This window comes from Rhizobium sp. M10 (assembly GCF_002531955.1).
GTDB lineage: Bacteria > Pseudomonadota > Alphaproteobacteria > Rhizobiales > Rhizobiaceae > Rhizobium > Rhizobium etli_C.
In genome coordinates this window covers 1-56,857 of sequence record NZ_NWTA01000021.1, presented here as the reverse complement: position 1 = coordinate 56,857, position 56,857 = coordinate 1, and the positions used below count along the sequence as shown (strand labels likewise).

The 56,857-nt window shown below is 60.2% G+C and carries 54 protein-coding genes and 3 pseudogenes (1 of these 57 cut by a window edge); 21 read left to right on the top strand and 36 right to left on the bottom strand.

All coding sequences use genetic code 11. From position 1 onward, the window contains the following. Positions 1-28, top strand: the end of a protein-coding gene (locus CO671_RS25905) for a helix-turn-helix transcriptional regulator (RefSeq protein WP_064681729.1). 170 nt of this gene lie to the left of the window's left edge; the window shows 28 of its 198 coding nt (coding positions 171-198); its start codon lies off the left edge, out of view; the stop codon is at positions 26-28. A gap of 13 nt (positions 29-41) precedes the next feature. After that, a complete protein-coding gene (locus tag CO671_RS25900; RefSeq protein ID WP_010034122.1) occupies positions 42-635 on the top strand; it encodes a hypothetical protein in 594 nt (197 codons plus the stop codon). Between the two features lie 349 nt (positions 636-984). On the opposite strand, the gene CO671_RS25895 is transcribed toward CO671_RS25900, so the two are convergent. The 3 genes from CO671_RS25895 to CO671_RS25885 form a co-directional block, all read right to left on the bottom strand. Beyond that, complete coding sequence (locus tag CO671_RS25895) at positions 985-1,305, bottom strand: hypothetical protein (protein ID WP_097608327.1); 321 nt, start codon at positions 1,303-1,305, stop codon at positions 985-987. 121 nt (positions 1,306-1,426) lie between these two features. Beyond that, the gene (locus tag CO671_RS25890; protein ID WP_245425037.1) at positions 1,427-2,653 is read right to left on the bottom strand and encodes a hypothetical protein; all 1,227 of its coding nucleotides are present in this window, start codon (positions 2,651-2,653) and stop codon (positions 1,427-1,429) included. 241 nt (positions 2,654-2,894) lie between these two features. Beyond that, positions 2,895-6,062, bottom strand: coding sequence for a cadherin-like domain-containing protein (locus CO671_RS25885; RefSeq protein WP_097608326.1), 3,168 nt, complete (start codon positions 6,060-6,062; stop codon positions 2,895-2,897). Between the two features lie 493 nt (positions 6,063-6,555). Between CO671_RS25885 and CO671_RS25875 the strand changes: the two genes are divergently transcribed. Continuing rightward, a complete protein-coding gene (locus tag CO671_RS25875; RefSeq protein WP_097608324.1) occupies positions 6,556-7,056 on the top strand; it encodes a GFA family protein in 501 nt (166 codons plus the stop codon). A 145-nt stretch (positions 7,057-7,201) separates the two neighbouring features. Here CO671_RS25875 and CO671_RS25870 read toward each other — a convergent pair whose 3' ends face one another. Further along, positions 7,202-7,486 (bottom strand): hypothetical protein, encoded by a 285-nt coding sequence (locus CO671_RS25870; protein ID WP_097608323.1) that lies wholly within the window; start codon positions 7,484-7,486, stop codon positions 7,202-7,204. 554 nt (positions 7,487-8,040) lie between these two features. Between CO671_RS25870 and CO671_RS25860 the strand changes: the two genes are divergently transcribed. Beyond that, positions 8,041-9,813, top strand: coding sequence for an SLC13 family permease (locus CO671_RS25860; protein WP_097608321.1), 1,773 nt, complete (start codon positions 8,041-8,043; stop codon positions 9,811-9,813). A gap of 116 nt (positions 9,814-9,929) precedes the next feature. Here the strand turns inward: CO671_RS25860 and CO671_RS25855 are convergent, their stop codons facing one another. The 7 genes from CO671_RS25855 to CO671_RS25825 form a co-directional block, all read right to left on the bottom strand. Then, positions 9,930-10,610, bottom strand: coding sequence for a DUF4405 domain-containing protein (locus tag CO671_RS25855; RefSeq protein ID WP_010032676.1), 681 nt, complete (start codon positions 10,608-10,610; stop codon positions 9,930-9,932). Next, positions 10,607-11,080 carry a cytochrome P460 family protein gene (locus CO671_RS25850; RefSeq protein WP_097608320.1) on the bottom strand — a complete coding sequence of 158 codons (474 nt, stop codon included), beginning with the start codon at positions 11,078-11,080 and terminating at the stop codon, positions 10,607-10,609. The genes CO671_RS25855 and CO671_RS25850 overlap by 4 nt, the downstream gene beginning before the upstream one ends. Positions 11,081-11,108: 28 nt before the next feature. Then, entirely contained in the window at positions 11,109-11,579 is a 471-nt protein-coding gene (locus tag CO671_RS25845; protein ID WP_097608319.1) for a cupin domain-containing protein, read from the bottom strand. A gap of 43 nt (positions 11,580-11,622) precedes the next feature. Next, complete coding sequence (locus tag CO671_RS25840; RefSeq protein WP_245423753.1) at positions 11,623-11,979, bottom strand: carboxymuconolactone decarboxylase family protein; 357 nt, start codon at positions 11,977-11,979, stop codon at positions 11,623-11,625. A gap of 134 nt (positions 11,980-12,113) precedes the next feature. Continuing rightward, the gene (locus tag CO671_RS25835; protein ID WP_097608317.1) at positions 12,114-13,217 is read right to left on the bottom strand and encodes an alpha/beta hydrolase; all 1,104 of its coding nucleotides are present in this window, start codon (positions 13,215-13,217) and stop codon (positions 12,114-12,116) included. A gap of 62 nt (positions 13,218-13,279) precedes the next feature. Beyond that, positions 13,280-14,356 (bottom strand): alpha/beta fold hydrolase, encoded by a 1,077-nt coding sequence (locus tag CO671_RS25830; protein ID WP_097608316.1) that lies wholly within the window; start codon positions 14,354-14,356, stop codon positions 13,280-13,282. Positions 14,357-14,483: 127 nt separating this feature from the next. Further along, complete coding sequence (locus tag CO671_RS25825; RefSeq protein ID WP_097608315.1) at positions 14,484-15,377, bottom strand: LysR family transcriptional regulator; 894 nt, start codon at positions 15,375-15,377, stop codon at positions 14,484-14,486. A 252-nt stretch (positions 15,378-15,629) separates the two neighbouring features. Here CO671_RS25825 and CO671_RS25820 point away from each other — a divergent pair, with 252 nt between their 5' ends. Both CO671_RS25820 and CO671_RS25815 read left to right on the top strand, forming a co-directional pair. Then, a complete protein-coding gene (locus CO671_RS25820; protein WP_097608314.1) occupies positions 15,630-16,487 on the top strand; it encodes an aldo/keto reductase in 858 nt (285 codons plus the stop codon). A 168-nt stretch (positions 16,488-16,655) separates the two neighbouring features. Continuing rightward, positions 16,656-17,810 (top strand): aldo/keto reductase, encoded by a 1,155-nt coding sequence (locus CO671_RS25815; RefSeq protein WP_097608346.1) that lies wholly within the window; start codon positions 16,656-16,658, stop codon positions 17,808-17,810. Positions 17,811-17,893: 83 nt separating this feature from the next. Here CO671_RS25815 and CO671_RS25810 read toward each other — a convergent pair whose 3' ends face one another. The 4 genes from CO671_RS25810 to CO671_RS25795 form a co-directional block, all read right to left on the bottom strand. Then, on the bottom strand, positions 17,894-19,423 hold the full coding sequence (locus tag CO671_RS25810) for a SulP family inorganic anion transporter (protein WP_097608313.1): 1,530 nt from the start codon (positions 19,421-19,423) through the stop codon (positions 17,894-17,896). A 4-nt stretch (positions 19,424-19,427) separates the two neighbouring features. Then, positions 19,428-20,132, bottom strand: coding sequence for a carbonic anhydrase (locus CO671_RS25805; RefSeq protein WP_097608312.1), 705 nt, complete (start codon positions 20,130-20,132; stop codon positions 19,428-19,430). Positions 20,133-20,461: 329 nt separating this feature from the next. Beyond that, on the bottom strand, positions 20,462-21,088 hold the full coding sequence (locus CO671_RS25800) for a class I SAM-dependent methyltransferase (RefSeq protein WP_097608311.1): 627 nt from the start codon (positions 21,086-21,088) through the stop codon (positions 20,462-20,464). Between the two features lie 375 nt (positions 21,089-21,463). Then, positions 21,464-21,925 carry a hypothetical protein gene (locus CO671_RS25795; protein ID WP_097608310.1) on the bottom strand — a complete coding sequence of 154 codons (462 nt, stop codon included), beginning with the start codon at positions 21,923-21,925 and terminating at the stop codon, positions 21,464-21,466. 507 nt (positions 21,926-22,432) lie between these two features. On the opposite strand from CO671_RS25795, the gene CO671_RS25790 reads away from it, so the two are divergent. Next, positions 22,433-23,104, top strand: a complete 672-nt coding sequence (locus CO671_RS25790) for a hypothetical protein (RefSeq protein WP_170965053.1) — start codon at positions 22,433-22,435, stop codon at positions 23,102-23,104. Between the two features lie 351 nt (positions 23,105-23,455). Then, positions 23,456-23,806: a DUF2200 domain-containing protein gene (locus CO671_RS25785; RefSeq protein WP_097608309.1), complete on the top strand. Its 351-nt coding sequence runs from the start codon at positions 23,456-23,458 to the stop codon at positions 23,804-23,806. 77 nt (positions 23,807-23,883) lie between these two features. Here the strand turns inward: CO671_RS25785 and CO671_RS25780 are convergent, their stop codons facing one another. Further along, positions 23,884-24,636 carry an SOS response-associated peptidase family protein gene (locus CO671_RS25780; RefSeq protein ID WP_097608344.1) on the bottom strand — a complete coding sequence of 251 codons (753 nt, stop codon included), beginning with the start codon at positions 24,634-24,636 and terminating at the stop codon, positions 23,884-23,886. Positions 24,637-24,958: 322 nt separating this feature from the next. Further along, entirely contained in the window at positions 24,959-25,279 is a 321-nt protein-coding gene (locus CO671_RS25775) for a hypothetical protein (RefSeq protein WP_097608308.1), read from the bottom strand. An 87-nt stretch (positions 25,280-25,366) separates the two neighbouring features. Here CO671_RS25775 and CO671_RS33860 point away from each other — a divergent pair, with 87 nt between their 5' ends. Both CO671_RS33860 and ligD read left to right on the top strand, forming a co-directional pair. Continuing rightward, the gene (locus CO671_RS33860; protein WP_170965052.1) at positions 25,367-25,660 is read left to right on the top strand and encodes a hypothetical protein; all 294 of its coding nucleotides are present in this window, start codon (positions 25,367-25,369) and stop codon (positions 25,658-25,660) included. Continuing rightward, positions 25,617-26,668 (top strand): annotated as a pseudogene (gene ligD / locus CO671_RS25765) (non-homologous end-joining DNA ligase). Before CO671_RS33860 ends, ligD begins: the two are co-directional and overlap by 44 nt. A 560-nt stretch (positions 26,669-27,228) precedes the next feature. On the opposite strand, the gene CO671_RS25755 reads toward ligD, so the two are convergent. The 4 genes from CO671_RS25755 to CO671_RS25740 all read right to left on the bottom strand — a co-directional run bounded on the left by CO671_RS25755 (position 27,229) and on the right by CO671_RS25740 (position 29,775). Further along, positions 27,229-28,086 (bottom strand): DUF6615 family protein, encoded by an 858-nt coding sequence (locus CO671_RS25755; RefSeq protein ID WP_097608306.1) that lies wholly within the window; start codon positions 28,084-28,086, stop codon positions 27,229-27,231. A 14-nt stretch (positions 28,087-28,100) separates the two neighbouring features. Beyond that, the gene (locus CO671_RS25750; protein ID WP_097608305.1) at positions 28,101-28,361 is read right to left on the bottom strand and encodes a CopG family transcriptional regulator; all 261 of its coding nucleotides are present in this window, start codon (positions 28,359-28,361) and stop codon (positions 28,101-28,103) included. Positions 28,362-28,384: 23 nt separating this feature from the next. After that, entirely contained in the window at positions 28,385-28,726 is a 342-nt protein-coding gene (locus tag CO671_RS25745) for an NIPSNAP family protein (protein WP_097608304.1), read from the bottom strand. 179 nt (positions 28,727-28,905) lie between these two features. Then, on the bottom strand, positions 28,906-29,775 hold the full coding sequence (locus tag CO671_RS25740) for a hypothetical protein (RefSeq protein WP_141514493.1): 870 nt from the start codon (positions 29,773-29,775) through the stop codon (positions 28,906-28,908). 510 nt (positions 29,776-30,285) lie between these two features. Here CO671_RS25740 and CO671_RS25735 point away from each other — a divergent pair. Next, a complete protein-coding gene (locus tag CO671_RS25735; protein ID WP_097608302.1) occupies positions 30,286-31,992 on the top strand; it encodes an adenylate/guanylate cyclase domain-containing protein in 1,707 nt (568 codons plus the stop codon). A 274-nt stretch (positions 31,993-32,266) separates the two neighbouring features. On the opposite strand, the gene CO671_RS25730 is transcribed toward CO671_RS25735, so the two are convergent. Genes CO671_RS25730 through CO671_RS25715 form a run of 4 tightly spaced genes read right to left on the bottom strand, consistent with a single transcriptional unit; the run spans position 32,267 to position 35,833 of the window. After that, positions 32,267-33,349: an alpha/beta hydrolase gene (locus CO671_RS25730; protein ID WP_097608301.1), complete on the bottom strand. Its 1,083-nt coding sequence runs from the start codon at positions 33,347-33,349 to the stop codon at positions 32,267-32,269. A 31-nt stretch (positions 33,350-33,380) separates the two neighbouring features. Further along, positions 33,381-33,854, bottom strand: a complete 474-nt coding sequence (locus CO671_RS25725; protein WP_097608300.1) for a cyclophilin-like fold protein — start codon at positions 33,852-33,854, stop codon at positions 33,381-33,383. A gap of 13 nt (positions 33,855-33,867) precedes the next feature. Beyond that, on the bottom strand, positions 33,868-34,614 hold the full coding sequence (locus CO671_RS25720; RefSeq protein WP_097608299.1) for an SDR family oxidoreductase: 747 nt from the start codon (positions 34,612-34,614) through the stop codon (positions 33,868-33,870). A 31-nt stretch (positions 34,615-34,645) separates the two neighbouring features. Further along, on the bottom strand, positions 34,646-35,833 hold the full coding sequence (locus CO671_RS25715) for an MFS transporter (RefSeq protein ID WP_097608298.1): 1,188 nt from the start codon (positions 35,831-35,833) through the stop codon (positions 34,646-34,648). A 97-nt stretch (positions 35,834-35,930) separates the two neighbouring features. Here CO671_RS25715 and CO671_RS25710 point away from each other — a divergent pair, with 97 nt between their 5' ends. Further along, positions 35,931-36,830, top strand: a complete 900-nt coding sequence (locus CO671_RS25710; RefSeq protein ID WP_097608297.1) for a LysR family transcriptional regulator — start codon at positions 35,931-35,933, stop codon at positions 36,828-36,830. 31 nt (positions 36,831-36,861) lie between these two features. Further along, a pseudogene (locus CO671_RS25705) lies at positions 36,862-37,043 on the top strand (GNAT family N-acetyltransferase); the annotation flags it as partial. Positions 37,044-37,150: 107 nt separating this feature from the next. Here the strand turns inward: CO671_RS25705 and CO671_RS25700 are convergent. From CO671_RS25700 to CO671_RS25685, 4 genes are all read right to left on the bottom strand, one after another. Next, a complete protein-coding gene (locus CO671_RS25700; RefSeq protein WP_097608296.1) occupies positions 37,151-38,359 on the bottom strand; it encodes an MFS transporter in 1,209 nt (402 codons plus the stop codon). Continuing rightward, a complete protein-coding gene (locus CO671_RS25695; RefSeq protein WP_141514491.1) occupies positions 38,334-39,398 on the bottom strand; it encodes an AraC family transcriptional regulator in 1,065 nt (354 codons plus the stop codon). Before CO671_RS25695 ends, CO671_RS25700 begins: the two co-directional genes overlap by 26 nt. A gap of 191 nt (positions 39,399-39,589) precedes the next feature. Next, positions 39,590-40,063, bottom strand: a complete 474-nt coding sequence (locus tag CO671_RS25690; protein WP_097608295.1) for an isoprenylcysteine carboxylmethyltransferase family protein — start codon at positions 40,061-40,063, stop codon at positions 39,590-39,592. Between the two features lie 21 nt (positions 40,064-40,084). Beyond that, positions 40,085-40,978 (bottom strand): NAD(P)/FAD-dependent oxidoreductase, encoded by an 894-nt coding sequence (locus CO671_RS25685; protein WP_097608294.1) that lies wholly within the window; start codon positions 40,976-40,978, stop codon positions 40,085-40,087. A gap of 138 nt (positions 40,979-41,116) precedes the next feature. Here CO671_RS25685 and CO671_RS25680 point away from each other — a divergent pair, with 138 nt between their 5' ends. The 3 genes from CO671_RS25680 to CO671_RS25670 all read left to right on the top strand — a co-directional run bounded on the left by CO671_RS25680 (position 41,117) and on the right by CO671_RS25670 (position 45,842). After that, positions 41,117-41,764 (top strand): TetR/AcrR family transcriptional regulator, encoded by a 648-nt coding sequence (locus CO671_RS25680; protein ID WP_097608293.1) that lies wholly within the window; start codon positions 41,117-41,119, stop codon positions 41,762-41,764. A 328-nt stretch (positions 41,765-42,092) separates the two neighbouring features. Continuing rightward, positions 42,093-43,868 (top strand): adenylate/guanylate cyclase domain-containing protein, encoded by a 1,776-nt coding sequence (locus CO671_RS25675; RefSeq protein WP_097608292.1) that lies wholly within the window; start codon positions 42,093-42,095, stop codon positions 43,866-43,868. 201 nt (positions 43,869-44,069) lie between these two features. Continuing rightward, a complete protein-coding gene (locus tag CO671_RS25670; RefSeq protein WP_097608291.1) occupies positions 44,070-45,842 on the top strand; it encodes an adenylate/guanylate cyclase domain-containing protein in 1,773 nt (590 codons plus the stop codon). Positions 45,843-45,958: 116 nt separating this feature from the next. Here the strand turns inward: CO671_RS25670 and CO671_RS25665 are convergent, their stop codons facing one another. After that, complete coding sequence (locus CO671_RS25665) at positions 45,959-47,080, bottom strand: NADH:flavin oxidoreductase (RefSeq protein ID WP_097608290.1); 1,122 nt, start codon at positions 47,078-47,080, stop codon at positions 45,959-45,961. Between the two features lie 101 nt (positions 47,081-47,181). Between CO671_RS25665 and CO671_RS25660 the strand changes: the two genes are divergently transcribed. Then, positions 47,182-47,589, top strand: a complete 408-nt coding sequence (locus tag CO671_RS25660; RefSeq protein ID WP_097608289.1) for a helix-turn-helix domain-containing protein — start codon at positions 47,182-47,184, stop codon at positions 47,587-47,589. Between the two features lie 272 nt (positions 47,590-47,861). Next, entirely contained in the window at positions 47,862-48,389 is a 528-nt protein-coding gene (locus CO671_RS25655) for a cytochrome c (protein WP_097608343.1), read from the top strand. A 316-nt stretch (positions 48,390-48,705) separates the two neighbouring features. Here CO671_RS25655 and CO671_RS25645 read toward each other — a convergent pair whose 3' ends face one another. The 5 genes and pseudogenes from CO671_RS25645 to CO671_RS34290 form a co-directional block, all read right to left on the bottom strand. After that, on the bottom strand, positions 48,706-50,133 hold the full coding sequence (locus CO671_RS25645) for a TRAP transporter large permease subunit (protein WP_097608287.1): 1,428 nt from the start codon (positions 50,131-50,133) through the stop codon (positions 48,706-48,708). After that, positions 50,130-50,777, bottom strand: a complete 648-nt coding sequence (locus CO671_RS25640) for a TRAP transporter small permease subunit (RefSeq protein WP_097608286.1) — start codon at positions 50,775-50,777, stop codon at positions 50,130-50,132. The genes CO671_RS25645 and CO671_RS25640 overlap by 4 nt, the downstream gene beginning before the upstream one ends. A 58-nt stretch (positions 50,778-50,835) precedes the next feature. Then, positions 50,836-51,966, bottom strand: a complete 1,131-nt coding sequence (locus CO671_RS25635; protein ID WP_097608285.1) for a TRAP transporter substrate-binding protein — start codon at positions 51,964-51,966, stop codon at positions 50,836-50,838. A gap of 584 nt (positions 51,967-52,550) precedes the next feature. Then, positions 52,551-53,708, bottom strand: a complete 1,158-nt coding sequence (locus CO671_RS25630; RefSeq protein ID WP_097608284.1) for a PHB depolymerase family esterase — start codon at positions 53,706-53,708, stop codon at positions 52,551-52,553. A gap of 421 nt (positions 53,709-54,129) precedes the next feature. Then, a pseudogene (locus tag CO671_RS34290) lies at positions 54,130-54,267 on the bottom strand (transcriptional regulator); the annotation flags it as partial. A 250-nt stretch (positions 54,268-54,517) separates the two neighbouring features. Here CO671_RS34290 and CO671_RS25620 point away from each other — a divergent pair. Further along, entirely contained in the window at positions 54,518-54,784 is a 267-nt protein-coding gene (locus CO671_RS25620) for a DUF2277 domain-containing protein (protein ID WP_097608283.1), read from the top strand. A gap of 190 nt (positions 54,785-54,974) precedes the next feature. Continuing rightward, positions 54,975-55,232 (top strand): GlsB/YeaQ/YmgE family stress response membrane protein, encoded by a 258-nt coding sequence (locus CO671_RS25615; protein ID WP_097608282.1) that lies wholly within the window; start codon positions 54,975-54,977, stop codon positions 55,230-55,232. 185 nt (positions 55,233-55,417) lie between these two features. On the opposite strand, the gene CO671_RS25610 is transcribed toward CO671_RS25615, so the two are convergent. Then, a complete protein-coding gene (locus CO671_RS25610) occupies positions 55,418-55,789 on the bottom strand; it encodes a helix-turn-helix domain-containing protein (protein WP_010031260.1) in 372 nt (123 codons plus the stop codon). Positions 55,790-55,895: 106 nt separating this feature from the next. On the opposite strand from CO671_RS25610, the gene CO671_RS25605 reads away from it, so the two are divergent. Beyond that, entirely contained in the window at positions 55,896-56,642 is a 747-nt protein-coding gene (locus tag CO671_RS25605; protein WP_097608342.1) for a glucose 1-dehydrogenase, read from the top strand. Positions 56,643-56,857 lie beyond the last annotated feature (215 nt).

Here is a 56,857-nt window from a genome sequence, read left to right as displayed (position 1 = left end):
AGCACTCAGAAACGGCATCATTCGATAGAAGGACAATCAGCATGGGCGGCAAGGCCACCAAGGTGAAGATACAACGGGCAGGAAAGGGCGCCGGCCGGCCGCGCAAGGCCAATGTCGAGCGTTTCCCCTGCGGCAAGATCAAGCCCTTCGAGACCGAGAAGGACAATGTCAGCGTCGCGGTCGCCGCCCGCCGCCGCATCCACGGCTTCAACAGGACGGTTGATGACGAGACGGTCAGGAGTCCCTATGCCGGCTATACCCTCGGCCGCATGTTCCTCGATGGCGTCATCACCGACGAGCAGCGCCAGGCCGGCGACGACTATGCCGAAGCCATGGCCCGCTACCACAAGACAACAGGCATCCCGGCTCCGAGCCCGAGGGCGCAATCGCTCTTTGCCGTCAAGGGCCATGAAGGCGAGGTGACCGAAAGCCTCGCCGAACGCGCCCGCAAGGCCAGCAACCGCATGATGGCGCTGCAGGCGATCCTGCTCGCCTGCGAGGACGGCCCGCAGGTGAAGAGCACCGTCTATAATGTCGCGGTGATGGACTACGAACACCTGCGCCACATGCCGCCGCAGCAATTGCTGTGGCTGCGGCGCGGGCTGATCGCGCTGCGGAAAGCGAAGGGCGGGTGAGGGTTCTTCTGCACGTGCCGCGGTGTCGCGCCAGAGCCCGTCGTCCTCGGGCTTGACCCGAGGACCCATGCCGGCCTCGCCATGCGGCCATGGATTCCAGGCTCAAGGCCTGGAATGACGGAGGGTCGGGGAGGGCTATCGGCAAGAGGTGCAACGCCGCTGCTAATTCCATCACCATCTGGATGATGTGGTCTCGATGTGGCGGGAGTGGGCCGCACAGAGTATCGAAGTGCATGGCTGTGTTGTTAGCACCTCCGCACGGCCCATAATCCTTACGATCGACGGAGCCTCTTGTTCCCGCGCCGATGAAATATTTTGATCGGCCGTGTCAGGCGCGGGTTGCAACCGCTCACCTCCAGCGGCGTTCAAAGAACTTCGTCTTGATACCGAGTGCGAGAAGAGCAAACAGCAGGGCGAAGCCGGCATAGCGGTGGACATAGCCGGTCGCCAGAAAGACGAGCGCGATGCCGCTGCCGCAAATGAAGCCGAAGCGGAGCGAATAGGGCTTGCCGTTTCCTCCCCATCCAAAAGCGAGGCTCAGGATGAGCCACACGAGGACGATGAAGGTGGGCATCCCCCATTCGGACAGCCAGAACGACCGGAACAGGACACCCGACATCGCCAAGAAACAGCCCACAATGAGCAGAGGTATTTTCACTTTCCACGTCATGCTTTCACCACTGAGAAGAAAAGGAATTGCGTCGAAAGGCTCGGAAGGCCTGCGGAAAAGCCGGCGCGAGGGGCTGCCGGCTCGCAGACGCTCTCGAGCGGAAAGCCGCATGCTCCGCGATTCATTGCTGTGTTCCGATCGTGAAGGTCACCATTCCCGACCCGCTTGTGATCCAGGCTTCTTTGCCGTCCGGAGAGAAGCCGAGGGTTGGGCTGGCCCAGCCGGAGATTTCAAAGCGCTGAAGAACAGAACCATCCGTCATCGATACAAGGCCAACGTAATTCTTTTCGCTTGGGATCGTTATAAGAGCATAGCGGTCATCCGGGCTGATGGCGGGGATCAGGCTGAAGGAGCCGATAGCGGTTGTCCCCGTGATCGACCAGATCAATCGGCCCGAGATCACCTCCCTTAACTCCGCGATCACTCCCGATTGCGGAATCGGCGGCGGGCAGGGAATCTGAAAATCGCAACTCTCTCCGATTCCTTTGAGATTTCCCATGATCAGCACTTTGTTTCCGTCCATGGAAAGCGTGTAGCGTGGATGCATTGTCTTGTTGTGGATCGGCAAAATCCTTGGCTTTTCGCCGCGATCCCAAAGCATCCAGATGTCCGGCTGCCAGGCGGTCAGCACACGTAGCCGGCCGCTCCGGTCGATCCGGGAAGACGCCGCGAAAAAGCGCCTGTAGTCAGGCGGGTTTGGGATCGTTGCGATTTCAACGGCATCCAGCACCCGGCCTGCCTTGGCGTCGACGAGGGCGATCGTCGGGTGCGGGTCGTCATGTTCGGGCCTGTAGTGGGAACCCCGGGTGCCGAACATTGCGAAGGCCAGGCCGGTGCCGCCGATCCAAAACATCTCGTCCAGCGGGCCATTCGGATGGGTGAGAACAGGCAAAGGCGTCTGGTCGCCGGTCTCGGTGAACAGATACGGCTGCAGGCCTCCGAGCGCGAAGCCTCCATCGGCTTTGTTTTGTGCGACACCAAGGACCGCAGACGAGTCGGGCAGCCATTCGAAGGGTACCATCGGCGTCCAGAGGGAGCTGAACCCATGCATCGGGAATGTGTGGCTGGCACCGGCCCGATCGACGCTGCCGACCCACAGCCCGTTGATAGCGTGAGAGGTAAAGGCCTTGCCTCCATCGGGGGACGGGTAAACCGGGTAGCCGTCGCGGACGATGGGCAGGCAGCGACTGGCCGACAGACGCAGCGGCCCTGCAGGTTTGGGTTCGAGGGGTTTGAGGGCCTCGAGGGTCTTCGTCAAGTTGCCTTTGCAGCCGATCACCTCAGGAGAAGCCATTGCGGCTGAAGCAAAGCTTAGGCTGAGCGCCGCCAGCACGGTATATATGAACAAGGCCTGCTCTCCGATCTCGCTGGACGGGATCATGCCTACAAAGCCATAAGGGAATGTGAAACGCGCTGGTTGCATTCGATGTAATCAGCAACACCAGAATTGCGTCTGCTCCGGCGAGGCTGGACGATCAAAGACGGCAACCCGTCGTTCTGTCGTGCTGATCGAAAAGATCGACTTTGGGCCGCCACCGCGATGAAACCGGCGCGGTGGCGACATGGCCGGAAAGCGGCCGCCGCTTTGATCAGAGGATGAAATCCGAACCGGTCAAGCCCAGGTTTGTGCCTGTTAAGACGATCGTCGTTTCGTCGGTATTCGCGTCCCCATTGGTATCGAAGTGAAGGATCGTGTTGCCGCCGCTTTCCGTGTACCAGGCGCTGTGGGTCGTGGCCGTCGTTCCACTCCAGGCGAAGGCTTGATCGCCCGGGGTGTTGGGGTTGAGCGTGTATGCGTCGAGCCCGCTCACATCGATCTTGTCAAACCCATGGTGGAAGTCAAAGATCGTGTCCGGGGCGCCGGACGCGCTGTCGCCCGCGGAGATAAACAAAAATGTGTCATTGCCCGAGCCACCCCAAAGGTCATCCTGCTCGCCGCTACCATTGAGCGTGTCGTTGCCGGAGCCCCCGTACAACGTGTCCAAGCCTTGGCTTCCGATCAGTATGTCGTTACCTGCCTGGCCGTAGAGCTTGTCGACCCCGTTATTTCCATTCAGCGTGTCGTTACCTGCCTGGCCATAAAGCGTATCACCGGAGTTGCCGCCGCTGATTGTATTGTCGGCCGCATTTCCGACCTTGGTATCGACACCGTTGGTTTCGCCCCAATTTGTCGTTGTTGCGGTCGCCGTGTCCGTATCGTGGTCGTTGCTCGTATCGCTGTCGCTTTCGATCACGTCGGTGATGCCGAGATGGAAGCTATGCGAGGCATCCGGCGTGCCGCCAACCGTTGCATCATTCACATCAACGGTCACGTCGTAGCCGGCCTTTACTTCGAAGTCCGCGCCACCGTTGAAGTACAGCGCGCCGTTCAGGATCGTGAATGACGCGGCGTCACTTCCAGACAGCGACAGCACGTTGTTTCCGGAATCGACATCCGTGACCGCGATCTCGGCAACTTTGATCACGCCCCCATTTTCGGGCGTCGACGTCACTGTGTTCGACAACACAACCGCCGACGGTGCATCATTGACCGCCGCCAGCGTGAAGCTCTGGCTTGCCGGCACACTGCCGCCGTTGCCGTCGGTGACGGAGTAGCTGAGGCTGACCGGGCCGTTGTAGTTGGCATCAGGCGTGAAGGTCCAGCTGCCGTCATTGTTGTCGACCAGGGCGCCATGATCGGCGCTGAGGCCGGCGACCGACAGCTGATCGCCGTCGACATCGGTAAAGCCGGCCAGCAGGTCAGCGGTGCTGAAGGTGTAGGGCGTGTCCTCGCTGCCTGCCGAAAGCGTCGCCGCATTGCCGCTGAGGACAGGTGCGTCGTTGACGGAATCAAGCGTGAAGCTCTGCGTTGCCGGCACACTGCCGCCGTTGCCGTCGGTGACGGTGTAGCTGAGGTTGACCGGGCCATTGTAGTTGGCATCAGGCGTGAAGGTCCAGGTGCCGTCATTGTTGTCGACCAGCGCGCCATGATTGGCGCTGAGGCCGGCGACCGACAGCTGGTCGCCGTCGACATCGGTGAAGCCGGCCAGCAGGTCGGCGGTGTTGAAGGTGTAGGGCGTGTCCTCGCTGCCTGCCGAAAGCGTCGCCGCATTGCCGCTGAGGGCCGGCGCGTCGTTGACCGCCGCCAGCGTGAAGCTCTGCGTTGCCGGGACACTGCCGCCGTTGCCGTCGGTGACGGTGTAGCTGAGGCTGACCGGGCCATTGTAGTTGGCATCAGGCGTGAAGGTCCAGGTGCCGTCATTGTTGTCGACCAGGGCGCCATGATCGGCGCTGAGGCCGGTGACCGACAACTGGTCGCCGTCGACATCGGAGAAGCCGGCCAGCAGGTCGGCGGCGCTGATCGTGTAGGGCGTGTCCTCGCTGCCTGCCGAAAGCGTCGCCGCATTGCCGCTGAGGACAGGTGCGTCGTTGACGGAATCAAGCGTGAAGCTCTGGCTTGCCGGCACACTGCCGCCATTGCCGTCGGTGACGGTGTAGCTGAGGCTGACCGGGCCGTTGTAGTTGGCATCAGGCGTGAAGGTCCAGGTGCCGTCATTGTTGTCGACCAGGGCGCCATGATCGGCGGTGAGGCCGGCGACCGACAGCTGGTCGCCGTCGACATCGGTGAAGCCGGCCAGCAGGTCGGCGGTGTTGAAGGTGTAGGGCGTGTCCTCGCTGCCTGCCGCCAGCGTCGCCGCATTGCCGCTGAGAACCGGCGCGTCGTTGACCGCATCCAGCGTGAAGCTCTGGCTTGCCGGGACACTGCCGCCGTTGCCGTCGGTGACGGAGTAGCTGAGGTTGACCGGGCCGTTGTAGTTGGCATCAGGCGTGAATGTCCAGGTGCCGTCATTGTTGTCGACCAGGGCGCCATGATTGGCGGTGAGGCCGGCGACCGACAGCTGGTCGCCATCGACATCGGTGAAGCCGGCCAGCAGGTCGGCAGTGCTGATCGTGTAGGGCGTGTCCTCGCTGCCCGCCGAAAGCGTCGCCGCATTGCCGCTGAGGACCGGCGCGTCGTTGACGGCATCCAGCGTGAAGCTCTGGCTTGCCGGGACACTGCCGCCATTGCCGTCGGTGACGGAGTAGCTGAGGTTGACCGGGCCGTTGTAGTTGGCATCAGGCGTGAAAGTCCAGGTGCCGTCATTGTTGTCGACCAGGGCGCCATGATCGGCGGTGAGGCCGGAGACTGAGATCTGATTGCCCTCGGCATCGGTGAAGCCGGCAAGCAGGTCAGCAGTACTGATCGTGTAGGGCGTGTCCTCGCTGCCTGCCGCCAGCGTCGCTGGGTTGCCGCTGAGGACGGGTGCGTCGTTGACGCCGTTGATCACAACCGTCAGCGTGCCGACGCTGAGCGTGCCGTTCGACATCTTGATCGTGTACTGGATTGTGTCGGTGAAGGTTTCTCCGGCATCGAGCGCGTTGATCTGCGCGCTTATGCCGGCTGCGTCATAATGGATCTGGTTGTCACTGCCGATCCAGAATGTTGCTCCCATCTGGCTGGTTTGGCTGAAGCTAATGCCCACGCCGTCCTGCATCAGCAGGTCCTTGTTGTAATCGACAAACGCCTTGTTGGTGACGATGATCGCTGCCCCTCCGTCGTCGTTCTTGACGCCGTCATCCACCGAATAGATCGTCGTCTTCACGCCGCCGCCGCTTGCGGCCAGCACGTCGAATGTGAACTGAAGGCTGCCGTCTTCGGTGCCGGATTGTGTCAGATTGGCTGCCGCACCTGAATTCGAAAACGTGACGGTCGTGCCTGAAACTGTCGTAGTCGCCATTTACAATTCCCCCCAGTGATACTGCGAACGACGAAAGTGTTCGCCGCCCAATTACTATTTCCAATCTGGGTGCCCACCACGTCGCCGAAGAAATCGCGGAATAAACATGCCCATCTGCACGGTATATTATATTTTTCTAAATAGTAACCCAGAGGATGCATAAAATGATGCCAACTATACAGTAGAGTTAAAGTTGATTGTGGATAAACTCGTTCGACAATTCATATGATTATTTGCGCCAGCGTCCGAATGGCCTGCACTTTCCGTTTATCGACACGGAAGAGTTCCCCACCGCGGACGGCGTGGTGCGGTATGCGCGGATAAAGGTTGGGGCCCGCTGCGGGAACTCTGCTCAACTCTCAGAAAACGCGAACGAAGAGCTTCGATGGTTGGCGGACAAATCCGTGTCGACGCAGGCGATGGAGCTGGACGATCGGAAGACGACAACCTAAAAGAGTTGCGGCCAAACCCGCTTCTTGCAGGAGACGAAAAAATGCAGCGCATCGAGAGGGAAGTGAGCGGCGGCTGCCAGTGCGGTGCCGTGCGCTACCACGCAAGCGTCATGCTCGACAATTCGCATCTCTGCCATTGCCGCATGTGCCAGAAAGCCTCGGGCAGCATCTTTGCCGCGCTCGTCGCCGCGCCCGATGATGCGCTGACCTGGACACGCGGCCAGCCGAGCGTCTGGAAGAGCTCGGAGCTTGTCGAGCGCGGCTTCTGCGCCAATTGCGGCACGCCGTTGTTCTTCCACCACCGCGAAAACGGCCGCACCAACCTGATGATCGGCTCGCTTGACGATCCCAACGCCTTCCCGCCGCTCGCCAATACCTGCACCGAAAACATGGTGACATGGTTCGAGACGATCACGGCCATGGAAAACACCGGCGCGACCGAAACCAACGGCGCCGACTGGGCGGCGGCGATCAAGGCGAGCAACAACCAGCATCCCGATCACGATACCGCCTCCTGGGCGGTTAGGGGGCGTGACGGCTGAGACCTGCCGCAGCCGTAAGATGGCGCATCTCCGCTCCGGCGGAATGAAGCGCCGAAATATCGTGGGGATCATTGAACATGGCGGTTGCGCTACAGCCATCCGCATCGGCGCGAAGAATCGTCCGCTTCTGGCCTAAAGTGGCCCTTCAGGGATCACTCGCGGTTTCGGCGATGGTAGTCGTGGTCCAAGTCTTTCCAGACGTAGAACCCATTCCAAAGACAGAGCCAGGCTGACAATGCTCCCAAGGGTCAGTATTTATAATCTGATAGATTGAACTTTCACCATGCGAGGGGTCGATTTTCTTCACCCAAACACCGATGAGGGCTGCCATCCACCATACAGCGATTATCAGCGCCGCAAGGGACCAGATATAGACGATGGCCGCAAGACAAATAATCAATATCGATCTGTAGATGTTGAGCTTCGACATTCGACTCCGATCTGAAGCATCAAAATTCCCGCAACTTTGGGGCTACTCGAAGTCATCAAAAGTTGCAACGACCCATGAGAGAGTAGACCGTTCTTGGACGGGCGGCGATGATCGCTTATGGCGCGAAGTTGAAGTTCGGCAACCTTGGCCTTTTGACGATTTGCACCGCATACCGGTCACCTTTCCCCCTCCGGCGGAATGAAGCGCCGAACGGCACGGAGGTCTTCGAACACGAAGGTTTGCGCTACAGCCGTCCTTCTCGAACGGATCGCGGCAACGTCCTCTGACTTTTGAATGTGTTGGAGGGCGGCGGTGGCGCAGGCCACGCCGAGGTCAGAATGTCGGTCCACCTCCGATCCGTCAACACATCGCAATGTCTGGTAGTGGCGCCCCGCCGGTGTGCCCGCTTATCTATTCAGGCACGCACAGGCTGGTCAGGAGGCTGACAGGCGCTAGATTAGCAAGGCAGGGAACCCGCCGGAGGTCACGGCGTTCCCTCAAATATCTTCTTCCGCTCGGTTGTCGGCGACATCCCAGCCTTATTCCAGGTCCGTATGACGACACAGCAGATCATCGCGTTTTCTGTCATCGGGCTCATGATGGCGATCTTCATCTGGGATCGCTTCCGCTATGATGTCGTTGCCTGTTGCGCGCTCGTTTTGGCGGTCGCGACCGGGATAGTCCCGCCGGAAAAAGCCTTTTCCGGCTTTTCGGATGACATTGTCATCATCGTTGGCAGCGCCCTGATCGTGAGCGCGGGCGTGGCCCGGTCGGGCATCGTCGATGCCGCGATCAAGCGGTTTTTCCCAAACCTGAACACGTTTCATACCCAACTCGCGCTCCTGACGATCGCCGTGGCGTTGCTGTCTGCCTTCATCAAGAATATCGGCGCACTCGCCATCATGATGCCGGTCGCCTTTCAGTTCGCAAGGAAATCCGGCGCTTCTCCCTCGAAATACCTGATGCCGATGTCCTTCGCCGCCTTGCTTGGCGGACTGATGACGCAGGTCGGCACGTCGCCGAACATCGTCGTATCGCGGCTTCGGGAGGAGATGACCGGAACATCCTTCACCATGTTCGACTTCACGCCGATAGGCGCCATCCTGACGGTCGTCGGTATCACCTTTCTGCTGTTCTTTCACAGGCTGGTGCCAAGCCGCACCAAGCAGGACCACGCCATCGAAGATGTCGTGGAGATCAAGAATTACACGAGCGAAGTCGCAATCACCGACCAGTCGACGCTGCTTCAGCGGGCGCTCAGCGACCTCGTGAAGCTCGGCGATGGCGAGGTCATCGCCACGGCCGTCCTGCGCGGCGGCACCAGGATGGCGCCCTTTCCTGATCTGACGCTCCGCTCCGACGATATTGTGATGCTGGAAGGCCCCTCGGCAGCCATGGACCGCATCGTATCACAAGGGAAATTGAAGCTTTCCGGCAAGCCTTTGACGAAAGATGGCCTGCCGGACAGGAACATCATTTCGCTCGAAGCGATCGTCAGCCAGGACTCGTCCCTCACCGGGCTTTCGGCCAAGGAGCTGGCGCTCTCCTACACGCGCGGGGTCAACATCCTGGCGATCAGCCGGCGCGGGGAACGCCTCAAGGAACGGCTGGGCAGCTTGACCCTCGGCGTCGGCGACATCCTCCTCCTGCAGGGCAGCCGGGCAAGCCTGGCCGCACTTCTGCAGGATTTTGGCCTGTTGCCGCTCGCCCAGCGGGAGGTGATGCTCGGCACCCGCCGCCGTGCCTTCATTCCGCTTCTGATCCTGGCCCTCGCCATGGCCACGACCGCCGTTGGCCTCGCGCCGGTTCCGGTGGCTTTCTTCGCAGCGGCGCTAGGCATGGTCGTTTTCCGGGCCATTCCACTGACGGATATCTATAAAGCGGTCGACGGCCCGATCCTGGTTATGCTCGCCGCCCTTATTCCCGTCTCGGATTCCTTGCGCACCTCCGGCGGCAGCGACCTGATCGCCGGTTGGCTGGGTGCGGTGGCGATGAATCTGCCGGCATGGGGGGCACTCGGCCTGATCCTGGTCAGCGCCATGGCCGTTACACCCTTTCTCAACAACGCCGCGACCGTTCTCGTCATGGCACCGATCGCCGCGAGCTTTGCAACCAGTCTCGGCTTCAGGCCGGAAGCCTTCCTGATGGCGGTGGCAATTGGCGCCGGCTGCGACTTCCTGACCCCGGTCGGCCATCAATGCAACACGCTCGTCTTCGGTCCCGGCGGTTACCGGTTCTCCGATTACCCACGTCTCGGCCTGCCGCTGTCGGCATTGATCATCCTGGTCAGCGTGCCAGCGCTGCTTTTTGTCTGGCCGGTGAAGTAGGTCGCTGGGGCGGCAGCCGCAGGCGGTGACGGATTTGGGGCCGATTGCCGGCGGCAGCGACAGACGCGGCGCATCCGCGTCCGAAAGCTGACATGTAGTCGTCGACGAGGCAGTCCCTAGGACGTGTTGCGCTCTGATCGCCGAGCCAGCCTCAGCCCACAATGCATCCCGCAGGCGAACATGCCGACGATGGCTCCATAATTGAGAAAGAACTCCAGCGACGACTCGTTGAAATCCCACATGTCCAACGAATAGGTCAGCATGAGCTTCGACCCGAACCCCATATCGACGGAACTTTTGAGACCCCATGCAGCGATGGCCAAGGCGGCCAGTCGTAACGCGGCCGTGCGATAGACGTTTGGGGCAGAGATCCGGAACACGCCCCGGCCGACATTCATCACCACCTGCCAACGCGTCCCGAGATGCATTGAAACGATCAGCAACACCCAGTATCCCGCGAACATATGGATTTCGCGGACAGCAAAGGCGCCGCCGGCCGCCGCGAATGGGAACGCATCCCGAGAGATGAGCAGGCTGGTGACGAGCATGACAGTCATGCCGATGCCGAGACAGGCGATCACAGCCAGGTTCACCAGGCGGACGGCATTCATGTTCCGCTGCGCGACACCGCCGTACCAACGCCTGTTGAAGACGTTATGGACGATGACGAGCGCGAACAGCGCCGTCCCGAACAACTCGTGAGAGAGGTTGTCGAGCCACCAATAGGCAAGACATGCGATGATCAGGACAACCGCCAGGAAGTCCAGCAACAGGCGGAAAGGCAAGATGCGGCTCATTCCAACTCGAACCGTCGCATGTCGTTGTAGGTGTAGAGGAACTCACGGCCGGATCGCGAGGTATGACACCGCTGGCAGCGCTCGGTGTTCTCGTCCATGTTGATCGTGCCGTCGGGCTTAAACCACTGGAACTGCCAGTCGGCCGTACGTCGGTTCTCGTCGTAGTCCTGCCCCCAGCCCTCGCCCTTCTCCATGATGAAGTAACGGAAGACCTTGCCGTCTCGGTAGTCGACAAGCGCGACATGGGTGCCGTTCGGAATCGGCTCGCCGCGCTTGACGGCCTCGATCGCCTCGCGGGTCGCCATGATGTGCTCGGTCACCTCGCCCCGCTCGACGGTGGTATAATGAACAAGCTTGCCAATGTCAGGCATCGTAGTGCGCGTTGGCTCGGCGTGGACTTGCATCCCCACCGAGACGACCGTCAGTCCAGCCAGAGCCGCACCACTTATGCCGCCAATTATTTTCTTCATCGAAACCTCATCGACGTTGGACCAGAGCTCACCGCGCGTATTGTTCGTCGGAAACATGTTCCATCCACGCGACCGACTTGCCGTCCAGTGCCTCGGAAATGGCGATATGCGACATTCCGGTGGTCGCCGTCGCGCCGTGCCAGTGCTTCACCCCCGGCGGTATCCAGGTGATGTCGCCCGGACGGATTTCCTGCACTTCGCCATCCCAATGCTGGACGAGGCCGACGCCTGCCGTGACGATCAGGGTCTGACCAAGAGGATGGGTGTGCCAGGCGGTGCGCGCGCCGGGCTCGAAGGTCACCGTGCCTCCACTGACTGTAGCGGGGGCAGTCGCGGAAAAGCGGGAATCGACTCGGACGGCTCCGGTGAAGCTGGTCGACGGACCGGCCGTCGATGGTTGGGTACCGGCTCGGGTTACCGTCACGCCCTTGTCGGGTTCGGCGAAAGCAGCGGATGCGCCAAGGGATAGGGCAACAGTCATAAGGGTCGTCATGTTCATGGGGTACCTGTCATGGTGAGGGCCGTGCTGGCTCGACCGTGATCTACTTCTCTGCGAAGACATCCTTGGCGATCGCCACCGCCGACACAGCGCTCGGCCAGCCGGAATAGAACGCCATATGCGTGATGGTCTCGACGAGCTGCTCTTCCGTCAGGCCGTTGGCCTTGGCGCGAACGAGATGTGAACGAAGCTGGTCAGGACGGTTGAGGGCGATCAGCGCTGCGACCGTCACCAGGCTACGGTCTCGTTGAGAGAGCTGCGGCCGTTCCCATACATCGGCGTAAAGGACGTCGTCCGTCAGTTCCGCCAGCTTGGGTGCGATATCGCCCATCAGTTGCTGAGTTCGCGAACGGGCGGACTCGAGATTCGATGCTGGCTCCTGTGCCATGGTTGTCTCCATTCCGGCTCCAAAGACGATGGCAGCGCTGAGTATTCCCGACATGAGTTTCTTCAAGTTGATTTCCTCTCGATAATTCAGTGCATGGCTCCTGCCGACGATTGGGCAGCAGGCGCTTCGCACGCCTGGGAAAACCGTCACGTGGAAGCGAGGTGACGGTCGAAGAACGGCTTCAACCTGGACAGGGCCGCTTCGACATACTCGGGAACCCAATAGGTCTCGATGTGCTTGGCACCCTCGATCTTGAACAGTTCCTTGTCCCTGGTGCCCGTCGCTTTCGGGAACGCGTCCTCGGTCAGGTAAAGGGTGTCGGCTTCGCTGCCCGCAATCATCAGGAGAGGCACGTCGATGAGCGCGATCTCGCCCGTGGCGTCCCAGCGCATCAAATCCATCAAGCTGCTTGTCGTGTACCTGAAGGTCGAGCCAGGATGTGCATGGGTGCGCCAGTAGTAGTGATAGCCCTGCCGATAAAGATCGAACGGAAGAGCATCGATCTGGGCGTCCGTCAGATTGGCGTCCCCGGAATAGAGGATCTCGCCGCCCGCTGCTTCCTGTGCGCGGGCTGCCGAGGCCTGCTGCAGGCGCTGCTGTATCGTTTCCATCTGGCTGTCCTGGAAGCCGTTGCGGCGGACGCGGCCAGAATTGAACATGCTGAGCGTCGCCACGGCCTTGAAGCGCTTGTCGGTCTTTGCAGCCGCCAGAGAGTAGCCGCCACCGCCGCAGATGCCGAAAAGGCCGAGGCGTGCCGTGTCAACACCGGGGAAGCGACTGATGAAGTCCGCCATTCCGTGGATATCTTCGATGCGGAACTGCGGCTTGTCGGTGTTGCGCGGTTCACCGCCGCTTCCGCCCTGATAGGCGGCGTCGGCCGTGATCGTGATGAAACCTCGCTCCGCCAGACGCTGCGCGTAAAGGCCCGTGGTCTGCTCTTTCACGCCCCCGTTCGGATGCGCCAGAACGATCGTGGGATGCTTTTTCGCCGGATCGTAGCCGGGCGGCGTGTAGACGTTGGCGACGATGTCGAGACCATTGAGCTTGTAGTTCACCGGATGGATGTTCACCTTCCCCGGCTCGTTCCTGATGATCGCGCCGTCGTAAACGAGTGTGAACGGATTCTGCTTGTAATCGGCGGCGGCAGCGGTGGTCGTCATTGCGGAAACTCCCAGCATCGCACCGGAGATGACGAGAGCACCTGCACCCAGGAAGTCGCGTCGTCTTGTGTCGATGATTTCAATTGCCATTTTGAGGCTCCTCAATATGTGAAGTTCCGCGCGCTGACGCTTTCCGACAGCGCGCAGATTGGTCAGTCGAGCTTCTTGTCCGCGAGGAACTTCGAGACCTGGTCGGCGATCTCAACGTTGTTCAGATCCGACATCAGGAAGTGCGTACCGCCCTTTATGCCGATATCCGGCAGATGAACGAGCGTGGCATCGCCGCCGTGCTTGTTCACGGTTTCTACCCAGAGCTTCGCCATCGCCAGGCGGACGCGCCAGTTGTCCTGTCCGCGTTCCTGGGTCGGTTCGAGCGGGAAATTGTCGCCGTAGTAGATAACGATCGGTAGCTTGGTGAGCTTTTCGAAGTCCGCGGCGGGAACGGCCTCGGCCTTGAGGGTGCCGGCGGCACTCGGCATATCGGCCGGGACCTCGCCTTCGGGAAAAATGAAACCGCTGCCCGGTTCCAGCGCCACGATGCCCTTGACGTTGGGGTTCTTGATCGCCGTCAGCCATCCCGGTCCGCCCGCCTGCGAATGCGTGAACAGGATTGCCGGTCCGGTCCTTGTGAACAGGGTCGACATGGCGTCCGAGATCACGTTTGCATCGAATGGGCCTGTGTTCGGCGTGACCGAGCGGAAGAACTGGTTCAGCGCTTCGGGATCACGCGAGAACTGGACGTCGCCGAAGTAGTCCGGCCATTTGCCAATCCGGAACTGGTCAAAGAACAACTGGTCGTATGGCGTCGGCTCGATCGTCGTCGCGACGGTGCTGTTGCCCGCGCGGCCGCGACGCGGTTGATCCACCAGATAGATGGGATACCCACGGCGCAGGAAAATGTTCTGGAAGCCGTCTCGACCGTCTGGCGTAGTCTCCCAGGAGCGTGCCGACTGATAGGCTCCGTGGAGCATGACGATCGGCAGCGACTTCGGGTTCTCGGGCACCTGATAGAAGACGTAGGCGTGGTCGCCGTGAAGCGTCTGACCCTCGGAGGTCGGAGCATTGTTGTTGTAGGTTCCGGCTGTGGCCGACACCGCGCCGCCAACTGCGAAGCTGCCCTGCTCCCGGACTACGAGAGGCTCCGGTTTGGCGACTGGTTGGGCGTAAACAGCACCTGAAGACAGAACGAGCGCGGAAAACGCGACGGCCGAAAGAGTTTTGGAAAACATGCCCGATACCTGCCTTGCAACATGAAGTTGGAAGAAGGCTACGCGAGCAGCATTCAGGTGATTAGATGCTCATTTCCGATTGAAGGTATTAGCCTGCCTTATTAATCACAGACGGTTGATCACCGTGTTACCCGCGGTACCGCAGAGCTTCTACCACCAGTGCGAATGCCGGCGAGGCGTGTCGTCGGTTAGGATAGTAGAGGTGGTAACCTGCAAATGGCGCGCACCAGTCCTCAAGAACGCGGACAAGCCTGCCCTGCGCGATATCGTCTGCTACCAGATCGTCGGGCATATAGGCGAGACCGAGGCCTCGCCTCACGGCATCAAGGCGCATTGCAATGTTGTTGAACACCATCTGGCCTTCGACCCGGACCTTGAGTTCGTGGTCGTCCTTCTCGAACTCCCACGCGAGGATGTTGCCATAGGTTGGCATCCGGATCTGAACGCAATTATGCGCCGTCAGGTCCTGCGGGATCTCGGGCCACGGATGCTGCCGGAAATAGGAAGGCGCTCCCACCACCGCCATGCGCATTTCCGGGCCGATTTTCACAGCGATCATGTCTTTCGCCAGTTGCTCGCCGAGCCGCACGCCCGCATCGTAGCGTTCGGCGACGATATCCGTCAGGCCGTAGTCCACGGTGATCTCGACGTTGACGTCCGGATTGTCGGGCAGGAACTTTTCGAGCGCCGGCGCAAGGACCGAGATCGCGGCATGCTCGCCGGCCGTGATCCGGACCGTCCCGGCCGGCTTGTCCCGCATCTCGCTGAGCGCAGCGAGTTCCGCCTGAATCTCTTCGAACCTCGGTCCCGCCGTCAGAAGAAGACGTTCACCCGCCGCCGTCGGTGATACCCGCCGCGTCGTGCGCGTCAGCAGCCGAATGCCCAGCCGCTCTTCGAGACCACGGACAGTCTGACTAAGCGCCGACTGCGAGACGCCAAGCTTCAAGGCGGCGCGAGTGAAACTCTCCTCGCGCGCCACGGTGACGAAGGCGAGCAGATCGTTGAAGTTCTCCTGCGGCATTCATTAGACACCCTTATAGCCTCATGCCGATTACTGCCCCTAATCTAAAATGTCGGCAAGGGATATCTTTTAGCCCGGCCGGCAACCTCGAAGTCTCGGCGCTCGGCCTTGGGTGCAAGGGCGCGACCCGCGGACGCGCTCTCCAAGGTCGATATCGTTGGCGACAGATATCCTACACACCTTCAGGCGCGCGTCGGCAAGTGAAACGGCGGCGATCCGCAGAGCTCTCGCGTTAGAGAGAAGGAAAATGACATGACCAGTACCGTTCCCACAGTGACCCTGAACAACGGGATCGAGATGCCGATCCTTGGCTTCGGCGTCTTTCAGGTACCCGATCCTGCCGAGTGCGAGCGCAGCGTCCGTGACGCGATCGATGTAGGATATCGTTTGCTCGACACCGCAACTTCCTATGGCAACGAAGAGGCCGTAGGCACCGCGATCCGCAACCATGGCATTGATCGAAGCGATCTGTTTGTAACAACCAAGCTCTGGATCGAGGACGCGACGTATGAGGGCGCCAAGGCCGCTTTCCAACGTTCCCTAAACAAGCTGCAGCTCGACTATCTGGACCTCTGGCTCATCCACCAGCCTTTCGGTGATGTCTATGGGGCATGGCGTGCGATGGAAGAACTGTACAAGGCGGGTCGCATCCGCACGATCGGCGTCAGCAACTTCTATCCCGACCGTTTGCTGGATTTCGTGCTTCACAACGAGATCGTGCCCGCGGTCAATCAGATCGAAATCCACCCGTTCCATCAGCAGGAGGACGCAGAGAAGCTGCTCCAGGAATACAACGTTCAACCCGAAGCATGGGGTCCTTTCGCGGAGGGGAAGAACGGGCTGTTCACAAACGAACTCTTGCGGTCGATTGGTAACAAGCATGGCAAAAGCATTGCGCAGGTCGTGCTACGATGGCTGATCCAACGCAACATCGTCGCCATCCCTAAATCGGTGCGTAAAGAGCGGATGGCGGAGAACTTTTCGATCTTCGACTTCGCGCTGGACCAGAAAGACGTTGAGGCGATCGGTTCGCTCGACCAGAAGGCCAGCAGCTTCTTCGATCATCGCGATCCGGCAATGGTGAAGTGGCTTGGCACGCGCAAGCTCTGAACCAATGCTGCCTACGTTCCCCGTTCCCTCGAACTCAGCGCGCCTTTACCGCCGCCGTCCCGAACGCCGTGGTCGGCAAGCGGGTCGACGAGGTGAAAGACGGCAAGCTGGCAGGCTCCAGGCCGCGCGACGATGGTCGCGAAGTTTGAATAACGAAAGAGAATGACGATGACAGAAAACCAGAGAATGGAACTGAATCGACGGGGATTGCTGATGTCCGCGGCAAGTCTCGCCATAGCGGCAAACGCGGACATCGCGTCCGCGCAGTCCTCGACTACACCAGCGGCCTCAACAGCTGCGTCAGTTTCGGCAATCGGCCGCAGGAAGCTCGGCGCGCTCGAAGTTTCGAGTGTCGGTCTAGGCGTCCAGAACATGAGCCGCACCTACCAGCAGACAATCCCGACACGCGCCGAGATGCACAATATCATCCGTTCGGCGTTCGACAACGGCCTGACCTTCTATGATGCGGCCGAGGCCTACGGCCCCCACGAAGTCGAGCGCATTCTCGGCGAAGGCGTCGAGCCGTTCCGGCACCAGATCGTCATCGCATCGAAGTTCGGATGGAACATCGATCTTGAGACTGGAGCGCGCCGACCGGGGCTCAACAGCCGGCCGGAGCATATCAAGCTGGCTGTCGAGGGCATGCTGAAACGGTTGCGGACGGATCGCATCGACCTTCTCTACCAGCACCGCGTCGATCCGCAGGTGCCGATCGAGGACGTGGCTGGTGCCGTCAAGGACCTGATGGACCAAGGAAAGGTTCTGCACTGGGGCCTTTCCGAGATGGGTCTGAACACCCTCCGTAGAGCCCATGCGGAACTTCCCGTGACTGCCGTCCAGAGCGAGTATTCGATGTTGTGGCGCGGACCGGAGAAGACATCGATCCCGGTCTGCCAGGAACTGGGCATAGGCTTCGTACCCTGGAGCCCGCTGGGTGTCGGCTTCCTAAACGGCGCAATCGACGAGAAGACTCGATTTGCGGAGGGCGACATCCGCGGCATCGAGGGACGCTTCTCTCCAGATAACCTTCCCCACAATCTTGCCCTCGTAGAACTTTTGAAGACCTGGGCTGAGCGGAAGAGGGCAAGGCTGGGACAAGTTGCGCTCGCTTGGCTCCTGGCCCAGAAGCCGTGGATCGTGCCGATACCCGGCACGACGCAGATGGCACACATGATCGAAAACATCGGCTCCTCTGCCATGTCGTTCTCGTCGTCGGAGATCGCGGAACTGAACCAATCCGTTGCTGTGATCGAGATCAAAGGGCCAAGGCTGCCGGGTGCCGTACAGGCGTTTTCGGATGTAGAAGCACCCCCGAAGTCCTAACCGCCGAGCTCTAAAATGTCCGTTTTGGGTTTCTCATGGACAAGAAGCGAGTTGGGGAGGGCGTTTGCCCTCCCCAGGTTTGATCAGGCGACTTCGGTCGCAAAGCGCTGAAACAGCGGTTTCAGGCGGGGGTGGCGGGCTGCCGGCGGCGGATGGATTTCAATGGCACGACCGGCCCTTGCCTCGCGTCGTAGCCATTCGCTGATGGTTTCGGCGCTGGTGTGATCCATGTAATGGAGGTCCTCGCCGACAATCTTGACCTTGCGGCCCTCGGGCAGCTGCTCGAGCGTGTTGAGCAGAATGGGAACATCCTTGCAGGTGGCTGCGCCGCCGAGCCGGACATGGATTTCCTCGTCTATCTCGGCGTGTCTGATCGCGAGTTTTCGCCTGAGGTAGGGCACGATCTCGATGATCGACAGCGCCAGGCCGAGCGCGACACCGACCAGCAGGTCCTGCAGGACGACCATGGCGACGGTCACCGCCCAGATGCCGACCGGCACCAATCCATGATGCTCGAACAGGTGTCTGACATGGCGCAGGCTGATCAACCGCCATCCGGTGACGAGCAGAACCGCGGCGAGGGCCGACAAGGGAACCAGGGTCAAGAGGCTTGGCGCCAGCGCCACCAGGCCCAATATCCAGATCCCGTGGAAGATGGCGGAGGCCCGCGTGCGTGCGCCGGCCTGAATGTTGGCCGAGGAACGGACGATGACGCCGGTGATCGGCAAGCCGCCGAGCAGGCCGCAGAGCCCGTTGCCGACGCCCTGGGCAAACAGCTCCTTGTTGAACCGGGTGCGCACGCCGTCATGCATCCGGTCGACGGCGGCGGCCGAGAGAAGGGTTTCGGCACTCGCGATGACGGCAATCATTACCGCCATGAGAATGACGCCGGGCTCCAGCAACCGGGCGAAATTTTCCGCGGTCGGCAGTGTGATGCTGTCCACGAGCGAGGCGGGCACCTCGACGCGGGCGATCGGCAATTGCAACGCGGCGGCAAGAACCGTCGCCGCTGCGACACCGACCAGCGCTCCCGGAACCAGCGCAAGCGATTTCGGACGGCACTTCTCCCAGCACACCATGGCAAGCAGGGATATGAGGCCGACCTTCAAAGCGGTTGCCTGGCTCGTCAGGCCAGTTCCCCAAAGACGGGCGAAACTGTCCTCCATCGCCGCGACGTTCTCCATCCCGCCTGCAGCGGGCTTGGCATCCATCAGCACATGAATCTGCCCCAATATGATCAGAATGCCGATGCCGGCGAGCATGCCGTGAACGACGGCCGGCGAGATCGCCCGGAACCAGGAGCCGACCCGCAGGAACCCGCCGGCGATCTGCAGGAAGCCGACGGCGATCAGGACGGGGGCGAGCATGGCGACGCCGTATTCCTCGACGAAGCCGAAGACGATGACGGCAAGTCCGGCGGCAGGTCCGGAGACCTGCAGCGGCGAGCCCGACAGGAAACCGACGACGATGCCGCCGATGATGCCGGAGATCAGGCCCATCGACGCCGGCACGCCGGAGGCGATGGCGATCCCGAGGCACAGGGGGATGGCGACGAGAAAGACGACCAGCGACGAGGCGAGGTCGCGCGAAAAGGTGGAGCTCACTGCTGTCATGGCGCTACTCCGCGGCAAGTGTTGCTGCGATTTGCGCCATGACATGCGGCCGATCGCGGCCGGTCACCGCAACCGGCAGCGGCTCTCCCTCCTGCGGCACCGTGAAGGTCGCTGTTGCCCCATCGTAAACCTGGACTTCCCCGGTCTCGATGTCGAAGAACCAGCCATGAAGGGTGATCTCGCTGGTGGCGAGTTTCGCGGCCACGGAAGGATGCGTCTTCAGGTGATCGAGCTGAACGACGACGTTTTCCATCGCCACGGCGCGCACGCGGTCACTCTCGGAAAGGTCATCCGGATAGGCCCGGCAGACGATCGAATAGGCGGCGTGGCTGTGGCGCAGCCAGGCCGCGACATTGGGCATCGGCTGGAGCAGCTCCGGATGGCACAGGCCCTTCATGGCGCCGCAATCCGAATGGCCGCAGACGACGATGTCGCTGACGCCGAGCGCCAGAATGGCATATTCGATGGCGGAGGAGACGCCGCCATTAAGCGTCGAGAAGGGCGGAACGATGTTGCCGGCATTGCGGCAGACGAAGAGATCGCCGGGACCGGCCTGCGTGATGGTTTCGGGCATCACCCGGCTGTCGGCGCAGGATATCATCAGAGCCTGTGGTTGCTGGCCTTCCCGCGCCAGCTTGCGATAAAGCGCCGACTGGTTGGGAAAAACCGCGCCGCGAAAACTGGAGATACCTTTCAGGAGATCACCCATGTTCGGATCCTCTTTCTGGCCGGACGTCGGACTGGGAGGAATGTCTCTCGTCCGGCGGGTTACAGAAGCGAGTTGTTCGCAGGTGCGAAAAGAACAGCAAAAAGTGTGCGGTGCAACCAGCCGCTGCGATATCGCGATCAACAACACGTGAGGAGGGTGCCGGGGTCCGACGAAGGCTGGCCATTCTTTCGGCTGGAACGCAAGGTCAGCAATGCGACCTCATCTCGGCCACAGCGGCGAGCTTGCCTTCGCCCGAAGCCGACGTTCCGGTGACCACTTGGAGTTCATAGCGGCGCCACAACCGGTCATTCCCGCAAGTTCTGTTTGCCTCACGCCCGACTCGCCCGAACGCTCAGCCAGCGATCATGGGGCCTTCCGACGTAGCGCCGTACCTCGCTGACAATCCAGCCGGCGTCTGTGAGTGCTGACCGCAGGGCAGGCTCGCGCCAGTACGTCTCGACGTAGCGCCGAGGTGCTGCAGCACTACCGTGTGTGGACACATCCTCGCCGTCGCCCTCCCTGACCGAGACGTGCAGTCGACCACCGGTCCGGGTCGCCTCGGCAAGCCGCCCAAGCACCGTGCCGAAATCCCCGCGCGCGACATGAATGAGGCAGGCACAGGCCCAGATCCCGTCGTACGGCATGCCGGGACGCTGCGGGTCGGCCAGGTCATCGGTCAGCGGGTCCAACAGGTCGGCCTCGAAGCCGCTTTCGCGAAGCAGTTCGACGAAACCCTTTGAAATGTCGGTGCGCCGGACGCTGATGCCCCGCTTCTCAAGCTCAAGTGCATCTCGCCCGCCACCGCTTCCGATCTCCAGCACCCTGCCCGAGCCGGGGAGCTCGGTCACGAACGCATCGATCTCGGTCGCGACCCATTCGGGCATCACCGCGGCCTCGGCAGCGTACTCCGCCGCGGCCGCATCATAGGACCGCACAGTCTCCCGGTCGGTGCTCATCCCAGCGCTCCTCCTCCAAGACAAGAGGCCATCAACCCGTTGCGCCCTTCACACTTCGGCAGTTGGTGACATCGCGGGCGATCTACTCCCCAGCTTTAGCAGAAATGCGATCAAATACACCACCGACCGACTGCCAATGCTGCTGGCGGCAATGCGCCGATTGCGGTCATTGCTTCAGGCGCAGGGGCCTGACTATATTGCTCTCGTGCCCGGCAGTGATGATCAGGCTATCGGCTACGGACCACCAAACTCCGGAGAAAAGCTCTGGGGCAGCGGCCCGCCGTCCTTCAGAACCTTCAGGCAAAAAAAGTGTAATGTCCAACGCCCCCGCTCAGAACCTCGGACTTGCAATGAGGGATGTGTTCGGACACCCGCTCACTCGAACAATTGCGACACCGACACTTGCCGGATGCGCCGTTCGTCCGAGGTGAAGCTTAGAAGCATCCGCTTGTCTCCAAGCACCCAGCGATCGTTTTTCAAACTACCACCGCTGCTCCATTCCGGCTCCCCGAACTTTGCTCGCGCCTGCTCCCGGGTCATGGTCATATCGAGATCGAAAGGCGTCCCATCGATCGGTCTTCCTGCTTCCTCCGGAAGAACGAAGAATGTACGCAGAACCAACTCCCCTTCCGCAAAGCGCGTCCCGTTCGGCAACTCGCTTCCGAGAGTAAAGAGCAGTTCAATCTGTTGACCGGGGACCTCGACGTTCGTTTCCTTCTCGCCGCGTGGCGGCCGCTTGAGCGGGAGCGTCGCACCCAGCGACTTCAAGTAGTCCACGACCGCTGCGTCGGTTTCCGACTTTCCCAGCAATGCCAGCGCGCCCTTGTAGATTGCCATGCAACAGCTCCAATGCTTACTTGCGACGATTGCCATGAAAATCGGTACCGGGACGCCGCGAAGACCCTGTCAATAATGAGCAACGACGATTGGGACAAGTCGGTCAAGAAGATGATCCGGAACAATTGAGAAGGCAGGTGAAAAAATGAATGCAGATCGACTGTTTACCCAAACTGAATTGCCCGGAAAACCGGCCGATCGGTTCATCCAGGACGGCGGACATTCATTATCGATCAGCTTGATTAAGCGGAATCGATTTCCTTGCAATCAACAGCTTCTGATCTGCGAGTATCAGTGAAATCCTCCTGATTGACCGGAATGCGCCAATTTCGGACGTCCTTGAAGCGTTTAAGTCGGTCTGCTCCCGAGCAAGGCGAAGATAGCGGCTGATCTCTGATCCGCCGCAAGCGGTCATTCCCAGCAGAACAAGTTGCGTGTAAATCAGATATCGAATCCTATCGCGGGATAGGCAGCATTTCGACTAGCGGACCGTAGTGGGGGGCTCGATTGCAGACGGACGACCTTCCCAACTACCGCTTCACTGCGAAGATCCCGAGGTATCGCGATACCCCGCAAAAGGTCGAGATGGCCTACGTCATCGAGGACCGGGGCCTCTCGGTGACGCGAGGGCGGTCCGTCAGCCTCGTCCCGTGGACGTCGCTTCGATTCCTGCACCTCCACTTCACGAGTGGGGTCGGCACTACTGGCTTTCCAGTCTACAGCGCGCGCCTAAGGACGCTCTTCGTGTCAAGGGAAATCTCCTCGCTCGATTGGCTCGGAGAAACGGGCGTCGATCGGTCCGCCGACTACGTTCGCTTCATGGAAGAACTGATTCCGTTTGCGGCCGCACGGAACCCACCGCTCCGCTTGCGATACGGTGGCGATCCCATGTTGGAAACGGCGATTCCGATGGTGCTGACCCTCTTCGTCGCCCCGCTCGTCCTCATCCTATTCTTCGTCGTGAAGTTGCCGCTCGGTGTTCTTGCAATCGCGTGGAAGAAGCCCCTTGCGAAGCTCGCGCCGTTGCTTTTCAGCACAGGGTTCGGCGTGGCGTTGAACGCGCTCCCCTGGTCCAGCGGGAAACCGTTCGAGGCACACGATCTGCCCGCGGCCGAACTTCCGATGAGATATCGGGAAGGTGCCGTCTACAAGAGCCATGTCGATCTTGACCAACGGTGACGCACTAGCCCTCCATCGTTACTCTCGGGAACCTGGCGCATCGCGGCTTGGCTGGCACACGCAACGTCGCCTTTTGCACGTTCAGACCTGAAGCTGACCGGCCGCTAACCACCCCATCGCAGACAAGAGTGAACCACTCCCGAATGCCCGCTTTGGGTCGACAGCAGACGAGTGGCTTCGGCTGGATTGCGCCAATTGCGGTCATGGCCGGCGGCGCTGTAGAGTTCGCGTCCATCAGCCAAACTTCCTCGCGCCCGTGCCGCAGGAGGGTTGCTCATTGTCGGCCATCGGGCGGGGTTTTGTCGTCCAGCCATCTCAGCCGGGAAATACCTGCAACATTCAGGAGAACGCATGACGAAGCATCGCATCTATTCGGTCAGCGTCGCGAGCGTCTATCCCCACTATGTCGCCAAGGCGGAGAAGAAGGGACGCACGAAGGCGGAAGTCGACGAAATCATCTGCTGGCTGACGGGCTATAGCCGGGAGGCCCTGGACGATCAGCTGGCGAGGAACACCAACTTCGAGGATTTCTTTGCGCAGGCACCTGAGATGAACCCCTCCCGATCGCAGATCACAGGCGTGATCTGCGGCGTCCGCGTGGAAGAAATCCAGGAAACGACCATGCGGGAAATCCGCTACCTGGACAAACTGATCGACGAACTCGCGAAGGGCAGGGCAATGGAGAAAATCCTGCGAAAATAGCCGGCGAGGAGACTGGCCGCATCTGGAGAGTTAGAGCCTTTCCGGGCGCGGTTGAATGGTTTGTGATGCTCATTTTCTCAAATCAAAACGGGTTGCGGGTCAGCTACGGTCAACGGCTCCGCGGCCGGCAGCAGGACGATCCTGTCGTCTGCCAGCGGCCGCTGCAGCCTGCTTGCCTCTTCCCACGGCGCAGTGAGCCAAGTTTCAATCTCATCCTGGTTGCCGAGGATAACCGGCATCGCCTTTTGATGGATCGGAGCCACGATGGCGTTGGGCTCCGTGGTGAGGAAGCCGAACAGGTCGGTCGTGATCAGTCCTTCCTTGATCTTCCGCACGCTCGTCCACTGCGGCACCCACAGCCCCGCGAAGAACATGACAGGTTCGTCCGGCGCGCCGAACCACGCATTCGGCGTCCTGCCACCATCTGGCTTGTTCGCGGGGTCAGGTTCGGCAAAGCGTGTGAACGGCACCACGCACCGGTACTCGACACCAAGCCAGCGCTTCCAATGCTTACTGCTGACGTTGCGGACGTTCGTCGTTCCACCATCCGGCTCCATTTTCAGCAGCTCGTCGAAGTCGACCGGCTTCCCCTTCTTGCGCAGCCCGTCAGCGCGTTTGGTCGCTGCATCCAATAGAGCCTTCGAAGAGCTTGGCAGTCCCCAGCGGACGTTAGCGAGTTCCCGGCCGGCGGGCGTGTTGCGAACAATCGGTGCCATTCTGTCGGGCCAGATCTCTTGCTGCGGCTCCATGTTGCCGGTGCTGTCGATCATCGCCCGCGTGATCGCTCGGATGGCCTGCTGGTTGCTCATCATCCGATATAAATTGCACACATCACCCTCCCTTGGCGTCCACACGCCTTTCCTGCTCACCTCGTCCGTATCGATGAATTGACCGTTCCAACGGTCCCTGAATTGCGTTGCAGCTTCGCGATTTCCGAAGCAGAAAACAAGATACTGATCCCATTCGACCGCAGCGAAATAGGACTTGGAAGACCGGTCTATAGCCAGTGCAGAGTTGATTATCTCGCTTCGCTGGCGGAAGTGGTGAGCATGTTCGCCGGAATTATAGTTGCCCCAAAAGATAATCACGTGATGGGGCAGGAGGGAGTTCAAGCGCCAGCGGGCGAGGGGATTATCTCTTCGGTCGGCCATCTTATAAGACCCCATCTTCCCATATCGGCTTTTTCACCGTGTTGATCCCGACCAGGCGGCGCACCTCGAGCCTGCCGTATTCCGAGCCCCAGAGTTGAATCACCTTGAGCGACACATAGTCTGCCCGATCGCAGCGCTGGCAACGGAACCGGCTTGGCAGTCGATCGAGGCTGATATTCTTGGTCAGCTTCAACAGATCCCGCGGGAAATAGCGGTAGGTGGTTCTGCAGAATTGGCAGGTGACTTCCAGCAGCTGGCCGGCCGCGTCCGCATCGCTCAGACTCCAGCCGCGCAACTTTTTGGAATAGTTCATTTCCGGCATTGTTCAGTCTCGGTCGTATCTCGGCCGCCACCCCCGCGTGATCCCTCGACCCATCGCGCCTTCTGTCAAGACCAGCTGCCAACGAAGATGGCGGATGTCATTCAGGAGGGTTCCGATCGCTGCTTGTGCATCGCCCTGGTGATAGGCGAGCACCTCCGCAATCTCATCATCAACCATGGCTTCGCCGATCGGCTGCTCGCGCATATCCGTGCTCCATACTCCAGTTTTCAGATTGGCGGCCGCCTCGCCGATGTTCCTATTATGTTCTCGGTCGCCCTGGAGTCAATAATCAATCTTGGTCAATTGCTTTTTAAGGTGTTGCTGATGAACTGCGGGCATGACAAAGCCGCCTCGCAAGCCTTCCCAGCCGCTGCTCGGTGATGCGGAGGCGCCGATCCGCAGCCGGCCGCGGAAGAAGCGTGATCCGGCCCAGCCTCAACTTACTCTCGATCCCATGCCGGAGCGCATCGATCCCTGCCTCGCTCTCCTCAAGCCGAAGCCGCCGAAAGGCAGGCAGTGGGCTTTCGAGGTGAAATGGGACGGCTATCGCTTGGCGGTGCACATCGAACCGTCTGGCGTGCGGATCGTGACGCGGGGTGGGCACGACTGGACGGCCCGATTTCCCGCGATCCTGGCGGCTGCAAAGCGCCTTCCTGTCGCGACGGCGATATTGGATGGCGAAGCCGTCGTGTTCGACGAGCAGGGCCGCTCCGACTTCGGCAGGCTTCAGCAATCGCTCGGCGGCCGCGGCGGGAATAGGTCATCCCGGGAAGCGGTCATGATGGCGTTCGACCTCCTCTATTTCGATCGTCATGATCTGATGGAGACAGAATTCACCGCGCGGCGCCATCTCCTCGAGGGGCTGGTGCCTGCCGGCGGCGAAGAAGCTATCCGGCTATCGGAGGAGATCGAGGCGGATGGAGATACGCTCCTGCGCATCGCCTGCGAGAGTGGTCTGGAAGGCATCATTGCCAAAGACCGCAACAGCACCTATCGCAGCGGCCGCCTCGGCGACTGGCTGAAAATCAAATGCATCCAGAGCGATGGTTTCGCGATCGTTGGCTATCAGATGTCCGGCGTGGCGTTCGGGAACATCGGCGCGCTTCTGCTGGCTGCTCGGAAGAGTGACGAGCTGGTTTACGTAGGATCGGTCGGAACGGGCTTTAAGGCAAACGAGGCGATGAAGCTTCGCGCGATGATGGACAAGATCAAGACGACCAAGCCGGCCGTCAAATATTCCGGTGGGCGCAGAACCTGATCTGGATCAAGCCGAAGTTGGTTGCCGAGATCGAATATCGAGGCTGGACGCATGACGGCAAGCTGCGCCACCCGTCCTATAAGGGACTGCGCGATGCTGCTGATAATGCGGCGGTTTATGAGTTGGAATAGTCACTGGAGAAACCTATCTTCCAAAAAAATTACTAAATGATTCATGCACCGTGATGACAGTTATTACTGTGCCAAATATAGAAACAACCAGACATACCAATAGTATAGCTATATTTTTCCATATACTTCTCTCTTTCCAGCCGCTTATGAGTTTCTCTGATAAAAAGATTGCCAGATCGGATAATGGACCCATTAAAACTCCTTGTTGAATTTAAGCAAAACGTTCTCCGGTCATTTCTCTTAACGAGAGCTATCGCCAAAATTGGAATTTTGGCCAATGATCCAAGGTAAAGTCAGAAAAGCATCCATCCCCTCGGCCAGCACAGGCGCGGCTTACAAACTCAGATTGCAGCTGTTGTGTTCGTTTACCGTTGCTAGGGTCACGCACCAATGTCAATGCCAGCCACAAGGCAGCGTGGAAGCGTGACGGGAAGCTACGGCACGCGGCCTATAAGGGGCTGCGCGACGTGCAGGACAATGCGGCAGTTTATGAGGTCACGTAGCCGTTCGCCGAGCTGGCAGAGGGACTGCATCGCCAGGCCTGAGTAAGTCAGTTTTGGTCAGCTCCTTATCCCAAACAGATCAGGCTTCCGCATGTCAATCTTTAGAAATTTGGTTATTCCGCGCCTTTCAAAATCCTCCGGAACGATCTCTTCACCCACGGCCTCAGAAGTACGGAATATGCCTTTTCTGCCGTCAAGCTGTAGTCCCCCGTCGTTCAATTGGAAGATCGTAGGCAATCCAATATCGGTCGCTCCGTCTTCATAGGACGAGATGACTTTTTCCACATATCGCTCGATCGGAGGGTCTTCCCGTAATTTAGTAACGAAAGGGAGCTGCCTCGTTGAGAAATTGCGTCTCGTATATAAAAAATGCCAGGGAACCGTGTCGTTTTCGATTTCGCTAAGCTTCTTGGGCGCTTTTGATTTGACAGTTTCAGCGTCCGCAATCAGGCAACCAGCCTCGAACGGTTCGCATTCTCCGTCTCCGCTTCCTTTCACCCAGTAAGACCGCTGGGGTTCGGTGGAATAAAAGCAGTATGCAGGGAAGAGACTATTCGCGTTTGCATCTTCAATGAGCAACTCTATCTGCGGCTTGGCGGCCCCTTTTCCCATCTGCTTCAGGTTTCCAATTCCACCGGCCTTATGAATTCTCTTGGCTTGTACGCGCATCTTCAGGGTGTAGGCTTTTCCAATCAAGTGCCATTCCCAGTCGGCTCCTGTGTTCTTGCTCTCCTGCGATTTCGAAAAAGTTAGCAGTGTTACTTTGTGCGGATGGCGCCGTCTGATCTCCAGCAAATTCGATTCGGTAATCGTCTCTTCTCCAAAACTGATCTTTACTCCAGGCGATTGAGAAAATTCCAGGTTCTGAGAGGTGGAGTGGCCAAGTTCTAGTAGTGTATGGAGTAAAGAAAACATGCTTTTTCCTATTATTAAGGAGGTAACACCGGCAGATCAATGTTCTTCTTCATCCACTCCCGCACGATATACCTGATGGTATCATTGCGCGTCTTGCCGATCTCGGCGGACAGATCCCGGAGCGCTTCTTCTATATCGTCGTCAAAGGCGATCGAGCCGGAGTTTCGCAAGAGCAGCGCGGCGCGGCGCCGCATGATCTGCAGATCTGCCCGGGAAATGTCGGCGATCCGATCGGCGGCGTCTTCAAGGAGGGCGGCGGTGTCGGGCATGGTCATGGGGTCTCGGCCGGCCGTAACCGTTATTCCGACGGGTTGGAGAAGCCGCGGTAGAAGCGTGTCGGCTTCAGCAGCGAACTGACGATGTTGGCGACGATCGGCCCATCCGCCTCGCTCTTCGCCTTCGCTTCCTGCCACTCCGGATCGGCGATGAACTCGGCCCATTTCTGCTCGCGCTCCGCCAGCGACCGCCATTCGATCAGGTAAGTCAGATCGTTGCTGGAAGAACCGACCATCGTCGTCCAGAAGCCGAGTGAGCGGATGCCGAGGCGTTCCCAAATCGCCAGCGTCGCGGTCTCGAAACGCTGTTGCAGCGCCGGCAGCCTCTCCGGCAGACATGTATAGATGCGCAATTCGTGGATCATCGGATGCTCCTCATGCCGGATGCCCTTTGGAGCGTCCTAACCGCTCTCGGAAATGAGCGGCAGCTTATAAAATTCTATAAGGTAATCAATAGTCCCGGCGGCGCCCTTCAGTAAGACGGGAAGCTCCGGCATGCGTCATTAAGGGGCTGCGCGAAGAACATGATAGTGCGGACGTTTTCTCATTTCAGTTTTAGGCGAGGGTATGCGACCGGTAGAGCTTCTATTTGCTCAGTCGGGATTGCATCCTCTATTTCCGTCAGCCAGGCTTCTAACTCTTCCAGGTTTGAGGCGCTAAAGAGCCTCGTGCCCCATCTCCCCGTCAAATCGACCGTGTCCGTTCTCAACAGCTCATGCATGCTGCGGTCCACTATCATGGCATCGAAGTAAGGCGCGTAAACGGAGATATGATTGACGTCGAAGAAGAAGCCACTCAGTCGGTCGATCGCTTTTTCCTTGTTCGCATATGCGCCTCGCCTCACTTGTTCCCGAAGTGCGGCATAGATCCGAGCGGATATCGACTGCGCTGGCATCGCTGCAAAATGCGACGAGTGTAAAAAACGTATCGCTGATTGGACACGCTCATCGACGGTTTCGCCCAACGCGCGGTGTCTTATTAGGCGTTCCACATATTGCGCGTTGATCGGGCCAGATAGTAGCACGTCGTAATCACCAGCGGCTAAGCGCTCTACAAACGTGTAGTAGGCATTTAGATAACCTCTTGCGGCGGACGCTAGCTCCAAGTCTATTTGTTCATCGACCGTTTCAGAGCCGTTTCGCCAGTTGTCAAACGTCTCCACAAGGCCTGATATCGATTCGATCTTGGCAGCTCGAATTTTTTCGACGTCGCCATAGTAACCTCCAACGTCAATTCGGTAATAGCCTTCCCAGTCATCAATCTCCCGTTCGAATGCAACCCATTTATCAATGGGGAAAATCGGATCTTGTTGAGTCAACCAAAGGTCAAGTGCTCTATCGAACTGATCTTGAATAACATTGTAGGTCGGCACCACCTCGTGGCCGCGCGCTGTTGCCTTGATGAAGTCCAGCAATTCTCTGTGGCGTCTCCACTGGTGTGTCTCATCCTCATGGATGTTGGAATAAGGTACTACCAGAGCCTGTTTCGCACAGAGTGATTTGATCCTTTCGGCGACAGTAAGAAAGCGGTCGTCTTCCCCTTTGAAGACCAGACTTAGAAAGCTCTGGTCCAGGTAGAGTTTCGATTTGCGGATCTGAGGAAGTGGTATTCTTTCGGTATGTCGGCATCGGCCGCATCCCAACAGGACACTTGAGCCGTAAACATCGACGTTCCCAAACGTCGTTGCTCCATGGCAATTAGGGCAATCTCTAAGGGGAAAAGACACAATAGCCATTCGCGCGGACCTGCGAAACGAGATCGAGAAATCAAGGGAGATCATATCCTCATATCGAGAGAGCGCGATAGATCTGCCGATCGCACTGGTTGAGGTGGAGATCGCCTGGACATCACCTCTTGCCGCTTGTTGACTGACCCGTAGTTGAGCAATAACTTATGGACCCCCGGTCGTTGGGCTTGTCCTCACATGACGGATCGATTTCTTCAGCGTCGTCTTGCTGCCATCGTCGTTGCCGATGTGGTGGGATATTCACGCCTGATGGAGGCTGATGAAGCCGCAACGCTTGATAACCTCAGGGACCTCCGTTCTGGCGTCATCGAGCCGGCTGTGATGCGCCATAACGGTCGCATCTTCAAGGTCATGGGCGACGGATTCCTGATCGAATTCGGAAGCGCAGTGGAAGCGGTCGCTGCAGCGTTGGAAATGCAACAGACCACCACTGCCATCGAGGCTTCCGGAGACCGGCGCCTGCTTTTGCGTATAGGCGTCAATCTGGGAGATGTCATCGACGATGGTTCAGACATCCTCGGCGACGGCGTCAATGTCGCGGCGCGCTTGGAGACGCAGGCCGCACCGGGAGGTATCTGCATTTCAGGCAGCGTTCACGGCGAGATCGTCGGCAAGATCGGCGACCGGTTCTTTGATGCAGGCGAACGCTACCTGAAGAACCTGACTCGCCCGGTTCACGTGTGGCATTGGCCGGATGCGCTGCAGAGCATATTGCCGCTGCCCGAATGTCCCTCGCTCGCTGTCCTGCCTTTCACGAATATGAGTGGGGATGAAGCGGACGCATCTTTCGTCGACGGCTTGACCGAAGACCTGATCACCGACCTTTCCCGTACGGCTGGCCTGTTCGTCATCGCGCGCAATTCCGTGTACGGCTACAAGGGCAAGCCGGTCGACGTACGGCTGGTCGCCCAGGAACTCGGCGTCCGCTACGTCCTGGAGGGGAGCGCCAGACGCGCAATGGGCCGTGTCCGCATCAATGCCCAATTGGTCGATGCGCTTGGAGGCCAGCATCTGTGGGCCGACCGGTTTGACAGGACGGTGGAAGATGTTTTCGAATTACAAGATGAAGTTAACGCCAAGATTGTTGAAGCCCTCGTCGGCCGGCTGACCATCCCGACGCCGCGCAATCGGCCGAAGAACTTCGAGGCGTACGATCTGTGTGTGCGCGCCCGCCTCCTGACGGAAGAGTCGCCGCAAACAGAGCGTGAGGCCTATATGCTGCTCCAACGCGCGGTCAAGCTCGATCCATCATATGCCGAGGCGCTCGGTCTGCTCGCCTATAACCGTTGGCTTGCCTGGACTCATTTCGGCGAGCCCGAAGATCCGAACCGCCGGATGGCGGTGACATCAGCGCAGAAGGCGGTAGACTTGGATCCCAACGATGCCGGCTGCCGTTACGTCCTGGGTACGATTTTGGCTTATGAGCGGCGATGGGAGGAATCGGATGCCGCCTTCGCCAAGGCCCTGGAGCTGGACCCCAACCACGCCGACACCTGGGCCGCCATGTCGGACATGTCCGTGCTGGACGGCAGGGTTGCCGACGGACTGGCGCAGATCGAAAAAGCCCTGCGGCTCAATCCCCATCCACCCTGCTGGTATCTTTGTCATCTTGGGCAGGCGCAATATGCCGCGCGCGACTATGAGGCGGCGACCGCTACGCTCCGCAGGAAAGAAACCTATCGTACCAACTCACGCAAATTCCTGGCTGCTGCGCTTGCGCAGTTGGGCCACAGCGAGGAGGCGCGGCGAGAAGCAGAATTGTTTCTGATCTCCCACCCTCATTTCACCATCGGCCATTGGCTCAGCTCCCAGCCGCTGCGCGATGCAGCTGTACAAGACCACTTCGTCGACGGCTTCCGAAAGGCCGGCCTGCCGGAGATGTGACAGCGGATGAGGCCAATCCCGACGCGTTCGAGGACTTGATAAACGGACATGCGCTGCGCGAGAACGGCGGTCTGGATCGCATGGATGGCGGCACTGCAGAGTTTCCTTGTGGGCCAATCTGTTTCGCCGGCGCAGCCGGGAAATTCCTCATGACCGACCATCCGCTAGGATTTCGTAGCCCAGCTATCGTAGGCGGAGATCGACGAAATCGGAGGCGGCGTTGTGACCAGAAGGTCACCTCGCCGCCTGTGATAGTTCAACCGGCGAGTTTCGCTTATGCCAGATGTCGACCGAAGAACTCGGCCATCCGGTCGAAGGGGATCTTGTCCATGCGGTCGTAAAGGTCGGTATGGGTTGCGTCCGGAATGATCATCAGTTCCTTCGGCTCGGCGGCGGCTGCGAAGGCGGTTTCACTGAAGTAGCGTGAGTGAGCCTTCTCGCCGTGGATGAACAGCACCGGACGCGGCGAGATCTCCGCGATGTAGGTCAGAATCGGCATGTTCATGAACGAGATCGGCGTGGTCTGCGACCAGGCGTTGCGCGAGTTGACAGCGCGCTTATGATAGCCGCGCGGCGTCGAATAGTAGTCGTGGTAATCGACCATGAACTGCGGTGCATCTGGACCGACTTCGGCGTTATACGCCGCCTGGTACGCGGGAGTACCCTTTTCCGCATCGACCCAACGCTGCCGGCTTAACTGCTCCAACGTCTGCGTGCGTTGCTCCAGGGTAACGCTGTCGTTGTAACCCTTGGACATGACGCGCGTCATGTCGTACATGGTGCTGGCGACGACTGCCTTGACGCGCTTGTCGACGGCAACGGCATTCAAAGCCATGCCGCCCCAGCCGCAGACGCCGATCACGCCGATGCGCTCACGATCGACTTCCGGCCGCAGGCCGATAAAGTCCACTGCGGCACTGAAGTCCTCGGTGTTGATGTCGGGCGAGGCGATGTTACGCGGTTCGCCGCCGCTCTCTCCGGTATATGATGGATCGAAGGCAAGAGTTGCAAATCCACGTTCTGCCATCGTCTGCGCATAAAGCCCGGACGACTGTTCCTTCACCGCGCCGAACGGCCCGCTGACGACGATGGCGGCGAGCCTACTGTTGTCCCGATCCTTGGGAAGGTAGAGATCTGCCGCCAGAGTGATGCCGTATCGGTTCTTGAACGAGACCTTCTGATGGTCGACCTTGTCGCTCTTGAGGAACGTCTTGTCCCAATCCGTGGTCTGAGCCAGGGCCCGGGTCGCGGCCGCCGCCGGGATCAGGCTCATGGCCGCGACGGCGACGCCGGTCGCCTTTATCAGACCACGCCTGCTCGAATTGAAGCCGTCCTGCGTCTCAATGTGCTTGCTCATTTGGAAGTCTCCTGTCTGGATGGGTTGAGTGTCACTGGATGCGCTCGATGCGCAGCGGGAATTCCCCAGGTACGTGAAGCGCTTCGAACCCGTCGTCGAAGCGACCGAGGCGGACGAGGCCCGGATGCTTGTAGTCGGCGTAGAACATCGCGAGATTTCCCCAGGGCATGTAATAGCAGAGGTCGTATGGCCGCTCGTCGGAGAAGGGTCCGTGTCCTTCGACTGTCAGCTTGCGCGGCAGGTATGCGATCTTCTCGTTCGATCCGAAGTCCTTGATCTCGAGGTCCAGGGGAAGCATCGAAGCGAGGTCGCGCGCCGACGGATTGTCGTAGAGCGTGGCCGTCATTGACATGCCCTTGAAGGTGAACCTGATCCTCACGTCGGTCGGCTCTTGGCTGGCCGGATCGCGGCCTTGCTGCCCGCGCGCCGCGAAGGGGAGAGCCGCGACCGCCAGAGCTCCACCCACGATCCTTCGCCGGGTCATAGCCAATGTGTTCGTCGTCATCGTTCGGGTCCCATCAAACCGGTTGCGCCGTGGGCCGGAACAGGATTTCGTTGATGTCGACATCGTCTGGCTCGTTCACCGCAAACGCGACCGCCCGGGCGAAGGCATCCGCGCCGACGGCGATCTGGCTGACGAACTCTCTCGTGTCCGCCTGGATGTCCTTTTCGCTGATATGCTCGAGAAGTTCGGTGCTGACCGCGCCGGGCGAAATGATGGTGGTCCGGATGTTGTACGGCTTCACCTCCTTGCGTAGCCCTTCGGAAAGCGCACGGACGGCGAACTTGGTCGCGCAATAGACCGCGGCACCTGGATCGACGACATGGCCGTAGACCGAGGAAACATTGATGATGTGGCCGGACTTCTGCGCCTTCATATGCGGCAGCGCGGCGGCGATGCCGTAGAGCACGCCTTTGACGTTGACGTCGATCATGCGGTCCCACTCCTCGACCTTGAGACGTTCGAGCGGGGCGAGCGGCATCAGACCGGCATTGTTGAGCATCACGTCGACGCGGCCGAATTCCTGGACTGCAGTATCGACGAGATTCCTGACCTGCTGCCTATCCGTCACATCTGTCTGGATCGCTTTGGCATTGTAGCCCTTCGACGTGAGTTCCCCGGCCAGCGCATCGATGCGGTCACGTCGCCGGGCACCGAGCACCACGGCAGCACCTCGCTCGGCGAGATGGCGTGCGGTGGCTTCGCCCAGCCCGCTGCTTGCCCCGGTGATGACGACGACTTTGTCTTCTATGCCTTGAGACATGATGTTCTCCTATTGCGCGATTTTTGAGAGGTCAGACGCGGCGGCCGGCGAGCGCTCCGAACGCGGCGGAACCCGCAAGAAGGAGGGCGGCCAGAAGGAAAGCGCTCCACCAGCCTGCACCGTCGAAAAGAACTCCGCCTGCGAATGCCCCGCCCGCAATGGCCAACTGGATCAGCGCGACCTGGATGCCGCCCGCCGCTTCCAGCTCACCTGGGACCAGCCTCGCCATCCAGGTGTTCCAGGCCACCGGGGTCGGGGTCGAGAAAAATCCCCAGAGCACGAGAAGGACCGCGGTGGCCCACGGTGAAGACCCAAAGCCGATCAGCAGGAGAGCGATCAGAGCGACCGTGCCCGGCAGGCCAATAAGCGCGGCGGCAAGGTGACGGCGTAGGACGAAACCGATCAGGGACGTTCCGGCCAATCCGCCGAGTCCGACACCCAGAAGCATCAGCGACAGTGTGTTGAGTTCCACCCCGGTGACACCCTCCAGAAACGGACGCAGATAGATCGAAAGCGCATTCATCCCCATGAAGACCAGACCCGTCGCCGCCATGCCGATCAGGAAGGCGCGGTTGCGCAAGAGGCGCAACATTCGGCCGACCGACACGGTTTCCGTCGCAGGCATCTTCGGCAGGACGGCAAATTGCCAAATCAGAGCGACGAGTCCGATCGGAACGGTGATCAGGAAAGTGCCGCGCCAGCCGATCAGCCCGCCGAGAAAGCTGCCGAGAGGGGCGGCAATGACGACCGCGAAAGCGGTGCCGCCCTGGAGCAGAGCGATGGCCTTGGGCAGGTCCGACTTCGAAGCCAGACGCGCGAGGATGGCCGTCGACAAGGACCAGAAGCCGCCGATCGCGACGCCGACAAGCGCCCGGCCCAGGAGGAAGACGGTGAAGTTGGGAGCGAGGGCAACGGCCAGACTGGAGAGGGCCAGCACCCCGGTATAGAGCAGGACGACTGCCTTCCTGTCCCATTTCGACAGAAAGCCGTTGCCGAAGAGGCTTGTGGTCACAGCGAAGACGCCCGAGATGGTGATGGCCAGCCCGGCCTGGCCTTCTGACACCGCCAGCTCTCTGGCGATCGGGGTCAGGAGGCTGACCGGCAGGAACTCCAGTCCGACCAGAAGAAAGGTCAGGAGCGACAGGCTGGTCACGGCCGCCCATGGTGTTTCTGCGATGTCTGCCAAGATCGCATCATTCGCTGTCAGCTCAATGGCCATGCCGGGCTCTCCTGTGCGGTTGCCGCAACAGATAGCCAAACGGATTTGGATGGAATAGGAGGTATAATCCGCATGTTGAGGTGAAGGAGATTCAACAATGCGACGTGACGAATTCACCGAGATGAGAGCATTCTTGGAAGTTGCCAAGGAGCGGAGCTTCACGCGCGCCGCTGCTAAGCTGGGCCTCTCGCGCTCAGCCCTCAGTCACACAGTCAGCGCGTTGGAGGAGCGGCTGGGAATCCGGCTTCTTTCCCGCACCACCCGGGACGTCGCGCCGACGGCGGCCGGCGAACGTCTCATGGAAAGTATCCAGCCCCATTTCGAAAGCATCACCGCCGGGATCAGCGCGATCAGCGCGCTGCGTGACAAGCCGTCCGGCGACATTAGGGTCGTCTGCCCGGACGACGCGGTCGAGCTGGTGTTCCGTCCCAGACTTTCGGCATTCCTACGGGACTTTCCCGACGTGACGGTGGAAATCATCGTTGACAACGGCTTCACCAACATCGTCGAGCGGCAGTTCGACGCTGGCGTCCGTCTTGGCGAGGCCGTCGCCCGCGACATGGTGGCGGTGCGCATAGGACCCGACGTGTCATATTCCGTCGTGGCCTCGCCCGACTATCTGGAGCGGCATGGGCCGCCGTCAATCCCGCAGGACCTGACAGGTCACAACTGCGTCAACCTTCGGCTTCCAACATCCGGGGGGCTTTATGCCTGGGAATTCGAGCGGGACGGCCGTGAGTTCAGCGTGCGGGTGGAGGGCCAGCTCACCTTGAGCAACATCGCTCCGGCGATTGACGCTGCATTGGACGGGATCGGTCTTGCCTACGTGCCCACGGACCTCGTCTCGCAGCATGTCGAGCGGGGGCGGTTGCGGCAGGTGCTTTCGGACTGGTGTCCGACGTTCCAGGGCTACCATCTCTATTATCCGAGCCGACGCAATCCGTCGCCGGCCTTCTCGGCGTTTGTTGATGCTTTCCGGCATAGACGGCGGAAATAGTGTTCGGCCCCACAGCCCAATGTGCGAAGGACAAGGCAAAGGTCACGGGACGCCTTGATGGAGTACGCACTCGCAAGGTGCGATCGCGATCACGCCCCGGCCTATTTGGAATCCTCGAACCCGCGCAACATTCCGTTCTACCGGCGCTACGGCTTCGAGCCGCTTGGCGCGATCCAGGTCGGCTCGTCGCCGACGCTTGTCCCGATGTTGCGGGGGCCCGTTGAGCTTCGGTTCGATCCGATAGTTTGTGGCATGCGGGGCCCTTTGCCGAGGACCCCTGGTCGCGGGCGATCTGTTCACCTTGGCCGCAGCTCCAAGAGTCAGCTGCGGGGCTGAAGCAACGCCAGAACGACAGTCGATGCCGCCAAGATGGCTGTAAATGTCAATGGCGCTGAGGCACCAAAGTGATCGACCACATAGCCGCCGAACAGCGCGCCTATGCTGATGGCAACCTGGAACGAAACGACCATCAGGCTGCCGGCAGCCTCCAAGGCGTCTGCTGCGCCCCGGGACAGGTTGGTGGGAAGTACCACCGGCGCCATCCCGAAAGCGAAACCCCAAATTGTCACCAGGGCAAAGGCGATGCCGCTCTGTGCACCCCAGAGTACGAGAGCAAGCGCCGAAAACGCCATCAATACGCCGGTGACAGCGAGCGCCGTGTGGATATTTGCGTCTGCCAGCCGGCCGCCGGCGACATTGCCGATCACAGAGGCGATGCCAAACCCGAGGAGGGCCAGGGCAATTGGGCCGGTGCCAAGGAGCGTCACTTGTTCGAGGAATGGTCGCACATAGACCGAGCCGGCAAAATGTCCCGTCATCAGCAAGAGGATGGCAAGCATTCCCAGTTGAACAGTGCGCCGTTTCGTCAGCCGGAAGACGTCGGAAAGACTATTGCTTGTGCTTGCGGGCAGCGTCGGCAAGCTGAGTATCTGCAGCAGCATCGCAATCGCGGCGAGCCCTGCGGTCATGGCCGTGGCGGCACGCCAGCCGATCCAATCGCTGATCAAGGCACCCATGGATGGTGCAGCGATGGTGGCAAGAGAGACCCCGAGGGTGACGATAGCCATACCCCGACCTGTCGCATTGGTGCCGACCAATCTCGCCACGACGGCAACCGAAAGCGCCCAGAAACCACTGAGCGCGACGCCGAGCCCGGCCCGGCCCAACAACAATAGCCAAAAATCCGTCGCGAGCGCGGCCAGGAGATTGGAGCCGATAGCCAAGGCGCTTAGGCCAACCAGGACAGTCTTCCGGTTCAGTTTGCCGATCAGAACATTGCTCAACAAGGCCGTCACCGCGCCGACAGACGCGGTGGCGGTGACAACCTGACCGGCGGTTCCTTCGCTGACGCCAAGGTCACGCGCCATCGGCGTCAACAGGCCTGCCGGCAGAAATTCAGCTGAAACGAGCGCAAAGCTTGTGGCTGCCATTGAAATAACGGCAAACCAGGTTGTTGGGCTCCATGTGCTCGGAGCGGTAGAATCGAGGCCAATCGCGGGGGCGTCAAGCTGTGATGTCGTGTCCGTCATTGAAGTACCTCCAAGGGTTGGAGGTCTTCATAGCGGAGTCTTTCAGGATGATATGTGTCCTAAAGTCCGAATTCCATATCGTTCGTCCGGAAATGGTGCGGCGCACAACACCAGGTGAAACGCTGGTGATGCGCTTGAAGGCGCGAGCGAAAGAAGCTTCGGATTCATAGCCCAGTTGAGAAGCGACCGCGGCAACCGACATGTTTTGACCAAGCAACTCTCGTGCAAGCTGCATGCGCAGACGGGCGAGATAGCGTGCCGCGCCTTCGCCCAAGATGGCGCTGAAGCGTTCCGCGAAGATCGAGCGCGATTGACCTGCCACGCCGGCAAGGGTCTCAAGCGTCCAGTCATGGCCGGGATCCCGGTGCATGGCTGCCAGCGCACGACCGATATGAGGATCACGGATCGCGGCGAGCCAGCCGCTGGTCGAGGCGCCGCTGCAATTGACCCAACAGCGAATAAGCCGCGCCACGAGTACGTCGGCCATGCGTGACAAGACCGTGGCGCTGCCTAGCTGGGGCTGCGACGCCTCTTCCGTCATGGCGGCGAGGAGGGGGCCGACGATCGGATCATTGCCGGCAACGTCACAACCCTTGATGATCGGTGGCATCAGAGCGATCAACGGGTTGAGGGCGTTCGCACCCAAAGCCATGGAGCCGCAGAACAAGGTGCTCGTCGCTCCTGTTCCTTCCTGCACCACGTCGCAGACATTGCCCCCCAGCTTGGTGACCTGGCAGCTCTTGAGCGAGTCCCCGACAACATCAGGCTTGCTGGCCAGTCGGTGTTCGACACCTTGTGGCAACAACACCAGATCGCCGCCTTGCAACTCCTGCCATCCCTGGGCCTCGGTATGGATCCAGCATGGCCCCTCGCTGACGAAATGAAAGCGAAGCAGCTGTTGCTGCGGAAAGGTGATGCTCCATGGATGACGCAGCTCGCAGCGGCCGTAGTTGACTCCACTCAGGCGAAAATCCCGGAGAATTTCGCTGAGTGCGTCCGTCGGAATTTGCGTCGGAGGCTGGGATGAACGATCAAGCATTGAAACAATTTATATGCCGACCGTCCGGACTGCAAGTCAGGCATCTGTGTCATGGCCGCTCTGGGGTCACCAATGGAGGCCCAGTCGGTTTTCCGTGACACCGGCCCGCAACCTTCAGAATAGGATAGCTCGCGGCAAGGAAGCCGGTGCCGGTTTATCAGAAGGCCCCGCAGGCGGCAGCGGCGCAATAGTCAGAGCCAGCGGCGAACCTCGGCCTTGTAGCGGCGGTAGTCGTCGCCGAACTTCGCTTCGAGATAGCGCTCCTCGCGGGCGATCACCTGCGTCTGGATCACGATCAGCACCAACGGGAGCAAGGCGAAGGCGATCGGCCCGTCGAAGCCGATCGCAAGGCCGGCATAGATAAGCGCCATGCCGAGATACATGGGATTGCGGGTCCACCGATAAGGACCGGTCGTTGCGATGAGGGTCGTTGGCTGCGACGGTCGAACGTTGGTGCCCAGCCGCCGGAACAGCCCCGCCGCCGCAAGCATTATCGCCGCGCCGGCAAAAAACAGCAGCGCGCCCGTCGCGACCAGCAACCGCCAGTCGATGCCGAAAGAGCGCAGCGTGACGAACCGCTCCGCCGCCAGCCCCAACAGCAGCGCTCCCAGATAGACGAAGGGCGGAGGGAAGCGCACACCCGCGCTGTCCGGTTCGACGGCCATGCTCCCCTCCAATCTGTGCACTCAAACTAGCATCGACTGCTGGGCGAAGATACCCGCCATCGCGCCTTGCCATGATGCCGTCGTGACCGAGGGCATTCCGGGGTTGGCGAGATCGCCGGCGGCGTAGATGCCGGGGATGCTGGTCTCGCGGCGCTCATCGACCTTGAGGGCGATGCCGCTGGGCGTATCGACCGTGGCGAGGCCCAGTGATTCATGCAGGCTGGCGGACGGCTTGTTGCGCGGATGAGCGAACAGGATGTCGACGGCGACATCGGGGGCGGTATCGAGTTTGACGGTGGCGCTGTGGCCCCCGTGACGGGCGATCCCGGTGATCCGGCCGTCGACGACAGGTATGCTGCGGCGAGCCAGATCGGCCCGGATATCGGGCGGAATGTCGTGACCATCGGCGAACAGCGTCAACCTGTCGGTCCAATCGTGGAAAAGCCTGGCCTGATTGTGCGACTGCGGACCGGACCAGGCGAGGCCCCAATGCTGGCCGGCGACTTCAAAGCCGTCGCAATAGGGGCAGGGCACGATGGAGGTGCCCCAGCTTTCGGCAAAGCCCGGAACATCAGGCATCTGATCAGCGACGCCATAGCTCAGGATCACGCGGCGCGCGCCAAAGCTTTCGCCGTCGGACGTGAGGACGTGGAAATCGTCGATGGGGCCGGAGATGCTGTCGGCCCGGCTACTGACCAGCTTGATCGTGGGATAACGCGCCAGCTGCTGCCGCGCCTCGGCCAGAATGTCCAGCGGCGGCCTGTGATCGTGGCCGAGCAGGCCATGCGAGTGGCCAGCGAAGCGATTGCGCGGCAGGCCGGTATCGAGAACGGTGACCTTGCGTCGGGCACGGCCGAGCTGCAGGGCGGCGGCGAGACCGGCAAAGCTGCCGCCGATGATGATGACGTCATCCATGGTGATAAGCTCCGTGTTGTGGATGGAGGGGGTTGGGCTGGGAGGACAGTGTAAAATCCACTCTTTGGCTTGCATATTTCCGATACTACGTGGTATCGTAAAGCATGAATAACGATACTGTCAAGGATCTTAATTGTCGTGACCGAACAAAGCCAGGGTCGACGCGGTCGGCCTACCAACCAAGCGCTTGGCCAAACGATAGTCGACGCAGCATACGAACTCTTTGTGGAATTGGGTTTTCAAGCGACGACATTGGACAAGGTCACCCAGCGAGCGAAGATATCCAAGCTCAGCATTTATCGGCACTTCGAGAACAAGGAGGCGCTGTTCAGCGCGGCCATCGCGGACCGCTGCCATCAGTTTGCACCACAGGCCCTTTTTGAAGGCGTCGACGGTTCGGCCGAAGAGCAGCTCATGGCGGTGGGATCATCCCTGCTTCGCACGCTGTTGAGCCCGGACGTCCGCAGTGTCGAAGCCATGGTCATGGCCGACAAGACGAATCAAAAGTCGTTAAGCAAGCTCTATTACGAAGCCGGCCCCGCCCATGTCATCGCCCAAATCGAGGCCCTGTTGCGTCAGTTGCACGCGAAGGCGGTTCTGAACGTGCCCGATCCTCTCCGGTCCGCCCGCTTGTTTGGCGCGCTCTTCAAAGGATCCGATCTCCTGATTACTGCACGCTTCGATGAGGCGCGAGCAGAGGACGACAACGAAATCGAATCCTATTGCCGGTCGGCCGTCGCCATGTTCATCGCCGCGCACGGTGGCAACGACCACGCGGGCGGATAGCCTGGGCGAGGATGCGCTAGGTTTACTCGCGCTCGCCGACGCTTGGTGCCCGGCTTGGGGCGTATCGCCGAATGTGCGCCTCGTGTTGAGGATGAGGGGACGCAAAAGGCGCGTGGTCTCGGCCCGAAGAATATGGAGAGACCATCTGTCTCAAGCCACCACCATTCCCGCTCGGCATCGGAAAGCCGAAGAGAGAAGCGGATCCCTCGGGTGCGGCATCAGCGCATTCGCTCTGGATTTTTCTTTCCTGGCCTGATTCGCCCGGCTCCAGAGCGCTTTCGCATTTGCTTATCAGGAGTTAGTGTATTTTCCTGGCGGAGGGGCAAGCGTGGAACGTCGTCTTACTACAATAATGGCTGCGGATTTGGTCGGCTATTCTCGTCTCATGGCGGCGGACGAGGAAGGCACCATTTCGCGGCTGCGCGACGCGCGAACCAACGTGATTGACCCGGCAATTATGGAGGGCGGTGGCCGCATCGTCAAAACCATGGGCGACGGGCTCCTGGTCGAATTCCCATCGCCAGTGTTGGCGGTAAGAGCGGCTCTTCTCATGCAGCGCAATTTGATCTCGCGCGAGTCTCCTCAAAGGGAAGACCAACGTCTGCGTTTCCGCATCGGTATTCATCTGGGAGATGTGGTGATCGATGGCGACGACATCCTCGGCGACTGCGTCAACATCACTGCGCGTTTGGAAACCATCGCACCCGCCGGAGGCATCTGCATATCTCGTGCAATCTATGATCATGTGCAAAGCAAGATAGATGCTGGGATGACGTGGCTCGGGCCACAGTCCGTTAAGAACATCCCCGAACCAATTGACGTGTGGCAGGTCGAGCTGGACGGCACGGCGCCCAGCCCGGTTCGGCTCTCCGGACAGGTACGTGCTTCGATCGCGGTTCTCCCATTCCAGAATTTTTCTGTCACCCCCGATCAGGACTTCTTTGTCGACGGACTGGTCGAAGACGTCATTACGGAACTCAGTCGCTTTCGATGGTTGTTCGTGATCGCTCGCAACTCGACTTTCGCCTACAAGGGAACAGCCAAGGACGTACGCAAGATCGCCCGGGAACTTGGTGTGCGCTATGTCGTGGAAGGATCGGTTCGGCGGTCCGGTGAACGGCTGAGGATCACTGTACAGCTCGTCGACGCGCTGTCCGGAGCACACATCTGGGCCGAGCGCTGGGATCGTCCGATCGCCGATTTTTTTGATGTGCAGGACGAGATAACGCGCCGGATTATCGCGGGCATCGAACCAGAGCTGGGAGCGCACGAACGGAGCCTCGCCCTCGCCAAATCGACGGACAACCTTACTGCTTGGGAACTTTGTCACCGCGGCTTCGCTGAATTGCTTTCCTTCGAAGCAGGTTCGCAAGCCACTGCCGAGAAGTTCCTTCGACAAGCGCTCGAACACGATCCGAATTTCGCACTTCCCTACGCCTATTTAGCTCGTCACCGATACGCACTCGTCCTTTGGGGGCGTGCCGCAGATGTGCCGGTCGCTGTCGAGGAAGGATTATCGTTCGCCACGAAGGCGTTAGAAATCGACAGGCGGAGCGATATCGCCTACGCGATGATGTCCCTCCTTCTTACGGTGGACGGGCGAGCGGCTGAGGCCATGCCTGTCGCTGAACAGGGTCTTGCATTAAATCAAAACTACGCGTTTCTTCACTTCGCACATGGAATGGCAGCCGTGCGGCTCAGGGACGCCGATGCAACGATTAGAGCCGCACAAAATGCCATCGATCTCAGCCCTCACGATCCGTCTATGTTTGCGTTCAAGACACTGCTCGGTATTGGGTTGATGCTGAGAGGCGAGCCCGATGACCTGTCAACGGCCCGGCTGCTTCTACGGGAAGGCGCGTCCTTCGAACGCACAACCTATTTTCCATTCATTGGGTCAGCGTTGCTCGCCCTCAGGGCCGGCAATAGCGATGAGGTGAGGATCTGGATCTCTGATGCTTTGAAGAAGTTTCCAAACCTGAACGCGGAATCCGTCCGAGACGCGGCCCACCCATTTTATGAAGGTAGTCCTTATTGCGACTACCTCGACAGGTTGATCGAGCACGGGCTCCCACCGGGAGAGAAGCGTCTGATCGAAGAATAATCGCGTCACTTGGAAGACTCCTGTTCCGGCTTCTCGGGGTGGGCATGGACCTGATCCTGAGTGGGCTTCGCAACGGCCGCATCGAACGGCCGGGAGCCTGCGTCCACAACACGATCTCACCTAAGCTCGCTCTGAGCAGCGGCTCAAAGTTCTTTCTTGCCTTCTGTCTCCCTGCTATCGTGGAAGCGAGGAGACGGCGCCATGAGCGAGACCCGAAAGCTGGCTGCAATCCTGGCCGCTGATGTGGTTGGGTACAGCCGACTTGCCGGCGCCGACGAGGACCGCATCCTGGCGAGGTTGCGGGCACTGCGCAGCGATCTCATCGATCCGACGATCGCCGTGCACCATGGCCGGGTGGTGAAGCGCACCGGCGATGGTGCGCTGGTCGAGTTCCGCAGCGTGGTGGACGCCGTCCGCTGCGCCATCGAGGTGCAGAACGGCATGGTGGAGCGCAATGACGGCGTGCCGCAGGATCGTCGCATCGAGTTCCGGATCGGTATCCATTTGGGCGACGTCGTCGAAGAAAGCGACGGCGATCTGATGGGCGACGGCGTCAACATCGCCTCGCGACTGGAGGGCGTCGCCGCGGCGGGCGCGATCTGCCTGTCCGAGGATGCCTACCGCCAGGTCAAGGCGAGGCTCGACCTCTCGGTCAGCGATCTCGGCAATACGCAACTCAAGAACATCGCCGAGCCGATCCGGGTCTATTCGCTGCAAGTCGGCGGCGCCGCGACCAAGGCAGCCGCGACCTTCGAAACCGCGACGAGCCGACCGGCGACGGCAGCGCCGCCGAAGCTGTCGATCGCCGTCCTGCCCTTCGCCAACATGAGCGGTGACGCCGAACAGGATTACTTCGCCGACGGCATCTCGGAAGACATCATCACGGCGCTATCGAAGCTGTCGCAGCTCTTCGTCATCGCCCGCAATTCGTCGTTCACTTTCAAGGGCAAGAACGTCCAGGTGCAGGAGGTGGGCACGAAGCTCGGCGTGCGGCATGTCCTTGAGGGCAGCGTCCGCAAATCGGGAAACAGGGTACGCATCACCGCGCAGCTCATCGACGCGACCACCGGCGGGCACCTATGGGCGGAGAGGTTCGATCGCGAGCTCACCGACATATTCGCCGTTCAGGACGATGTCACGCAACAGATCGTCGACGCGCTGGCGGTCAACCTGACAGAGGGCGATCGGAAAAGACTGGCGCCGGGGCAGAGCCGGCACCCCGAGGCCTATGACTGCTTCTTGCGCGGCCGGGAGCTGTGGCACCGGCTGACGAAGCAAACCAACAGCGACGCCCGCGACCTTTTGCAACGTGCCGTTGAACTGGACCCGAACTTCGCCTCAGCGCACGCCTTCCTCGCCCTTACCCACGGGCTGGACTACCTGAACCGGTGGAGTGCGTCGCCGCAGCGCTCTATCGAGCAAGCCGAAGAGGCCGCGACACTGGCGGCAGCGCGGGACGATAGCGATCCCGTGGCCCACTGGGCACTGAGCATGGTCAAGCTTTATTCGCGACAGCACGATAAAGCCATCAGCGAGGCCGAGCGTGCGATAATCCTCAATCCGAATTTCGCCGAAGGGCAGGTCAGCCTCGGCGAGGCACTCATCTATTCCGGCAGATCCGGGGAGGCGCTCGCCTATTTCGATCGGGCAAGGGTCCTGAACCCGTACTTTCCGGATGTCGTTCTCCACTTCCAGGCCTTGGCCTTGTTTCAACTGCGAAGGTACGAAGAGGCCGTCGAACTGTTGCTGCAGCGCGTGAACCGCAACCCGGTCACCGATGTCTCGCGCGCGCTTCTGGCCGCCTGTTACGGACACCTCGGCCGTTTCGAAGAGGCGCGCGCGAGGTGGCAAGAGGTGCTGCGCGTCAATCCCGACTACTCCTTGGAATACCGTCGCAAAGTCTTGCCCTTCAAGAACCCCGCCGATTTCGAGCTGGTCATCGAGGGGTTGCGCAATGCCGGGGTCGTACAATGACGGGTCAATGTCCGATCTTGAACCTTTGCCGCCATTTGCACCGAGGATGAGCAATAACCAGTGCCAGCGGGGTGAACGGATGCAGCCCGCGCTTGCATCCGCTCACGCCGGCTGTGTCAGGCAAGCTCGGATAAGGTAGCTGGGTCGAACCCCTTCAGTTCCGCATAATCGCCATGCTCAACTTTGGCGACCCAAGTTGGATCGGTAAGCAGCGCGCGACCCACGGCAATAAGGTCGAACTCATTGCGGTCCATGCGCTCGATCAAGCGATCGATGCTAGCCGTGGCTGACCCCTTGCCGACAAAAGCGCTTGCCGTCACGTCGTTGTCGAGGCCCACCGAGCCGACAGCGATCGTGGCGGCACCCGTCACCTTCTTTGCCCAGCCTGCGCCATTGAGGCCGTTCTCGCCATCGATTTCCGGGAATTCCGGTTCCCAGAAACGACGCTGCGAGACGTGAAGGACATCCACCCCGGCCTCAACCAACGGCAGGAGCCAAGTCTCCATCTCTGCTGGTGTTTCTGCGAGACGCACGGTTAAATCTTGCTGCTTCCACTGACTGACGCGCATAATGATCGGGAAATCAGGTCCCACCGCTTCGCGTACGGCGGAAATGATCTCGCCGGCAAAGCGCGAGCGCTCCTTGATCGTCGGTCCGCCATACCGGTCGGTGCGCAGGTTCGTGCCCGACCAGAAGAATTGATCGATCAGGTAGCCGTGCGCGCCGTGGATTTCAACAGTGTCAAAGCCGAGCCGCTTGGCGTCTGCCGCCGCTTTGGCGAAGGCTGCGACAGAATCGGCGATATCCTCTTCAGTCATCGCAACGCCGCGAGCCTCACCAGGCGCGTTGAGGCCAGACGGGCTCTCCACCGGGGCGTCGGGCTCCCAATTATTGATGTAGCGCGTCGCTCCGGTGTGCCAGATCTGTGGCCCCATTCGACCACCGGCACCATGGACAGCGTCGATCACATTTTTCCACCCTCTCAACGCCGCATCCCCGTGGAAAAACGGAATCCCACCGTCGTTGCGGGAGGCCGGGCGATCAATCACGGTCCCTTCAGATAGTAGCAGTCCCGCACCACCTTCTGCTCGGCGCCGATAGTAGTCGGCATTTGCCGGCCCCGGCACGCCTTCGGGCGCAAACAGGCGGGTCATTGGCGCCATGACTATACGATTTTTCAGTTCAAGCGACCGAATGGTGAAAGGTCGAAACAGGCTGCTTGTATCGGGATTGGGCATTCGTAGAACTCCGTTGCGTAAAACGGGCTTCTAGGTATACGTTGTAAACCTAGCGTCAATCAGGCACCTGAAGTCGCCTAGGTATATTGAAGGAAACCGACATGCTCGAACTTGAACCGCTGTGCTTCTCTTCCGAATGCCCAAGCCGGGCTCTATTCGATCAGATCGCTGACAAGTGGTCGATGATGGTGATTGCGGTTCTCAATGAGGGGCCTCAGCGCTTCAACGCCATTCGCCGCCGTTTGCAAGGGGTGACGCAGAAGGCTCTCACTCAATGTCTTCGCCGGCTCGAGCGCAACGGTCTCGTGGCGAGAGAGGTGATTTCACTTTCTCCGGTCGCGGTTCAATACCACCTGACGCCACTCGGTCACACGTTGCGGGAACCGCTTCAGGAACTGCACAAATGGACGCTCGTAAAACTGCCGGAGGTCACCGCGGCGAGAGAGGCTTTCGACAGCGCTGATGGTGGGAAGAAGGGGGACCGATCGCTGATCCAGCTACGGCTGTGACGCGAGCGCGCAGCTTTAATGACTGGGTCGACGGCGGGCTCGGTTCTGCGCGGAAACCAAAATGCTTATGCCAAAGCTGCGACGATATCGTCGCGTCAATCAAAAGGGCTGGGGCCACTGCCCCTGGGGCAGCTTCCTTCGCTCAGTGCTGGCCCGTAGGCGGCCATCTTCCCCGCAATCTTCGTTAATTCGATATGGCTAATATATAGAACATCTTCAGCATGATATTCAGTTCGGTGGCAGCTGCGAGCTTCTATATCATGGAGGGGAAGATGTTTCGATTGAGCGTACGGTTGGCATTTTTGGCCGTCTCGGCATTGGGGCTGCAGTCGAGCATTGCAGCTGCCGACGATGCGCAGACTGCGCGCGGCGAATATCTCGTCACGATCGGCGGCTGCAACGATTGCCACACACCGGGATATTTCTTCGGAAAACCGGACAGCTCGCGATTTCTGGGTGGCTCGGATGTCGGTTTTGAGATCCCGGGGCAGGGGGTCTTCGTCGGCCGCAACATTACGCCTGACAAGGAGACCGGCATCGGCAGCTGGACCAGGGAACAGATCGTGGCTGCGCTTCAGACCGGGCAGCGGCCGGATGGCCGCCTCCTGGCGCCAATCATGCCGTGGCATGCATTCGCGCAACTTAACGAAGAAGACGTGACATCAATTGCAGTCTTCCTTCAAAGCCTGAAACCGGTCAGCCATCAGGTCCCAGGACCTTTCAAGCCGGGGGAGAAGGTTTCAACCTTCATGTTCCGGATCTTGCCGCCGGGTGAAACCGCGGCTGCCGCACCAAACTAGAACAGCGCCGCCACCGAACCCTACGGCAGCCAGCATAACCGGAAGTTCGCGTAACAGCGGATTGCCGTCGCGAAAGGGCGGCGGTTGAACGATTGCAGTCTATCCAGACGATTTCGACGGGCGTCGCCGAAAGAGCTGATCCCAGATGTCGAACCCCGCAGGGACAATCCCGATCAGCAGTGCAGCGGCCAAATCGAACCGTGGAACAAACGCCAGGATGACCGCGCAGAACGCGACAAGCGTCACGAATGAAAATATTGCAAAAAACCGGCTTCTGTTCATCGGTCTATCCTTTCGGAATGGACCAGACACTGCGTCATCTCTGTCCTCCATAGAGTAGATCCGGCAGCATGTAGACGATGCTCGGGAACAGATAGATGACCACCATGCAGAGAATGACGATCAACATATACGGCATCATGCCGCGGAAGATGTCGGTCAGTTTGACATGCGCAGGCGAGACGCCCTTCAAGTAGTATGCCGACATCGCCATGGGCGGTGACAGGAAGGCCGTCTGCAGGTTGATTGCCACGAGGATACCGAAGAACAGCGGATCGATCCCGAAATGCGGCAGCAGCGGAATGAAGATCGGGATGAAGATGACGATGATTTCAGTCCATTCCAGAGGCCAGCCGAGAAGGAAGATGATGATCTGGGCCAGGATCAGGAACATCAGCGGCGACATGTCCAGGCCGGTCACGAAGTCACTGATGAACTGTTGGCCGCCGAGATAGGCGAATACCGATGCGAAGGTCGCCGAACCGACGAACAACCAGCAGACCATCGCGGTCGTTCGCGCCGTCAGATACACCGACTCCTTCAGTCGCTGCCAGGTCAGCGCCCGATAGGCCGCAGCAAGCGCCAGTCCCCCCAATGCGCCGATTGCGGCGGCTTCCGACGGCGTTGCCAGGCCAAAGAGAATGGCACCCAGCACCGCAAGAATCAGAAAGGCGAGCGGCGCGAAGGATGTAAGCATCATCCAGGCGAGTTGGACCGGCGTGTGCTCGCCCACATCTTCTTTCGTTGGCCGCGGCGCCAGTTGCGGCTGCAGGATTGCTCGCACCACGACATAGATGAGATAAAACCCCGCCAGGGCGAGGCCGGGCAGGAGCGCCGCCGCATACATTCGGACAACCGAGATCCCGGAGGTGGCCGCATAGACGATCAGCAGGATCGAAGGCGGGATCAGGATCCCGAGCGTGCCGCCCGCGCAGATCACGCCCGTCGCGTAGCGCACGTCATACTTTGCCTTGAGCATCGCTGGTAGGGCGAGCAGTCCCATCAACGTCACCACGGCCCCGACGATGCCGGTTGCCGTGGCAAAGAGTGTGCAGGTGGCCAGGGCGGCGACCGCCATCGAGCCGGGCACCCGGCGCGTGACGCTGAACAGCGTCGAGAACAGCCGATCGACGATGTTGGCTCGCTCGACGATGTAGCCCATGAACAGGAACAGCGGGATCGCCGTCAGCACGTCGTTCTGGATGACCGAGTAGGTCTGGTTGACGAACAGATCGAAGATCCGGTTGTTGAAGAAACCGCCGATCCAGGTCTGCGTCAGTGTAAAGGCATCGCCGCCGGATTCGAGCGCGCGGTCATAGCCGCGCCACATGCGGCCGGCATCGAAATAGGCATAATATCCGAAGCCGACACCCAGAGCCATCAAGGTGAACGCCACCGGGAAGCCGAGGAAGATGGCGAGGATCAGGATGAGGAGCATCCCGACGGCGACATGTGCATCCGTCATTGAGCGTCCCGATCCCGTGGTTCACGTCTAGCGTCAAGTTCCCGCGACGGAAGGAAACCCTCGTCCTCGGACTTGAGCACGTCCAGGCTTTTTGTTTCCAGCAGTACCTTTTCCAGTTCTTCGACATCTTCGGCCTGCTTCGGCCATTCGCCCGTCCTTATGCAGAGAATGCAGCGGAAGACCTGCGCCACGCCCTGCAGGAACAGGAGAATGCCGGCGGCGACGATCACGGCCTTGAACTGGAAGATCGGCACACCGGCGGGACTGTTGGAACTGACCTCCAGGTAGCGCCAGCTGCGTGCGGCATATTTCCAGCCCGAGAACACAAGCGCGGTTATACCGGGGAAGAAAAAGATGAAGTACAACACCAGTTCAAGCCTGGCCTGCGTGCGCGGTTTCCAGAGCCGGTAGATGAAGTCGCCGCGCACATGGCCATCACGCGAGAGGGTATAGGCTCCCGCCATCATGAAGATCGTTCCATAGAGCATGTAGCTCAGGTCGAAGGCCCAGGGTGTCGGCGCGCGAAAGAGGTAGCGTGCAACAACCTCATAGCCGACGCCGAAGGCCATGATGAGTACCCCCCACGCGAACACCTTGCCGAACCACGCCGACAAATCGTCGGCGAATGCAATGTAACGGAGCATGCAAGCGCCTCCCTAACCTCGATGAGGGACGAGGCCCGGAAATACCGGGCCTTACCATCTATTTTCCGAGGTTCAATTTTCCGGGGAAATAGTGCTCATAGGCGAGTGCGAGATCGGCGGAGTTCATCAATTCGTAGTACACGACCCTCTCCACCCACTGCCGCTGACTGTCGAGCACCTTCTTCATGAACGCATCCGCTTCAAGCGTCGGGATGATCGCATCCCAGGCCTTCAGTTGCGCATCCAGAATTTCCTTTGGAGTGCGGTGCACGGTCACCCCATGTTCGGCCTGGAGTTTTTGAAGGTCGCTTGAATAGTTGTCCATCGCGGACGCTGTTATCGCCGTGCTTGCTGCCTCCACGCCATATTCCAGGATCGCCTGCAGATCCTCGGGAAGGTCGTCAAACACATCCTTGTTGAAGAGGAACTCGAAAGATTCGCTCGCTTGATGGTAGGACGACAGCACGTAGTTCTTGGCGACATCCTGCGAACCAAACCGTATGTCAGAGGAGGGATTGTTGAACTCGAAGGCGTCGATGACACCTCGCTCCATTGCCGGCACGATCTCGCCGCCCGGAAGTTGAGCGACGCTCATGCCCATATTCTGCATGAGATCGGCGGCGAGCCCGACCGTACGATATTTGAGGCCGTTGATGTCGTTCACGGTCGCGACCGGGGTCTTGAACCAGCCGAACGGCTGCGCGGGCATTGGGAAGCCATAGAAGCCGTAAACGTTCAGCCCCATGATGTCCTGGGTGAGTTCTCGGTAGAGATCCTTGCCGCCACCTTGATGGAACCATCCGAGCATGGTGGTTGCGCTGCCGCCAAATACCGGCCCGGTACCGAAGAGGGAAGCTGCCTTGTGCTTTCCGTACCAATAGACGGGAACGGTGTGGGCTGCGTCGATCACGCCATCGTTGACGCCGTCGAGCACCTGAAACGCGCCGACGACCGTACCGGCAGGCATTAGTTCGAACTTCAGGCGTCCGCCGGACATTCGCTCGACCCGTTCGACGTACAGGCGGGCAAAATCCATCCAGATGTCCGACGCGGGCCAGGATGTTTGCATTTTGATGACGGTGGGTGCCTGGGCCAGCACCGCCGGGGCGGCAAGAGCCCCAACTGCGGTTACTCCAGCGAGCGTCGATGCTCCCAGCAACTCTCGACGCGATACTGCCTTTTTGTTCATTGTTCTTCCTCCCTGGATTGTAGTCGAATTCTCCCTGCATTTCCTGATAGTCTGCCAAGTTGAAGAGGAGGGCTCCCAACTTTTTCGCGATCAGTATCAACAACTGATTGTTCTCATTTGTCTATTATGCACACTTTTTGCAATTCCGACAGACGTTCAAGTGTTGTTGATGACAGCTTGGGGCTGTGGTCCAACGACCAAGGCGCAGTACCGCTACTCCGCGTTGTCCGGACTACCTAAGCTTGAGAAAGAAAGAGCTGCTTTCGCCCGTCAACGATGAACTGGAGCCATGTGCTGAACTGGAACCATGTGCTCGTTCTTGATCGCCTTCGTCCCAAGTCGATCAAGCCATCGAGAGCCGACGTCCACACATGGCGCACAGACTCTATGACCGAGAACGGGGCGCGAAGCTGCCGAGGCTTCGGCCGCTGTCGGCCCGAAGCGGTCATGGCTGGCGTCCACACGGCGGCGGGGATGTGACGAAGGGCTGGTGTAGCCCGACGGGAGCTACACCCCCGCCGCGGCGAGCGGCTTTTGGCGCCTTGTGATCAAGGTGATCATTCCCGCTTGCCGCGATTGTCCTGCTATCGCATCAGCCCCGCCGCTCGAAGCGCGTCGTTTATGACCTTGGCGATCTTGCCGTCGGGGGCGGCGCTGGCGGTGTTGGCGCGCGACCTGGCGTAGCGCAATGCTCTATCTATCGTGGATGGAGCGGCGTCGGGCTCTTCGCGGCGGGCAAAATTTCCGGCTGCCTCAGCCTCCTCGACGTCTGCTTCCATCGCCAGATTCCATGCATGTGCGATACGAACGGTCGAGGAAATCCCCGCCTCGAGCATATGCGGGCCGGCTCTCCCGATCGCGCGGTCGCTGCTCGTCGCCAGGGGAACGCCGTGGCCCATGCCCTTGACGAGATAGATCTCGACGGCTTCGATGCCTTGCGCGTCGAGCCAGACCTTGCGCCTATGGCCGTGTATCAACTCGCTCCGCGTCGGCTCGATGGCAAGGGAGTGCACGCCGCTCCATTGCTGGGCGATCTGATCGGCATTCCTGGTTCGGACCGTCTGGTCATGCGTGCCGTGCCAGATCGAAATCCTAGGCCAGGGCCCGCGGTGGTTCGATGCGCGCTTGAGAACCGATTGCAGCTTGGAGACAGTCGGCGGATTGCGGCCTTGCATGCGCTGGAAGGCCTCTGCCACGGTGCCTGCCACGCCATAGGGCAGCCCGCCGATGATTGCGCCGCCTGCAAATATCTCAGGGTAGGTCGACAGCATGACGTTCGCCATCGCACCGCCTGCCGACAGGCCGGTGATAAAGATGCGCTTCGGATCGATGCCCTGCGCCTCGACGAGATGGCCGATCATCTGCCGGATGGACAATGCCTCTCCCGCATCCCGGCTGATGTCGGCGGGCTCGAACCAGTTGAAGCAGAGATTGGCATTGTTCGAGCGCTGTTGCTCGGGATAAAGCACCGCAAATCCGCGCCGCTCGGCGAGCTGGGACCAGCCGGAACCTGCAGCGTAGCCCTCCGCCGTCTGTGTGCAGCCATGCAGCGCAACGACAAGCGGGGTGCCGGGAGCCATGATCGAAGGCAGATACAGCCACGCCTTTAATGACCCCGGATTGGAGCCAAACCTCTCGATTTCGACCAAGCGGTGATTTTGTGGGGGCTTGTCGAGCAATGTCGTCTCCTTGGCCGCCAATCGGCCTGGACTCTCGATGTGGGGACGATTGCTGCGCCGCACAATGGGGCTCCCAGGTTAATTCGCCCGCGCATTTGTCCGAGGCCTTAAGGCATCGAAAATTCCATGGGAGCGGCAGAGCAGCCGACAAATCAGGGGCAGCAATGCCTATCTATCCCGCCGATAGTTGCGGCGGGTGCATAGCTGCAGTGCAACATAGGCGCTGGCGGATGGCGTTGGTGCGAGTATGATTATTTTTATCGAAGCGATGCACCTCCTCCCGCAACGCTTCGAAATTCAGACGGCCCACTCCTCCTCCCGAAGGGACGTCTGTTGGAACAGCGGCACTCCTCCTCCCAGGTCGCTGTTCGGTTCTTTTAGGAAAGCCTGCCGCACCTCCTCCCGCGGCAGGCTTTTCTATTTCGGGGAGCCCTTTACCCGAATGGACGGGAGGTGGGGTGACGACAACCCTGCTGATGCCGCATCAGCCGTGCTGCTGCGATGACGGCCGCTTGGCATAGGCCGGCACCTGGAACCGACGACGATAGTTCCCCGGAGCCAAGCCGGTGATCCGCCTGAACAAGCGTCGAAAGAAGGCGGACTCCTCGTAGCCTACCTGCCAGAAGCCCGCCTCTGACCAGACCGGCGACTGAAGGCGCCGGACTTCCACCCACTCTCCGTCGTCCTCCCGCTTGACCCCGAGGACCCATGCCGGCCTCGTCGATTGGCCGTGGATCCAGGCTCAAGGCCTGGGATGGGGGAGGGTGGGGGCTGTTGCTGCCTGACGACCGGACCGTTTGTCATTTACGCTCGCGCGACTAGTTTATGGCAAGCAGTCCTCCCGAAGGGGAGGGAGACGACGGGAGCAAGTCATGTGCCGAAATATCAAGCCTCTCTTCAATTTCGATCCGCCGGCGACGGACGAGGAGATCCATGATGCCGCATTACAGTTCGTGCGGAAGCTGAGCGGAACCAACAAGCCCTCGAAACGCAATGAGGCCGCCTTCGAGCAGGCGGTCAATTCCATCGCGAAGTGCGCCCACGAGCTGCTTCATTCGCTGGAGACCGCTCAGCCGCCTCGCGACCGTGCCGAAGTCGCGGCGAAGGCGCGTGCGCGATCAGCGATGCGCTTTGCATGAAAAGAGCCCGAGCCGACACGTGAGCTGAACCGGATCAACAAGAGCACGCATCGCCTTGGGGGCGGGGGCCTTACGGAACCAACTCGCGTCGCGGAAGGTTATAGTCCTGTCGCTTCGCCATCGGTTTCGCTCGATCTGCGGGACACGGTGGCCCGCGCCGGCGCTCAATAATTCACAATGGGGAAATCCTATGGAAAATGAAGGTATCGGCTGGATCGCCGCAATCATCATCGGCGGCATTGCCGGCTGGCTCGCCGAGATGTTCATGAAGAGCAACATGGGCGTGCTGATGAACGTTCTTCTCGGCATTGTCGGCGCCATCGTCGCCAACTTTATCCTGTCGCTCTTCGGCGTCGCCCTTGGCGGATGGCTGGGTTATCTGATCGCGGGCTTCATCGGAGCCTGCATCCTGATCGCTATTGCAAGAATGATCAAACGTCCGGCCTGACGAAACAGGAGGCGCCCCCAAAACGGCCGCCTTCTTCACGCACTCCTGCCGCGCGCGAGCGTGGCTTGAGGCGTGGTCATCTCGTGTTCAAGGCGCCCGGCCAACAGCAAGCCGGACCTTTAATGGCAGCGGCGGATTTCCCTCTCATCGGTCATGAGCAAAGCCTCAACCAACGCCGCTACGGCTCATTGCCGGTCGCGGCTTTTTTCCCGCGACATCGTCTCCAGCTGCCCGGGAAGCTGTCCGTAGGCCACCAGTATAGATCGGATCAGCCCAGGGAAGCGTGCGTCCAGTTCCGCGCAGCGGGTCTGGTTGCGCATCTCGACACCCTGGCGCTCGCTGCGGATCAGGCCGGATTCGCGCAGCACCTTGAAATGGTTGGAGAGCGACGATTTCGGAATGATGCGGTCGCCGAGGTCGGCAAGGGCCGAGCAAGTGCCGCCGCAGCCGGCGGTGGCAAGCTTTGCGAAGATCGTGACGCGCTCCGGATCGGACAGCGCATAGAGGATCGCCTCCGGGCGTATATCCTCCAAGGCTGGGTGAAAAAGCGGTCTCATGAATTTTATATAGCGCCCCTTGACATCGAGATCAACAGTTCCGAATTTCTGAACTATGGAACAAGCCGCCAATAACGGCGGCAGTCCGGATCAGAAGGAATTCAAAATGGCGAAGCTCACCGGAAAGGTCGCAGTGGTCACGGGGGCCTCCAAGGGCATCGGCGCGGCGATTGCCAAGGCGCTGGCGGCCGAAGGGGCAAAGGTGGTGGTGAATTACGCCTCGAGCAAGGCGGGAGCCGACGCCGTGGTCGAGGCGATCGGCGCGGCCGGCGGCAAGGCCATCGCGGTTCAGGGCGATGTTTCCAAGGCCGACCAGGCGCAGGGTCTGGTCGATGCCGCCGTCAAGGAATTCGGCAAGCTCGATGTGCTGGTCAACAACTCAGGCGTCTACGAATTCGCCTCGATCGAGGAAGTGACCGAGGAACATTATCGCCGCATCTTCGACGTCAACGTTCTCGGCGTTCTCCTGACCACCCAGGCGGCGGTCAAGCACCTCGGCGAGGGCGGCAGCGTCATCAACATCTCCTCGGTGGTCACCAGCATGGCGCCGCCGTCCTCGGCCGTCTATACCGGCACCAAGGGTGCGCTCGAGGGCATCAACAGCGTGCTCGCCAAGGAACTCGGCCCGCGCAAGATCCGCGTCAACGCCATCCTGCCAGGCATGGTCGAGACCGAGGGGGCGCACACGGCCGGCGTCATCGGCTCGGATCTCGAGCAGGTGGTCGTCGCCCAGACGCCGCTTGCCCGCATCGGCCAGCCGGACGATATCGCCGGCGTCGCCGTCTTCCTCGCGTCCGACGACGCCCGCTGGATGACCGGCGAACGATTGGGTGCCAGCGGCGGTTTCCGCTAAGCATTGAGTGAGGCGCGCGCGTTTTCTTGCGCCTGCGCATCGTGTGTCGGCACCAGCTTCACCCCACCCTCCGCCGTCCTCGGGCTTGACCTGAGGACCCATACCGGCCTCCTCGGCTGCGGCCTTGGATTCCAGGCTCAAGGCCTGGAATGACGGAGGTTGGGGAGGGCCATCGGCAAGAGGCGCAACGCTGCAGCTGTTGCCTCACCATCGTT

Coding starts and splice junctions, on each gene's coding strand:
- CO671_RS25845 (WP_097608319.1), bottom strand. CDS start 11,579: ATGAACATGACGACCCTTATGACTGTTGCCCTATCCCTTGGCGCATCC.
- CO671_RS25605 (WP_097608342.1), top strand. CDS start 55,896: ATGGCGAAGCTCACCGGAAAGGTCGCAGTGGTCACGGGGGCCTCCAAG.
- CO671_RS25810 (WP_097608313.1), bottom strand. CDS start 19,423: ATGACAGCAGTGAGCTCCACCTTTTCGCGCGACCTCGCCTCGTCGCTG.
- CO671_RS25835 (WP_097608317.1), bottom strand. CDS start 13,217: ATGGCAATTGAAATCATCGACACAAGACGACGCGACTTCCTGGGTGCA.
- CO671_RS25665 (WP_097608290.1), bottom strand. CDS start 47,080: ATGCCCAATCCCGATACAAGCAGCCTGTTTCGACCTTTCACCATTCGG.
- CO671_RS25695 (WP_141514491.1), bottom strand. CDS start 39,398: ATGCTTGATCGTTCATCCCAGCCTCCGACGCAAATTCCGACGGACGCA.
- CO671_RS25670 (WP_097608291.1), top strand. CDS start 44,070: ATGAGCGAGACCCGAAAGCTGGCTGCAATCCTGGCCGCTGATGTGGTT.
- CO671_RS25875 (WP_097608324.1), top strand. CDS start 6,556: ATGCAGCGCATCGAGAGGGAAGTGAGCGGCGGCTGCCAGTGCGGTGCC.
- CO671_RS25620 (WP_097608283.1), top strand. CDS start 54,518: ATGTGCCGAAATATCAAGCCTCTCTTCAATTTCGATCCGCCGGCGACG.
- CO671_RS25830 (WP_097608316.1), bottom strand. CDS start 14,356: ATGTTTTCCAAAACTCTTTCGGCCGTCGCGTTTTCCGCGCTCGTTCTG.
- CO671_RS25725 (WP_097608300.1), bottom strand. CDS start 33,854: ATGACGACGAACACATTGGCTATGACCCGGCGAAGGATCGTGGGTGGA.
- CO671_RS25700 (WP_097608296.1), bottom strand. CDS start 38,359: ATGACGGACACGACATCACAGCTTGACGCCCCCGCGATTGGCCTCGAT.
- CO671_RS25870 (WP_097608323.1), bottom strand. CDS start 7,486: ATGTCGAAGCTCAACATCTACAGATCGATATTGATTATTTGTCTTGCG.
- CO671_RS25820 (WP_097608314.1), top strand. CDS start 15,630: ATGACCAGTACCGTTCCCACAGTGACCCTGAACAACGGGATCGAGATG.
- CO671_RS25615 (WP_097608282.1), top strand. CDS start 54,975: ATGGAAAATGAAGGTATCGGCTGGATCGCCGCAATCATCATCGGCGGC.
- CO671_RS25640 (WP_097608286.1), bottom strand. CDS start 50,777: ATGCTCCGTTACATTGCATTCGCCGACGATTTGTCGGCGTGGTTCGGC.
- CO671_RS25745 (WP_097608304.1), bottom strand. CDS start 28,726: ATGATCCACGAATTGCGCATCTATACATGTCTGCCGGAGAGGCTGCCG.
- CO671_RS25805 (WP_097608312.1), bottom strand. CDS start 20,132: ATGGGTGATCTCCTGAAAGGTATCTCCAGTTTTCGCGGCGCGGTTTTT.
- CO671_RS25645 (WP_097608287.1), bottom strand. CDS start 50,133: ATGACGGATGCACATGTCGCCGTCGGGATGCTCCTCATCCTGATCCTC.
- CO671_RS25750 (WP_097608305.1), bottom strand. CDS start 28,361: ATGACCATGCCCGACACCGCCGCCCTCCTTGAAGACGCCGCCGATCGG.
- CO671_RS33860 (WP_170965052.1), top strand. CDS start 25,367: ATGGCGGATGTCATTCAGGAGGGTTCCGATCGCTGCTTGTGCATCGCC.
- CO671_RS25800 (WP_097608311.1), bottom strand. CDS start 21,088: ATGAGCACCGACCGGGAGACTGTGCGGTCCTATGATGCGGCCGCGGCG.
- CO671_RS25785 (WP_097608309.1), top strand. CDS start 23,456: ATGACGAAGCATCGCATCTATTCGGTCAGCGTCGCGAGCGTCTATCCC.
- CO671_RS25895 (WP_097608327.1), bottom strand. CDS start 1,305: ATGACGTGGAAAGTGAAAATACCTCTGCTCATTGTGGGCTGTTTCTTG.
- CO671_RS25730 (WP_097608301.1), bottom strand. CDS start 33,349: ATGAGCAAGCACATTGAGACGCAGGACGGCTTCAATTCGAGCAGGCGT.
- CO671_RS25655 (WP_097608343.1), top strand. CDS start 47,862: ATGTTTCGATTGAGCGTACGGTTGGCATTTTTGGCCGTCTCGGCATTG.
- CO671_RS25840 (WP_245423753.1), bottom strand. CDS start 11,979: ATGGAGACAACCATGGCACAGGAGCCAGCATCGAATCTCGAGTCCGCC.
- CO671_RS25825 (WP_097608315.1), bottom strand. CDS start 15,377: ATGCCGCAGGAGAACTTCAACGATCTGCTCGCCTTCGTCACCGTGGCG.
- CO671_RS25900 (WP_010034122.1), top strand. CDS start 42: ATGGGCGGCAAGGCCACCAAGGTGAAGATACAACGGGCAGGAAAGGGC.
- CO671_RS25735 (WP_097608302.1), top strand. CDS start 30,286: ATGACGGATCGATTTCTTCAGCGTCGTCTTGCTGCCATCGTCGTTGCC.
- CO671_RS25715 (WP_097608298.1), bottom strand. CDS start 35,833: ATGGCCATTGAGCTGACAGCGAATGATGCGATCTTGGCAGACATCGCA.
- CO671_RS25860 (WP_097608321.1), top strand. CDS start 8,041: ATGACGACACAGCAGATCATCGCGTTTTCTGTCATCGGGCTCATGATG.
- CO671_RS25855 (WP_010032676.1), bottom strand. CDS start 10,610: ATGAGCCGCATCTTGCCTTTCCGCCTGTTGCTGGACTTCCTGGCGGTT.
- CO671_RS25710 (WP_097608297.1), top strand. CDS start 35,931: ATGCGACGTGACGAATTCACCGAGATGAGAGCATTCTTGGAAGTTGCC.
- CO671_RS25720 (WP_097608299.1), bottom strand. CDS start 34,614: ATGTCTCAAGGCATAGAAGACAAAGTCGTCGTCATCACCGGGGCAAGC.
- CO671_RS25635 (WP_097608285.1), bottom strand. CDS start 51,966: ATGAACAAAAAGGCAGTATCGCGTCGAGAGTTGCTGGGAGCATCGACG.
- CO671_RS25690 (WP_097608295.1), bottom strand. CDS start 40,063: ATGGCCGTCGAACCGGACAGCGCGGGTGTGCGCTTCCCTCCGCCCTTC.
- CO671_RS25775 (WP_097608308.1), bottom strand. CDS start 25,279: ATGCCGGAAATGAACTATTCCAAAAAGTTGCGCGGCTGGAGTCTGAGC.
- CO671_RS25850 (WP_097608320.1), bottom strand. CDS start 11,080: ATGAAGAAAATAATTGGCGGCATAAGTGGTGCGGCTCTGGCTGGACTG.
- CO671_RS25610 (WP_010031260.1), bottom strand. CDS start 55,789: ATGAGACCGCTTTTTCACCCAGCCTTGGAGGATATACGCCCGGAGGCG.
- CO671_RS25660 (WP_097608289.1), top strand. CDS start 47,182: ATGCTCGAACTTGAACCGCTGTGCTTCTCTTCCGAATGCCCAAGCCGG.
- CO671_RS25885 (WP_097608326.1), bottom strand. CDS start 6,062: ATGGCGACTACGACAGTTTCAGGCACGACCGTCACGTTTTCGAATTCA.
- CO671_RS25815 (WP_097608346.1), top strand. CDS start 16,656: ATGACAGAAAACCAGAGAATGGAACTGAATCGACGGGGATTGCTGATG.
- CO671_RS25795 (WP_097608310.1), bottom strand. CDS start 21,925: ATGGCAATCTACAAGGGCGCGCTGGCATTGCTGGGAAAGTCGGAAACC.
- CO671_RS25755 (WP_097608306.1), bottom strand. CDS start 28,086: ATGTTTTCTTTACTCCATACACTACTAGAACTTGGCCACTCCACCTCT.
- CO671_RS25685 (WP_097608294.1), bottom strand. CDS start 40,978: ATGGATGACGTCATCATCATCGGCGGCAGCTTTGCCGGTCTCGCCGCC.